Origin of the sequence: Pseudomonas sp. TH41 (assembly GCF_016650695.1) — a bacterium.
In the GTDB taxonomy this organism is placed as follows: domain Bacteria; phylum Pseudomonadota; class Gammaproteobacteria; order Pseudomonadales; family Pseudomonadaceae; genus Aquipseudomonas.
Map to the genome: position 1 here is coordinate 2,450,508 of NZ_JAEKFH010000003.1, position 55,653 is coordinate 2,506,160.

General features: G+C 60.3%; 56 protein-coding genes (2 of these 56 running past the window's edge). 30 read left to right on the forward strand and 26 right to left on the reverse strand.

Annotation, left to right across the window (positions count from 1 at the left end; all coding sequences use genetic code 11):
* Window positions 1-600: the end of a threonine ammonia-lyase, biosynthetic gene (gene ilvA / locus JFU37_RS13830; RefSeq protein ID WP_201115803.1), read on the forward strand. The gene continues 915 nt to the left of window position 1, outside the view; the window shows 600 of its 1,515 coding nt (coding positions 916-1,515); its start codon lies beyond the left edge, outside the window; the stop codon is at window positions 598-600.
* A gap of 39 nt (window positions 601-639) precedes the next feature.
* Window positions 640-1,068 carry a DUF2269 domain-containing protein gene (locus tag JFU37_RS13835; RefSeq protein WP_201115804.1) on the forward strand — a complete coding sequence of 143 codons (429 nt, stop codon included), beginning with the start codon at window positions 640-642 and terminating at the stop codon, window positions 1,066-1,068.
* A 119-nt stretch (window positions 1,069-1,187) separates the two neighbouring features.
* Here JFU37_RS13835 and JFU37_RS13840 read toward each other — a convergent pair whose 3' ends face one another.
* Window positions 1,188-1,844, reverse strand: coding sequence for a histidinol-phosphatase (locus tag JFU37_RS13840; RefSeq protein WP_201115805.1), 657 nt, complete (start codon window positions 1,842-1,844; stop codon window positions 1,188-1,190).
* A 143-nt stretch (window positions 1,845-1,987) separates the two neighbouring features.
* On the opposite strand from JFU37_RS13840, the gene JFU37_RS13845 reads away from it, so the two are divergent.
* Complete coding sequence (locus JFU37_RS13845; RefSeq protein WP_007945562.1) at window positions 1,988-2,467, forward strand: RNA pyrophosphohydrolase; 480 nt, start codon at window positions 1,988-1,990, stop codon at window positions 2,465-2,467.
* Window positions 2,468-2,489: 22 nt separating this feature from the next.
* Complete coding sequence (gene ptsP, locus JFU37_RS13850) at window positions 2,490-4,769, forward strand: phosphoenolpyruvate--protein phosphotransferase (RefSeq protein ID WP_201115806.1); 2,280 nt, start codon at window positions 2,490-2,492, stop codon at window positions 4,767-4,769.
* Between the two features lie 121 nt (window positions 4,770-4,890).
* Here the strand turns inward: ptsP and JFU37_RS13855 are convergent, their stop codons facing one another.
* Window positions 4,891-5,637 (reverse strand): NRDE family protein, encoded by a 747-nt coding sequence (locus JFU37_RS13855; RefSeq protein WP_201115807.1) that lies wholly within the window; start codon window positions 5,635-5,637, stop codon window positions 4,891-4,893.
* Between the two features lie 121 nt (window positions 5,638-5,758).
* Here JFU37_RS13855 and JFU37_RS13860 point away from each other — a divergent pair, with 121 nt between their 5' ends.
* From JFU37_RS13860 to JFU37_RS13870, 3 genes are all read left to right on the forward strand, one after another.
* Window positions 5,759-6,541 carry a sulfite exporter TauE/SafE family protein gene (locus JFU37_RS13860; protein ID WP_201115808.1) on the forward strand — a complete coding sequence of 261 codons (783 nt, stop codon included), beginning with the start codon at window positions 5,759-5,761 and terminating at the stop codon, window positions 6,539-6,541.
* Window positions 6,542-6,623: 82 nt separating this feature from the next.
* Window positions 6,624-7,436: a prolipoprotein diacylglyceryl transferase gene (gene lgt / locus JFU37_RS13865; protein ID WP_201115809.1), complete on the forward strand. Its 813-nt coding sequence runs from the start codon at window positions 6,624-6,626 to the stop codon at window positions 7,434-7,436.
* Window positions 7,437-7,486: 50 nt separating this feature from the next.
* Window positions 7,487-8,458: a thymidylate synthase gene (locus tag JFU37_RS13870; protein ID WP_201115810.1), complete on the forward strand. Its 972-nt coding sequence runs from the start codon at window positions 7,487-7,489 to the stop codon at window positions 8,456-8,458.
* Between the two features lie 132 nt (window positions 8,459-8,590).
* On the opposite strand, the gene cadR is transcribed toward JFU37_RS13870, so the two are convergent.
* A complete protein-coding gene (gene cadR / locus JFU37_RS13875) occupies window positions 8,591-9,040 on the reverse strand; it encodes a Cd(II)/Pb(II)-responsive transcriptional regulator (RefSeq protein ID WP_201115811.1) in 450 nt (149 codons plus the stop codon).
* A gap of 85 nt (window positions 9,041-9,125) precedes the next feature.
* Here cadR and JFU37_RS13880 point away from each other — a divergent pair, with 85 nt between their 5' ends.
* The 7 genes from JFU37_RS13880 (at window position 9,126) to JFU37_RS13910 (ending at window position 18,240) form a co-directional block, all read left to right on the forward strand.
* A complete protein-coding gene (locus JFU37_RS13880) occupies window positions 9,126-11,393 on the forward strand; it encodes a heavy metal translocating P-type ATPase (RefSeq protein WP_201115812.1) in 2,268 nt (755 codons plus the stop codon).
* A 16-nt stretch (window positions 11,394-11,409) separates the two neighbouring features.
* Window positions 11,410-12,273, forward strand: coding sequence for a LysR substrate-binding domain-containing protein (locus JFU37_RS13885; RefSeq protein WP_201115813.1), 864 nt, complete (start codon window positions 11,410-11,412; stop codon window positions 12,271-12,273).
* 235 nt (window positions 12,274-12,508) lie between these two features.
* Window positions 12,509-13,585, forward strand: a complete 1,077-nt coding sequence (locus tag JFU37_RS13890; RefSeq protein ID WP_201115814.1) for a putative 2-aminoethylphosphonate ABC transporter ATP-binding protein — start codon at window positions 12,509-12,511, stop codon at window positions 13,583-13,585.
* The gene (locus tag JFU37_RS13895; RefSeq protein ID WP_201115815.1) at window positions 13,585-15,309 is read left to right on the forward strand and encodes a putative 2-aminoethylphosphonate ABC transporter permease subunit; all 1,725 of its coding nucleotides are present in this window, start codon (window positions 13,585-13,587) and stop codon (window positions 15,307-15,309) included. Before JFU37_RS13890 ends, JFU37_RS13895 begins: the two co-directional genes overlap by 1 nt.
* Window positions 15,310-15,358: 49 nt before the next feature.
* Window positions 15,359-16,384, forward strand: coding sequence for a putative 2-aminoethylphosphonate ABC transporter substrate-binding protein (locus JFU37_RS13900; RefSeq protein WP_201115816.1), 1,026 nt, complete (start codon window positions 15,359-15,361; stop codon window positions 16,382-16,384).
* 165 nt (window positions 16,385-16,549) lie between these two features.
* On the forward strand, window positions 16,550-17,683 hold the full coding sequence (locus JFU37_RS13905; protein ID WP_201115817.1) for a TIGR03364 family FAD-dependent oxidoreductase: 1,134 nt from the start codon (window positions 16,550-16,552) through the stop codon (window positions 17,681-17,683).
* On the forward strand, window positions 17,683-18,240 hold the full coding sequence (locus JFU37_RS13910) for a phosphonate degradation HD-domain oxygenase (RefSeq protein ID WP_201115818.1): 558 nt from the start codon (window positions 17,683-17,685) through the stop codon (window positions 18,238-18,240). Before JFU37_RS13905 ends, JFU37_RS13910 begins: the two co-directional genes overlap by 1 nt.
* 130 nt (window positions 18,241-18,370) lie before the next feature.
* Here the strand turns inward: JFU37_RS13910 and JFU37_RS13915 are convergent, their stop codons facing one another.
* Complete coding sequence (locus JFU37_RS13915; protein WP_201115819.1) at window positions 18,371-19,747, reverse strand: GTPase/DUF3482 domain-containing protein; 1,377 nt, start codon at window positions 19,745-19,747, stop codon at window positions 18,371-18,373.
* Window positions 19,740-21,110 (reverse strand): DUF2868 domain-containing protein, encoded by a 1,371-nt coding sequence (locus tag JFU37_RS13920; RefSeq protein WP_201115820.1) that lies wholly within the window; start codon window positions 21,108-21,110, stop codon window positions 19,740-19,742. The genes JFU37_RS13915 and JFU37_RS13920 overlap by 8 nt, the downstream gene beginning before the upstream one ends.
* Window positions 21,111-21,195: 85 nt before the next feature.
* Between JFU37_RS13920 and JFU37_RS13925 the strand changes: the two genes are divergently transcribed.
* Complete coding sequence (locus tag JFU37_RS13925; RefSeq protein WP_201115821.1) at window positions 21,196-21,708, forward strand: dihydrofolate reductase; 513 nt, start codon at window positions 21,196-21,198, stop codon at window positions 21,706-21,708.
* Between the two features lie 104 nt (window positions 21,709-21,812).
* Here the strand turns inward: JFU37_RS13925 and JFU37_RS13930 are convergent, their stop codons facing one another.
* A complete protein-coding gene (locus JFU37_RS13930; RefSeq protein WP_201115822.1) occupies window positions 21,813-23,204 on the reverse strand; it encodes an L-cystine transporter in 1,392 nt (463 codons plus the stop codon).
* A gap of 240 nt (window positions 23,205-23,444) precedes the next feature.
* On the opposite strand from JFU37_RS13930, the gene JFU37_RS13935 reads away from it, so the two are divergent.
* The gene (locus JFU37_RS13935; RefSeq protein WP_201115823.1) at window positions 23,445-24,500 is read left to right on the forward strand and encodes a haloacid dehalogenase-like hydrolase; all 1,056 of its coding nucleotides are present in this window, start codon (window positions 23,445-23,447) and stop codon (window positions 24,498-24,500) included.
* A gap of 543 nt (window positions 24,501-25,043) precedes the next feature.
* Window positions 25,044-25,331, forward strand: coding sequence for a DUF6124 family protein (locus JFU37_RS13940; protein ID WP_201115824.1), 288 nt, complete (start codon window positions 25,044-25,046; stop codon window positions 25,329-25,331).
* Window positions 25,332-25,510: 179 nt separating this feature from the next.
* On the opposite strand, the gene ilvD is transcribed toward JFU37_RS13940, so the two are convergent.
* From ilvD to JFU37_RS13955, 3 genes are all read right to left on the reverse strand, one after another.
* Window positions 25,511-27,352: a dihydroxy-acid dehydratase gene (gene ilvD / locus JFU37_RS13945; protein WP_201115825.1), complete on the reverse strand. Its 1,842-nt coding sequence runs from the start codon at window positions 27,350-27,352 to the stop codon at window positions 25,511-25,513.
* A gap of 369 nt (window positions 27,353-27,721) precedes the next feature.
* A complete protein-coding gene (locus tag JFU37_RS13950; protein ID WP_201115826.1) occupies window positions 27,722-28,180 on the reverse strand; it encodes an REP-associated tyrosine transposase in 459 nt (152 codons plus the stop codon).
* 205 nt (window positions 28,181-28,385) lie between these two features.
* Entirely contained in the window at window positions 28,386-29,582 is a 1,197-nt protein-coding gene (locus JFU37_RS13955) for a class I SAM-dependent rRNA methyltransferase (protein ID WP_201115827.1), read from the reverse strand.
* Window positions 29,583-29,922: 340 nt separating this feature from the next.
* Between JFU37_RS13955 and JFU37_RS13960 the strand changes: the two genes are divergently transcribed.
* The 3 genes from JFU37_RS13960 to JFU37_RS13970 are packed head-to-tail and all read left to right on the forward strand — an operon-like array spanning window position 29,923 to window position 31,956.
* Window positions 29,923-30,738, forward strand: a complete 816-nt coding sequence (locus JFU37_RS13960) for an HDOD domain-containing protein (RefSeq protein WP_201116494.1) — start codon at window positions 29,923-29,925, stop codon at window positions 30,736-30,738.
* A 28-nt stretch (window positions 30,739-30,766) separates the two neighbouring features.
* On the forward strand, window positions 30,767-31,579 hold the full coding sequence (gene mutM, locus JFU37_RS13965) for a bifunctional DNA-formamidopyrimidine glycosylase/DNA-(apurinic or apyrimidinic site) lyase (RefSeq protein WP_201115828.1): 813 nt from the start codon (window positions 30,767-30,769) through the stop codon (window positions 31,577-31,579).
* A 53-nt stretch (window positions 31,580-31,632) separates the two neighbouring features.
* Window positions 31,633-31,956 (forward strand): multidrug transporter, encoded by a 324-nt coding sequence (locus tag JFU37_RS13970; RefSeq protein WP_201115829.1) that lies wholly within the window; start codon window positions 31,633-31,635, stop codon window positions 31,954-31,956.
* Between the two features lie 92 nt (window positions 31,957-32,048).
* Here JFU37_RS13970 and JFU37_RS13975 read toward each other — a convergent pair whose 3' ends face one another.
* The 5 genes from JFU37_RS13975 to JFU37_RS13995 all read right to left on the reverse strand — a co-directional run bounded on the left by JFU37_RS13975 (window position 32,049) and on the right by JFU37_RS13995 (window position 36,844).
* Entirely contained in the window at window positions 32,049-32,300 is a 252-nt protein-coding gene (locus JFU37_RS13975) for a YfhL family 4Fe-4S dicluster ferredoxin (protein WP_201115830.1), read from the reverse strand.
* A gap of 178 nt (window positions 32,301-32,478) precedes the next feature.
* Window positions 32,479-32,958, reverse strand: coding sequence for a pantetheine-phosphate adenylyltransferase (gene coaD, locus JFU37_RS13980; RefSeq protein WP_201115831.1), 480 nt, complete (start codon window positions 32,956-32,958; stop codon window positions 32,479-32,481).
* A gap of 115 nt (window positions 32,959-33,073) precedes the next feature.
* On the reverse strand, window positions 33,074-34,669 hold the full coding sequence (locus JFU37_RS13985) for a GMC family oxidoreductase (RefSeq protein WP_201115832.1): 1,596 nt from the start codon (window positions 34,667-34,669) through the stop codon (window positions 33,074-33,076).
* Between the two features lie 153 nt (window positions 34,670-34,822).
* Window positions 34,823-35,368, reverse strand: a complete 546-nt coding sequence (locus tag JFU37_RS13990; RefSeq protein ID WP_201115833.1) for a twin-arginine translocation pathway signal protein — start codon at window positions 35,366-35,368, stop codon at window positions 34,823-34,825.
* Between the two features lie 27 nt (window positions 35,369-35,395).
* Entirely contained in the window at window positions 35,396-36,844 is a 1,449-nt protein-coding gene (locus tag JFU37_RS13995) for a coniferyl aldehyde dehydrogenase (protein WP_342214946.1), read from the reverse strand.
* Between the two features lie 128 nt (window positions 36,845-36,972).
* On the opposite strand from JFU37_RS13995, the gene JFU37_RS14000 reads away from it, so the two are divergent.
* Both JFU37_RS14000 and JFU37_RS14005 read left to right on the forward strand, forming a co-directional pair.
* Entirely contained in the window at window positions 36,973-37,662 is a 690-nt protein-coding gene (locus JFU37_RS14000; RefSeq protein WP_201115835.1) for a TetR/AcrR family transcriptional regulator, read from the forward strand.
* 15 nt (window positions 37,663-37,677) lie between these two features.
* The gene (locus JFU37_RS14005; protein WP_201115836.1) at window positions 37,678-38,532 is read left to right on the forward strand and encodes a sulfurtransferase; all 855 of its coding nucleotides are present in this window, start codon (window positions 37,678-37,680) and stop codon (window positions 38,530-38,532) included.
* A 101-nt stretch (window positions 38,533-38,633) separates the two neighbouring features.
* On the opposite strand, the gene JFU37_RS14010 is transcribed toward JFU37_RS14005, so the two are convergent.
* Genes JFU37_RS14010 through JFU37_RS14030 form a run of 5 tightly spaced genes read right to left on the reverse strand, consistent with a single transcriptional unit; the run spans window position 38,634 to window position 43,980 of the window.
* Window positions 38,634-39,473: an AraC family transcriptional regulator gene (locus JFU37_RS14010; protein ID WP_201115837.1), complete on the reverse strand. Its 840-nt coding sequence runs from the start codon at window positions 39,471-39,473 to the stop codon at window positions 38,634-38,636.
* Between the two features lie 3 nt (window positions 39,474-39,476).
* Window positions 39,477-40,475, reverse strand: coding sequence for a hydrolase (locus JFU37_RS14015; RefSeq protein WP_201115838.1), 999 nt, complete (start codon window positions 40,473-40,475; stop codon window positions 39,477-39,479).
* 55 nt (window positions 40,476-40,530) lie between these two features.
* Window positions 40,531-41,142, reverse strand: a complete 612-nt coding sequence (rsmD, locus tag JFU37_RS14020) for a 16S rRNA (guanine(966)-N(2))-methyltransferase RsmD (protein WP_201115839.1) — start codon at window positions 41,140-41,142, stop codon at window positions 40,531-40,533.
* Entirely contained in the window at window positions 41,142-42,632 is a 1,491-nt protein-coding gene (locus JFU37_RS14025; RefSeq protein WP_201115840.1) for a M16 family metallopeptidase, read from the reverse strand. Before JFU37_RS14025 ends, rsmD begins: the two co-directional genes overlap by 1 nt.
* Window positions 42,625-43,980 (reverse strand): M16 family metallopeptidase, encoded by a 1,356-nt coding sequence (locus JFU37_RS14030; RefSeq protein WP_201115841.1) that lies wholly within the window; start codon window positions 43,978-43,980, stop codon window positions 42,625-42,627. The genes JFU37_RS14025 and JFU37_RS14030 overlap by 8 nt, the downstream gene beginning before the upstream one ends.
* Window positions 43,981-44,324: 344 nt before the next feature.
* On the opposite strand from JFU37_RS14030, the gene ftsY reads away from it, so the two are divergent.
* The 4 genes from ftsY to rpoH all read left to right on the forward strand — a co-directional run bounded on the left by ftsY (window position 44,325) and on the right by rpoH (window position 48,536).
* Entirely contained in the window at window positions 44,325-45,881 is a 1,557-nt protein-coding gene (gene ftsY / locus JFU37_RS14035; RefSeq protein WP_201115842.1) for a signal recognition particle-docking protein FtsY, read from the forward strand.
* A complete protein-coding gene (gene ftsE / locus JFU37_RS14040; protein ID WP_008026149.1) occupies window positions 45,878-46,549 on the forward strand; it encodes a cell division ATP-binding protein FtsE in 672 nt (223 codons plus the stop codon). Before ftsY ends, ftsE begins: the two co-directional genes overlap by 4 nt.
* On the forward strand, window positions 46,546-47,568 hold the full coding sequence (gene ftsX, locus JFU37_RS14045) for a permease-like cell division protein FtsX (protein ID WP_201115843.1): 1,023 nt from the start codon (window positions 46,546-46,548) through the stop codon (window positions 47,566-47,568). The genes ftsE and ftsX overlap by 4 nt, the downstream gene beginning before the upstream one ends.
* A 113-nt stretch (window positions 47,569-47,681) precedes the next feature.
* Window positions 47,682-48,536, forward strand: a complete 855-nt coding sequence (rpoH, locus tag JFU37_RS14050; RefSeq protein ID WP_007897890.1) for an RNA polymerase sigma factor RpoH — start codon at window positions 47,682-47,684, stop codon at window positions 48,534-48,536.
* A 149-nt stretch (window positions 48,537-48,685) separates the two neighbouring features.
* On the opposite strand, the gene mtgA is transcribed toward rpoH, so the two are convergent.
* On the reverse strand, window positions 48,686-49,408 hold the full coding sequence (mtgA, locus tag JFU37_RS14055; protein WP_201115844.1) for a monofunctional biosynthetic peptidoglycan transglycosylase: 723 nt from the start codon (window positions 49,406-49,408) through the stop codon (window positions 48,686-48,688).
* Between the two features lie 74 nt (window positions 49,409-49,482).
* Between mtgA and JFU37_RS14060 the strand changes: the two genes are divergently transcribed.
* The 4 genes from JFU37_RS14060 to trmB all read left to right on the forward strand — a co-directional run bounded on the left by JFU37_RS14060 (window position 49,483) and on the right by trmB (window position 51,840).
* The gene (locus JFU37_RS14060; protein WP_201115845.1) at window positions 49,483-49,854 is read left to right on the forward strand and encodes a DUF423 domain-containing protein; all 372 of its coding nucleotides are present in this window, start codon (window positions 49,483-49,485) and stop codon (window positions 49,852-49,854) included.
* Window positions 49,855-50,046: 192 nt separating this feature from the next.
* On the forward strand, window positions 50,047-50,247 hold the full coding sequence (gene thiS / locus JFU37_RS14065) for a sulfur carrier protein ThiS (protein WP_162491065.1): 201 nt from the start codon (window positions 50,047-50,049) through the stop codon (window positions 50,245-50,247).
* A gap of 63 nt (window positions 50,248-50,310) precedes the next feature.
* Window positions 50,311-51,105: a thiazole synthase gene (locus JFU37_RS14070; RefSeq protein WP_008068101.1), complete on the forward strand. Its 795-nt coding sequence runs from the start codon at window positions 50,311-50,313 to the stop codon at window positions 51,103-51,105.
* A gap of 9 nt (window positions 51,106-51,114) precedes the next feature.
* Complete coding sequence (gene trmB / locus JFU37_RS14075; protein WP_201115846.1) at window positions 51,115-51,840, forward strand: tRNA (guanosine(46)-N7)-methyltransferase TrmB; 726 nt, start codon at window positions 51,115-51,117, stop codon at window positions 51,838-51,840.
* A gap of 118 nt (window positions 51,841-51,958) precedes the next feature.
* On the opposite strand, the gene JFU37_RS14080 is transcribed toward trmB, so the two are convergent.
* The 6 genes in view from JFU37_RS14080 to metX are tightly spaced (at most 26 nt apart) and all read right to left on the reverse strand, a layout consistent with a single transcriptional unit that may run on beyond the window.
* The gene (locus JFU37_RS14080) at window positions 51,959-52,282 is read right to left on the reverse strand and encodes a DUF3392 domain-containing protein (protein ID WP_010466821.1); all 324 of its coding nucleotides are present in this window, start codon (window positions 52,280-52,282) and stop codon (window positions 51,959-51,961) included.
* Window positions 52,283-52,304: 22 nt separating this feature from the next.
* A complete protein-coding gene (gene hemW, locus JFU37_RS14085) occupies window positions 52,305-53,510 on the reverse strand; it encodes a radical SAM family heme chaperone HemW (RefSeq protein WP_242485726.1) in 1,206 nt (401 codons plus the stop codon).
* Window positions 53,507-54,103, reverse strand: a complete 597-nt coding sequence (rdgB, locus tag JFU37_RS14090) for an RdgB/HAM1 family non-canonical purine NTP pyrophosphatase (RefSeq protein ID WP_201115847.1) — start codon at window positions 54,101-54,103, stop codon at window positions 53,507-53,509. Before rdgB ends, hemW begins: the two co-directional genes overlap by 4 nt.
* Complete coding sequence (locus tag JFU37_RS14095) at window positions 54,100-54,534, reverse strand: DUF4426 domain-containing protein (RefSeq protein ID WP_201115848.1); 435 nt, start codon at window positions 54,532-54,534, stop codon at window positions 54,100-54,102. Before JFU37_RS14095 ends, rdgB begins: the two co-directional genes overlap by 4 nt.
* 26 nt (window positions 54,535-54,560) lie before the next feature.
* Window positions 54,561-55,181: a methionine biosynthesis protein MetW gene (gene metW, locus JFU37_RS14100; RefSeq protein ID WP_201115849.1), complete on the reverse strand. Its 621-nt coding sequence runs from the start codon at window positions 55,179-55,181 to the stop codon at window positions 54,561-54,563.
* A gap of 7 nt (window positions 55,182-55,188) precedes the next feature.
* Window positions 55,189-55,653 carry the final stretch of a homoserine O-succinyltransferase MetX gene (gene metX, locus JFU37_RS14105; protein WP_201115850.1) on the reverse strand. It continues 675 nt past the right edge of the window, so only the last 465 of its 1,140 coding nucleotides appear in the window; the start codon falls outside the window, past its right edge; it ends in the stop codon at window positions 55,189-55,191.

Here is a 55,653-nt window from a genome sequence, read left to right on the forward strand (position 1 = left end):
GGCGCCAACGTCAATTTCGACCGTCTACGCCACGTTGCCGAGCGCGCCGAACTGGGCGAGGGTCGCGAAGCCATCATCGCCGTGACCATCCCCGAGAAGCCGGGCAGCTTCAAGGCGTTCTGCGAAGCCATCGGCAAGCGCCAGATCACCGAATTCAACTACCGCTACAACACGGGCAGTGAAGCGCACATCTTCGTGGGCGTGCAGACGCATCCGGAAAACGACCCGCGCAGTGCGTTGATCGCCAGCCTCAGCGAACAGGGTTTCCCGGTGCTGGACCTGACCGATAATGAACTGGCCAAGTTGCATATCCGCCACATGGTCGGCGGTCGTGCGGCTCATGTCGTCGATGAAGTGATTCTGCGCTTTGAATTCCCGGAGCGGCCGGGCGCGCTGTTCAACTTCCTCAACAAGCTCGGTGGGCGCTGGAACATCTCGATGTTCCACTACCGCAACCACGGCGCAGCGGATGGCCGCGTGGTCGCGGGCCTGCAAGTGCCTCACGAAGAACGTCATCTGGTTCCCGCTGCGCTTGAGGAAATCGGCTACCCGTACTGGGACGAAAGCGACAATCCGGCCTATCAGCTGTTTCTTGGCTGAGGGGCTACGCTGATGGGCAGGTCATAAGGAAATCGAACAATGGAAACGTTAACCGCCCTGAAAATGGCTCATATGGTGGCGACGGTATTGCTGTTGGTCAGCGCGCTGGGGCTGGCCATCTGGGTCTGGCGCACACGGCGTAATGGCGATCCGACGGCGCATGCGCGCACCTTGCAACGGCCACGCGTGTTCATCTGGCTGCTGATGGGGCTGGCGCTGCTGAGCATGCCATTTACCGGCTGGTGGATGGTGAACCTGGTGGGCTGGCCATTGGGGCAGACCTGGTTGCTGGCTTCCAGTGTGCTTTACACCGTGGCGGCGTTGGGCTGGTTCTGGTTGCTGGTGCGCTTGAATAAGTTGCGCAAGGTGCCGGCGGCAGGGAACGGGAAATTTACGTTTGTCTTGGCGTTGTTCAGTTTTGTCTGTTTTATCGCCATTGCCGGACTAATGGGCGCCAAACCTGTGTAGGAGCAGCCGGTCGACGCTCGATTGCTCGCGAAAAAACGTGAGGGCACCGCGTTCATCCTGGCCGCCCTCGTCATCGTTAACGACCATCGCGAGCAAGCTCGCTCCTACAAGTGCGGTGGTCACTCGCGCAGAGTAATCACCGGCCAGCCACGCTTCTCGGCCTCAGCGCGCAAATTCGGATCCGGATCAACCGCCACCGGATTCGTCACCTGCTCCAGCAACGGCAAGTCATTCATCGAGTCGCTGTAGAAATAGCTGTCTTGCAGCGAATGCCCGGTTTCTTCCAACCAACGATTCAGCCTAGTCACCTTGCCTTCCCGGAAGCACGGAACGTCAGTGCTGCGCCCGGTATAACGGCCATCGACCATTTCGCATTCAGTGGCAATCAGGGTTTCAACACCCAATCGCTGTGCAATCGGCCCGGTCACAAAACGGTTGGTGGCGGTGATGATCACCAACTTGTCGCCGGCCTCGCGGTGCTTGGCCAGCAACTCGATACCCTTGGGCAGCACGATAGGTTCGATGCAATCGCGCATGTAATCGCCGTGCCATTGAGCCAGCGTGGACATTTCAGTGCGGCCGAGGACCTCCAGGCAGAAGTTCAGGTAGGCGTCGTTGTCCAGCTTGCCGGCCAGATAATCCTGATAGAACTCATCGTTGCGCGCCTTGTAGGCGACGGCATCAAGGAAGCCGCGCTCGCACAGGTAATCGCCCCAGGCGTGGTCACTGTCGCCGCCCAGAAGTGTGTTGTCCAAGTCGAATAAAGCCAGCCGCATTGCAGTTACTCGCTGAAAAGTCTGTAGAAAGGCGCCCAGAATACGGACTTTTCACAAGAGTGCACATAAGGTTGGCCGGCTCGTTGCTGCCTTCACAACCTTTGTGGAACAATGCGGCGACATGCGTTTGCGAGGTTGTTGCCGTGATCGACCCCGATGGTTTCCGCCCCAATGTCGGGATCATTCTCACGAATGATGCCGGACAGGTGCTATGGGCTCGCCGTATCAATCAAGATGCCTGGCAGTTTCCACAGGGTGGAATCAATCCCCAGGAGACGCCGGAAGACGCCTTGTACCGCGAGTTGAACGAAGAAGTGGGTCTTGAGCGCGAAGATGTTGAAATTCTCGCCTGCACCCGGGGCTGGTTGCGCTATCGTTTGCCGCAACGTCTGGTCAGGACGCACAGCCAACCGCTGTGCATCGGCCAGAAACAGAAATGGTTTCTCCTGCGCCTGATCTCCAACGAGCAGCGGGTGCGGATGGATTTGACCGGTAAACCGGAATTCGATGGCTGGCGCTGGGTCAGTTATTGGTATCCGTTGGGCCAGGTGGTGACATTCAAGCGCGAGGTGTATCGACGCGCTCTCAAAGAGCTTGCCCCGCGCCTTTTAACGCGCGACTGACGACGGAGTTCGACCCCGAGCCATGCTCAATACGCTGCGCAAGATCGTCCAGGAAGTTAACTCCGCCAAGGATCTCAAGACGGCGTTGGGGATTATTGTGTTGCGCGTCAAAGAGGCCATGGGCAGCCAGGTCTGCTCGGTCTACCTGCTTGACCCTGAAACCAACCGCTTCGTGTTGATGGCCACCGAGGGCTTGAACAAGCGCTCGATCGGCAAAGTCAGCATGGCGCCCAACGAAGGTCTGGTTGGCCTGGTCGGCACGCGTGAAGAACCCCTGAACCTCGAAAACGCCGCAGATCACCCACGCTACCGTTACTTCGCCGAGACCGGTGAAGAACGCTACGCCTCATTCCTCGGGGCACCGATCATTCACCACCGCCGCGTTGTCGGCGTGTTGGTCATTCAGCAAAAAGAACGCCGCCAGTTCGACGAAGGTGAAGAAGCCTTCCTCGTGACCATGAGCGCGCAGCTCGCCGGCGTTATCGCCCACGCCGAAGCCACCGGTTCGATCCGGGGCCTGGGCCGTCAAGGTAAAGGCATTCAGGAAGCCAAGTTCATCGGTGTACCGGGTTCGCCGGGTGCGGCGGTCGGTACCGCGGTGGTCATGCTGCCGCCGGCCGATCTGGATGTGGTGCCCGACAAGACCATCACCGACATCGCCGCCGAGCTGGGTCTGTTCAAGACCGCCATCGAAGGCGTGCGCGCCGACATGCGCGCGTTGTCGGCCAAGCTGGCGACTCAGCTGCGTCCCGAAGAGCGTGCGCTGTTCGACGTCTATTTGATGATGCTCGACGATGCTTCGCTGGGCAGCGAAATCACCACCGTGATCAAGACCGGCCAGTGGGCCCAGGGTGCGTTGCGTCAGGTGGTCACCGAACACGTTAACCGTTTCGAATTGATGGACGACGCCTACCTGCGCGAGCGCGCCTCGGACGTCAAAGACCTCGGTCGGCGCTTGCTGGCTTACTTGCAGGAAGAGCGTCAGCAGACCCTGGTTTATCCCGACAATACCATCCTGATCAGCGAAGAACTGACGCCGGCGATGCTCGGCGAAGTGCCGGAAGGCAAGTTGGTCGGCCTGGTCTCGGTACTCGGTTCCGGCAACTCCCACGTCGCGATCCTGGCACGTGCCATGGGTATTCCGACGGTGATGGGCCTGGTCGATCTGCCGTATTCCAAGGTCGACGGCATCCAGATGATCGTCGACGGCTACCACGGCGAGGTCTACACCAACCCGAGTGACGTGCTGCGCAAGCAGTTCGCCGAAGTGGTCGAGGAAGAGAAACAACTGGCCCTCGGGCTGGATGCACTGCGGGACTTGCCGTGCGTGACCCTTGACGGCCACCGCATGCCGCTGTGGGTCAACACCGGCCTGCTGGCTGATGTGGCGCGGGCGCAGAAGCGCGGCGCCGAGGGCGTGGGTCTGTACCGCACCGAAGTGCCGTTCATGATCAACCAGCGCTTCCCGAGTGAAAAAGAGCAGCTGGCGATCTATCGCGAGCAACTCGCCGCGTTCCATCCGCAACCGGTGACCATGCGCAGCCTGGACATCGGCGGCGACAAGTCACTGTCGTACTTCCCGATCAAGGAAGACAACCCGTTCCTCGGCTGGCGCGGTATTCGCGTCACGCTCGACCACCCGGAAATCTTCCTGGTGCAGACCCGCGCCATGCTCAAGGCCAGCGAAGGCTTGAACAACCTGCGGATTCTGCTGCCGATGATCTCCGGCACTCACGAACTGGAGGAAGCCCTGCACCTGATTCACCGGGCCTGGGGCGAAGTCCGCGACGAAGGTTGCGACGTGCCTATGCCGCCTGTCGGCGTGATGATCGAAATTCCGGCGGCGGTTTATCAGACCAAGGAACTGGCACGGCAAGTGGACTTCCTGTCGGTCGGCTCCAATGACCTGACTCAGTACCTGCTGGCCGTGGACCGTAACAACCCGCGGGTGGCCGACCTTTACGACTACCTGCACCCGGCGGTGCTGCAAGCCTTGCAGAACGTGGTGCGTGACGCCCATGCCGAAGGCAAGCCCGTGAGTATCTGCGGCGAGATGGCCGGTGATCCGGCGGCGGCGGTGCTGTTGATGGCGATGGGTTTCGACAGCTTGTCGATGAACGCCACCAACTTGCCGAAAGTGAAGTGGATGCTGCGTCAGATCAACCTGAGCATGGCCAAGGAATTGCTCGCTGAGTTGATGACCATCGACAACCCGCAAGTGATCCACAGCTCGCTGCAACTGGCATTGAAGAACCTTGGGTTGGCGCGGATGATCAATCCGGCTTCGGTCAAAACCCTCTAAAACGCTGATGGCCTCATCGCGAGCAAGCCCGCTCCCACATTTAACCGAGTTCTCCCAGAAGAATGCGGTCGAATGTGGGAGCGGGCTTGCTCGCGAAGGCGTCTGATCAGACAACAACGATCTAAACCTTGACCTCCACTTCCCCCAAATGCCCGCCATACGGCCCGAAACTCCGTTCGACCATCACCCGTGTCCCATCCGCCTGCACAATCAACGCCGTACTCGCCCGCGTCCCATAACTCTGGCTGGCAATGAACACACTCGACAGCAGTGTTTCGGTTGCCAACCCCACACCAGTGTCCGGCAGCTCGGCAAACGGTGCGGTCTGAGGATCGCCCAGCAACGCCAGTAACGCTTGCGGCTGCGGATCTTCCAGCACCTCCTCCAGTGCCGTCCGTGCCTTGAGCACCTTTGGCCACGGCGTATCCAGACCAGCGTTCGACAACCCATAAACCCCCGGCGGCAACATCACAGCCTCAGACTCCCGCGCATTGAAATGCCATAGCTCATTGGCATTGCCGACCAATAGGTTAAAGCCGGCATATTCCATCGAGCGGCTGACAACGTCGTCTAAATAGTCATCAATCGACCTGTCGCCGCTAAGGAATCGCGCCACCAGCTCACCTCGCGACGTGCGGGCGGGTGGTTGATGCGGGTCTCGAATATTGGTCAGTGCGGCGAAGCGACCATTGGCGCCGATACCCAGCCAGGTGCCACCGGCCTCCAGGTCCCGGCCGGCATAGACGTGCGGCGATTCGGGCCATTGCGCCAGGGGCAGGCTGGGCCGGGCGTAGAATTCATCGCGGTTGGCCGCGACGATCAGCGGTTGGGCATGGCCCGGTCGCCAGGCGAAAACAATCAGGCACATAAGGTGGTCCTTGTGTGTTTTTTGCCCACTCTACGCAGACATTGCGCGGGTATCCATCGCCATCCAGTGGAGCCGAAGGCCATGCATCCGTTACCATGCCGCTCTTATTTGGGGATCCTCCATGGAATTTCTGCTCTATCTGGCGTTGGGCGCCTGCGCAGGCGTACTCGCCGGGCTGTTCGGGGTCGGTGGCGGGATCATCATCGTCCCGGTGTTGGTGTTCAGTTTCACCTTGCAGGGCTTCGACGCTTCGATCCTGACCCATCTGGCGGTGGGTACTTCCCTGGCGACGATCATCTTTACCTCGGTCAATGCCGTGCGCGAGCATCACCGTCGCGGCGCCGTGCGCTGGCCGATTTTCGTCTGGATGACCGTCGGCATTCTGATCGGTGCCGGTTTCGGCGCGCTGACGGCCGAAGCGATCTCCGGACCGAACCTGCAGAAAATCATCGGCGTGTTTGCGTTGGTCATTGCCGCCCAACTGATGCTGGATGTCAAACCCAAGGCCAGCCGAACGGTGCCCGGCAAACTGGGTCTGACGGTGGCCGGCAGTGTGATTGGCTGGGCCTCGGCGATTTTTGGGATAGGCGGCGGCTCATTGACCGTGCCGTTCCTGACCTGGCGCAGTGTGCCGATGCAACAAGCGGTGGCCACTTCGTCCGCCTGCGGGTTGCCGATCGCGTTGGCAAGTGCATTAAGTTTCATGATTCTGGGCTGGCACGATCCATTGCTGCCGGCCCATAGTCTCGGTTTTATTTATTTGCCGGCGCTGCTGGGGATCGCCCTGACCAGTATGTTTTTCGCCCGTATCGGTGCGCGACTGGCCCACAGGCTGTCGCCGAAGTTGCTGAAAAGGCTGTTTGCCGCTTTGCTGTTCTGCGTTGGCCTGAGTTTTCTACTCTGACACGCGCCGCAATCCTGGCTTAATCCTGAGGTGGCAGCGTCGCCCGGGAATTTTGAAGTTTCAACTCTAACGAGGAGTCGCAATGCTGCCTTACCCGCAGATCGATCCGGTGGCCTTGGCCATCGGTCCGCTGAAAATCCACTGGTACGGTTTGATGTACCTGATCGGCATTGGCGGCGCCTGGCTGCTGGCGTCCCGTCGGTTGAACCGTTTCGATCCGACCTGGAGCAAAGAGAAGCTCTCCGACATGGTGTTCTGGATGTCGATGGGTGTGATCGTCGGTGGACGCTTGGGCTATGTGCTGTTTTACGATCTGAGTGCTTACCTGGCCAACCCGACGCTGATTTTTGAAGTGTGGAAGGGCGGCATGTCGTTCCACGGCGGGTTCATCGGCGTGATGCTGGCGGCGTTGTGGTTCGGTAAAAAGAACAACAAATCGTTTTTCCAGCTGATGGATTTCGTCGCGCCCATGGTGCCGATTGGCCTGGGGGCCGGACGTATCGGCAACTTCATCAACGCTGAGTTGTGGGGCAAACCGACCGACGTGCCGTGGGCGATGATCTTCCCGCCTTTCAGCGATCCGTCGCAGTTGCCGCGTCACCCGTCGCAGCTGTACCAGTTCGCGCTGGAAGGCGTCGCGCTGTTCCTGATCTTGTGGTTGTTCTCGCGCAAGCCGCGGCCGACCATGGCCGTGTCGGGGATGTTCGCGCTGTTCTATGGCATTTTCCGTTTCATCGTCGAGTTCGTCCGCGTACCGGACGCACAGCTGGGCTATCTGGCCTGGAACTGGCTGACCATGGGCCAGGTACTTTGCGTACCGATGATCGTTGGCGGTCTGTTCCTGATCTGGCTGGCGTATCACCGCGCCCCGGCGACCCCAGCGGCGGCCGTATAAATTCGAACCCCGGGGGCGACGGCCTCCGGGTTCAAGGACACAGGTAACTCATGAAGCAATATCTCGAACTGGTCGCCCACGTCATCAAGAACGGCACCAAACAGGCCAACCGCACCGGCGTGAATACCATCAGCTTCCCGGGCGCGATGCTGCGTTATGACCTGAAAGAAGGTTTTCCAGCGATCACCACCCGCAAGATGGCCTTCAAATCGGCCATCGGCGAGATGTGTGGGTTTCTGCGTGGGGTGAACAACGCCGCCGAATTCCGCGCGCTGGGCTGCAAGGTCTGGGACCAGAACGCCAACGAAAATGCGCAGTGGCTGGCCAACCCGTTCCGTCAGGGTGAAGACGACCTCGGTGAGATTTACGGCGTGCAATGGCGCAAATGGCCGGCGTACAAGCAGATTCCGCTCAGCAACAAAGCCGCCATCGAGCAGACCCTGGGCCAGGGTTACCGTCAGATCGCTGAAGGCGAAGAAGACGGTCAGGCTTACGTGGTGCTGTACAAGGCGATCGACCAGATCCGTCAGTGCGTCGACACCATCATCAAGGACCCGGGCAGCCGCCGCATCCTGTTCCACGGCTGGAACGTCGCTCAGCTCGATGAAATGGCCCTGCCGCCGTGCCACCTGCTGTATCAGTTCCACCCGAATGTCGAGACCAGGGAAATCTCCCTGACGCTCTACATCCGTTCCAACGACCTGGGCCTGGGCACGCCGTTCAACCTCACCGAAGGCGCCGCGTTGCTGAGCCTGATTGGTCGCCTGACCGGTTACACGCCACGCTGGTTCACCTATTTCATCGGTGACGCCCACGTCTACGAAAACCACCTGGACATGCTCAACGAACAGCTCACGCGCGAGCCGTTCCCGATGCCGAAACTGGTCATCAGCGACCGTGTGCCGGAGTTTGCCAAGACCGGTGTTTATCAGCCGGAGTGGCTAGAGCTGATCGAGCCGAGTGATTTCTCGCTGGAAGGCTACCAACACCACGCCCCAATGACCGCGCCGATGGCGGTCTAGAGCCTCAACGCATCCCCCTGTAGGAGCTGCCGAAGGCTGCGATCTTTTGATCTTTTGCGATGTTGGAATTGCCGAAAATCAAGATCAAAAGATCGCAGCCTTCGGCAGCTCCTACAGGTTTTTGTGGTGTTTTTAGTGGCCGTGACTACGGCCAACATGGGAATGCTCAACTTCCGTCGCCACCACCCCGCCGCTCACTTCCAACCGCTGCAAAATCCCGCACTGATCAATATCCGGCCCCTCGCTACAGCGTTGGCGCAGGTCGAGCAGTTGCGTCTGTAACGCCAGCAATCCATCGATCCGCGCCTTGACGTGATGAATGTGCTCATCGATCAGCGCATTCACGCTTTGGCACTGATCCTGCGGACTGTCGCGCAGGGCCAGCAGGCTGCGGATTTCTTCGAGGGTCATGTCGAGGGTGCGGCAGTTGCGGATGAAGGTCAGGCGTTCGGCGTGGGCCTGGGTGTAGACGCGGTAGTTGCCGTCGCTGCGGGCTGGTTCCGGCAGCAGGTTTTCGCGCTCGTAATAGCGGATGGTTTCCACGGCGCAGTCGGTGAGTCTGGCCAGTTCTCCGATCTTCATGACGGCAATCTCCAAATGGGTGCTTGACCCTATAGTGGCTACAGGGTCTTTACTTGGCAACAGGCACCTTTATGGACGCGACCCAATGAGCGATTCCCGGCACACCCATTCACCTGAGGCTGAGCGCGAGCACGAGCACAGCCACAAGCTGCAGCCAGTAAAGAAGCATGACCATGGCGGCCACGGGGATTCCTGCTGTTCCGCCAACGTGGCGGCACCGTCGCTGATCAAATTGAGCGCAACGCCCACCGCCAGCGCGCGGCTAAGCAGTTTCCGCATCGACGCGATGGACTGCCCCACCGAGCAGACGCTGATCGAGAACAAACTCGGCAAGCTCGCGGGTGTGCAACAGCTGGAATTCAACCTGATCAACCGCGTGTTGGGCGTCACCCACGACCTGCCGAACACCGCCCCCATCATCGACGCGATCAAATCCCTCGGCATGCAGGCCGAGCCGCTGGAGCAGGGCGTCGAAGCGCCAGCCCCGGCGCCAGAGAAAAAGCCCTGGTGGCCGTTGGCGCTGTCCGGTGTGGGGGCGCTGGCCGCTGAAGTTATCCACTTCACCAACGCTGCGCCCAATTGGGTGGTGGCGGTCATTGCACTGGTCTCGATTCTCAGCGGTGGTCTCGGCACTTATAAGAAGGGCTGGATCGCGCTTAAGAATTTCAACCTGAACATCAACGCGCTGATGAGCATCGCGGTGACCGGCGCAATCCTGATCGGTCAGTGGCCAGAAGCGGCAATGGTGATGTTCCTGTTCACCGTGGCCGAGTTGATCGAAGCCAAATCCCTGGACCGTGCGCGCAACGCGATTGGCGGCTTGATGCAGATGGCACCGGAACAGGCCACGGTGCGGCAGGCGGATGGCAGCTGGGTCGAGCAGGACGTGAAAACCATTGAGCTGGGCGCGCGAGTGCGAGTGCGGCCCGGTGAGCGAATTGGTCTGGACGGTGAAGTGGTGTCGGGCAGTTCAACCATCGATCAGGCGCCGATCACTGGCGAAAGCCTGCCGGTGGAAAAGACCATTGGCGACAAGGTGTTCGCCGGCACCATCAATCAGGCGGGTTCCCTGGAGTATTCCGTCACCGCGGCGGCCAACCATTCGACGCTGGCGCGGATCATCCATGCCGTCGAACAGGCTCAGGGCGCGCGGGCGCCGACTCAGCGTTTCGTCGACAGCTTCTCGAAAATCTACACGCCAGTGGTGTTCATCCTGGCCCTCGCCGTCGCGGTGATTGCGCCGCTGTTCATGGGCGCGCTCTGGTTTGACTGGATCTACCGGGCGCTGGTGTTGCTGGTGGTCGCTTGCCCCTGTGCGTTGGTGATTTCGACGCCAGTGACCATTGTCAGCGGTCTCGCGGCGGCGGCGCGCAAAGGGATTCTGGTCAAGGGCGGCGTCTACCTGGAGGGCGGTTACAAGCTCGATTACCTGGCGCTGGATAAAACCGGCACGATCACGCACGGCAAACCGGTGCAGACCGATTACCTGTCGCTTGATCCGACGGCGGACGAATCCGCACCGGCGATTGCGGCGGCGCTGGCCGGTCGCTCGGACCACCCGGTGTCGTTGGCCATCGCCCATGCGGCTGCGGATAAACCATTCGCGCCGCAGGTTGTGGATAACTTCCAAGCCCTGGCCGGTCGTGGCGTGCGCGGTGAAATCAACGGTCAGGTCTACCACCTGGGCAACCACCGTTTGGTGGAAGAACTGAACCTGTGCTCGCCTGCGCTGGAAGAAAAGCTGTTCGCGCTGGAAAAGCAGGGTAAATCAGTGGTGTTGCTGCTCGATCAATCCGGCCCACTGGCGCTGTTCGCCGTGGCCGACACTGTGAAGGCTTCCAGCCGCGAGGCGATCCAGCAATTGCACGACCTGGGCATCAAAACCCTGATGCTGACCGGCGACAACGTCCACACCGCGCAGGCAATTGCCGCGCAAGTCGGCATCGACGAGGCGCAGGGCGACCTGCTGCCGACCGACAAGCTGCAAGCCATCGAAGCATTGTATGCACGGGGCCATAACGTCGGCATGGTCGGCGACGGTATCAACGACGCCCCGGCGCTGGCACGCGCCGAGATAGGTTTCGCCATGGCCGCCGCCGGCACCGATACCGCCATCGAGACCGCCGATGTCGCCTTGATGGACGACGATCTGCGCAAGATCCCCGCGTTCATTCGGTTGTCGCGGCAGACATCGAGCATCCTCAAACAGAACATTGCGCTGGCATTGGTCATCAAAGCGATCTTTCTTGGGGTAACCTTCGCCGGGATCGCCACCATGTGGATGGCGGTGTTCGCCGACATGGGCGTAAGCCTGTTGGTGGTATTCAACGGTTTGCGCCTGTTGCGCAAATAAGAGATGAGGGGCGGGTGTGCTGAGTGCCGAGCTGAAGGCGTTTTATATGGTTGCCCGCCTGGGCAGCATCACCCTGGCGGCGAAAAAGCTCGGCTTGAGCCAACCCACGGTGACGACCCAGATCAAGCACCTGGAAAGTCAGTACTCGGTTGAACTGTTCTACCGGGGCGGCCGCCGACTCAGCGTCAGCGATGAAGGCGCGCGGCTGTTGCCGATGGTCAAGGCGCTGTTGCAGCAGGAAGCCGACATCGAGTTTTTCCTGCGCAACAGTGGCCAGGTCCAGGGCACCTTGCGCATTGCCGCCACCGCGCCGTATTACATTCTCGATCTGGTGAAGACCTTTCGCGAGCGCTTGCCGCAGGTGGAGGTGTCGGTGGAAATCGGCAACTCGCAGCAGGTGCTGGAGGCGCTGGAGGATTACCGGGTCGATGTCGCCGCTTCCTCGCAATTGCTCGACGATGCGCGGCTGATTCGCCGGGTGCTCGGCAGCGATCCGCTGGTGCTGGCGGTGCATCGCAATCATCCGCTGGCGGTGCATGATCATGTGCCGCTCAGTGCATTGGCCGGGCACACCTTGTTGATGCGGGAGTCGGGCTCGACGACTCGGCGATTGACCGAAGAATTGCTGGCCAGCGCAGGGGTGACTTTCGGGCCGTTGCTGGAAATTGGCAGCCGCGAATCGATTCGTGAGGCGGTGTTGCGCAACATCGGCATCAGCATCATTGCCCGACAGGAAGTGCCGCACGATCCGCAACTGCGGGTGCTGACCATCGAGAATGCCCCGCAGATCCCGGAGTATTTGTACTGCCTCAAGGAGCGCAAAGGCGCGCGGCTGCCGGCGGCGTTTCTGGGGTTGGCGCAGGAAATGGCACCGGCCTGAGAATTGTGGTGATTGGTCTGGCCCCTTCGCGAGCAAGCCCGCTCCCACAGGGGGAATGCGTTCAACTGTGGGAGCGGGCTTGCTCGCGAAGGCATCAGGCCAGTCAACCAACAACTCAAGCCAATCACCCAACCCAAATCCCCGAATACCACTATCAGCCGTTTTTGCCTCACTGCCACATGACGGACGCATTACATCCCTAGGATGGCCTTCATCTGCTTGATGAGGCCTGTCCATGAACCACTCGATCGCAACTGCCCTGACCAACCCCGGCGCCCCGATGAAAGTGCGCGGCGTGCAGAAACGTTTTGGCGCCTTCACCGCGCTGGATAACGTTTCCCTCGATGTGGCGGCCGGTGAGCTGGTGTGCCTGCTGGGCCCGTCGGGCTGTGGCAAAACCACCTTGCTGCGCTGCATCGCCGGTCTGGAGAAGCAGGACAGCGGCGAGTTGTACCTCGGTGATCGCGACGTTTCCCACCTGGCACCTCAGGCGCGTGACTACGGCATCCTGTTCCAGTCCTACGCGTTGTTCCCCAATCTCACCGTCGAAGCGAACATTGCCTACGGCCTCGCCGGCAGCGGTCGCGATGAAGTGCGCAAGCGTGTCGGTCAGATGCTGGAACTGGTCGGCCTGATCGGCAGCGAGAAAAAGTACCCCGGCCAATTGTCCGGCGGCCAGCAACAGCGGGTCGCACTGGCGCGGGCCTTGGCGCCGGCGCCTTCGTTGTTGCTGCTCGACGAACCGATGTCCGCCCTCGACGCACGGGTTCGCGAGCATCTGTGCACCGAACTGCGTCAGTTGCAGCGCAACCTTGGCATCACCACGCTGATGGTCACGCACAACCAGGACGAGGCCATGCTGATGGCCGACCGCATTGCCGTGATGAACAACGGCAAGGTCGAGCAGTACGCCACGCCGCAGGAAATTTACGACCGCCCGGCGACACCGTTTGTGGCGGAGTTCGTCGGTCAGGGCAACTGGCTGCCATTCCGCCGTAGCAGTGACAGCCACGCGCAAGTCGGCGGCCTGAACATGCGTCTGGCCGACGGCAGTGCGAAAACCGCCTCCGGCCGGTTGTTCTGCCGCCCCGAGGCGATCAACGTCAACCCGCTGGTACACGAAGAAAACCTGTTCCCGGCCAAGGTTCGCGAAATCACCTTCCTCGGCAACCGCTGCCGCATGAGCTTCGAACTCGATCAACTGCCGGGCCACGCGTTGCTGGCGGAACTGGCGCCGGAAGCCATGCCGCGCCTCGGGGCACAGCAGATCATGGTCGCCTTGCCTCCGCGCAGCTTGCAGGTGTTTGCCTGATGAGCGCGAACATCGCGCTGCCGATACCGCACAAGCAGGTTCGGCAGACCTCCCGTGCCGAGATCGGCGACCGGGTGTTCGTCGTTGGCGGCAAAGTCCTGTTACTGGTGTTGCTCGGCGTCGCCGTGTTGATGCCGTTGTTGGCAATTTTCTGGCGCGGCTTCAGCTCGGAAGCCGGGCAGGGCGGTGGTCTGGTCGCTGCCCGCGAACTAGTGACCAGTGCAAACTTCCACTGGCTGCTGGGCAATAGTTTGAAAGTGTCCCTGAGCGTGGCGGCGATTGTCGTACCGCTGGCCTACCTGTTTGCCTACGCGCTGCAACGCACGTTGATTCCGGGCAAAGGATTTTGGCGTGGGCTGTCGCTGTTGCCGCTGATGGCGCCGTCCATGCTGCCGGGGATTGCATTGGTTTATCTGTTCGGCAATCAGGGCCTGTTGCGTGGTTTGCTTTCGGACAATATCTACGGCTTCTGGGGCATTGTGCTGGGTGAGGTCATCTACACCTTCCCACACGCCTTGATGATTCTGCTGTCGGCGCTGTCCCTGGCCGATGCGCGACTGTTCGATGCCGCTTCCAGCATGGGCGCCAGTCCGGCCAAAGCCTTCCGCAGCATCACCTGGCCGGCGACGCGTCAGGCAGTGTTCGCCGCGTTCTGCCTGGTGTTCACTCTGACCATCACCGATTTCGGTGTGCCCGTAGTGGTCGGTGGCGACTATCAAGTGTTGGCGCTGGAAGCCTACAAAGCCGTGGTCGGTCAGCAACAATTCGGTCGCGGAGCCTTGATCGGCATGGTCCTGCTGCTGCCAGCGCTGTTCAGCTTCGGTGTCGATGCGTGGTTGCGTCGGCGGCACGGCGACTCCATGAGTGGTCGGGCGCAAGTCTTCAAGCCAACACCGTCGAAACGACGGGACCGTTGCTACCTGGCGATTGTGCTGCTGATCTGCGCCGCGCTGCTGTTGGTATTCGGCATGGCGGTGTTCTCGTCGCTGGTGAAATTCTGGCCGTACAACCTGTCGCTGTCCCTCAACCATTACCAGTTCAACGACACGGCGGGTGGCGGCTGGCTGGCCTACGGCAATAGCGTGAAAATGGCGTTGTGCACGGCGCTGATCGGCAGCGTGCTGATCTTCACCGGCGCCTACCTGATGGAAAAAACCAAGGGCCAGCGCGGACTGAATCTGACGCTGCGCATGCTCAGTTTCGTACCGATGGCGGTGCCGGGTCTAGTGCTGGGGTTGGGTTATGTCTTCTTCTTCAACCTCAACGGCAACCCGCTGCATGTGCTCTACGGGACTATGACCCTGCTGGTGGTCTGCACCATTGCGCACTATTTGACCACCGCACAAATGACCGCCACCACCGCGCTGCGCCAGCTCGACGCCGAATTCGAAGCCGCCGCGTTGTCGCTCAAGGCGCCGCTGTATCGCCACTACTTGCGCGTCACCGTGCCGATTTGCCTGCCGGCGCTGCTGGACATCGTGCGCTACCTGTTCGTCTCGGCCATGACCACGGTCTCGGCAGCCATCTTCCTCTACAGCCCCGACACCATCCTCGCGGCCGTGGCGGTGCTGAACATGGACGACGCCGGCAACGTCGGCGGCGCGGCGGCGATGTCGACCCTGATTCTATTCACCTCGGCGGGCGTGTCCCTGCTGCTGGCCTGGGCTTCGCGCGGTTTGCTGCGCCGCTCCCAGGCCTGGCGGCAGACCGCGCCCGGTCATTGATTCGCTGCTCCTCAACCCCCAAAGCCCTCAACTCAAACAGGAAAAGATCATGTTCAAGCCCCTGGCCCTCGCCGCTGCTGTCCTCACCGCTTTCAGCCTGAACGCCTTCGCGGCGAAAACCGAGTTGACGGTGTACACCGCCCTCGAAGCCGAACAACTGACTGCCTATAAGGCCGCCTTCGAAAAGGCCAACCCGGACGTCGAGATCAAATGGGTACGTGACTCCACCGGCATCATCACCGCCAAACTGCTGGCCGAAAAAGCCCGCCCGCAGGCTGACGCAGTCTGGGGCCTAGCCGCTTCGAGCCTGGCGATCCTCGACCAGCAAGGCATGCTGCAAAGCTATGCGCCACAAGACCTGGGCAAGATCGGCGGCAACTACCGCGACGCCGCCAACCCACCTGCCTGGGTCGGCATGGACGTCTGGGCCGCGACCATTTGCTTCAACACCGTCGAAGCCGAAAAGCAGGGTTTGAGCAAACCCGTGAGCTGGCAAGACCTGACCAAGCCTGAGTACAAAGGCAAGATCGTCATGCCCAACCCTGCCTCGTCCGGCACCGGTTTTCTCGACGTCAGCGCCTGGCTGCAAACCTTCGGCGAGAAGCAAGGCTGGCAGTACATGGACGACCTGCACCAGAACATCGGCCAATACGTTCACTCCGGTTCCAAGCCTTGCAAATTGGCCGCAGCGGGCGAATTCCCGATCGGTATTTCCTTTGAGTACCCGGCTGTTCAGCTGAAGCGTCAGGGTGCGCCGCTGGACATCATCCTGCCGAAAGAAGGCCTGGGTTGGGAAATCGAAGCGACGGCTGTGATCAAGGGCACACCGCATGAAGACGCGGCGAAGAAACTGGCAGACTTCTCGGCCAGTCCGGCGGCGATGGAGTTGTACAAAGAGAACTTCGCCGTCCTTGCTCAGCCAGGTATCGCCAAGCCACAGACTGAATTGCCAGCCGATTATGAGCAGCGTTTGATCAAGAACGACTTTGCCTGGGCGTCGAAGAATCGCGATGAAATCCTGACTGAATGGCGCAAGCGCTATGACGGCAAGTCCGAGAAAGTGGTTGCCAAGTAAACAATGCACAACCTGTGGCGAGGGGATTTATCTCCGTTGGGCTGCGAAGCGGCCCCAAAATCTGCAACCGAGGTGTACCAGGTACACCGAAGGCAACGGTTTTACGACTGCTTCGCAGCCGAACGGGGATAAATCCCCTCGCCACGGAACTCAGGACATCACTTAATGACACACCCCAACGACATGCTGATCGTAGGCGCCGGCATCCTCGGCCTGTCCCACGCCTACGCCGCCGCCAGACGCGGCCTCAAAGTCACCGTTTTCGAACGCAGCGAAACCCCCTTGGGTGCCTCGGTGCGCAACTTCGGCCAAGCCCTCGTCACCGGCCAGCCACCGGGGCCGATGCTCGAACTGGCCAAGGCCTCCCGCGACATCTGGGGGCAATGGGCACAACTGGCCGGCTTGAAAATCAAGCGCAACGGCTCGTACCTGTTCGCCCGCACCGAAGCCGAAGAACACCTGCTGGAAGCGTTCTGCGCCGGCCGCGCCGTGGAGTACGGTTATCGCGTCGACCTGCTGCGCGGTGCTGCCTTGCGCGATCTTTACGGTGGCCAGTTCAGCCATCACCGCGCCGCGTTGCACGGCATGGACGATCAGCAACTGTATTCGCGCGAAGCGATTCCGGCATTGATCGATTACCTGCGCCGCGAACTGAACGTGGCGTTTCACTTCTCCACCCTGGTGCGGGACATCGAACCGGGCCGCTTGCACAGCACGGCCGGAACCTTCAGCGCCGAGCAGATCATTGTCTGCTCCGGTCACGACTATCAGACCTTGCTGGCCGAGCCGATCGCCGAGCTCGAGCCACAAATCTGCCGCCTGCAAATGCTCCGCGCCCGACCGCAGATCAACCTCAACCTGCAACACGCGTTGCTCACCGGTTTGAGTTGCGTGCACTACGGCGCGTTTGCCGATCTGCCGGAAGCGGCGGCGGTACAGGCGCACATCCTGAGAGAGCAGCCGCATCTGCATGAAAACGGCATTCACCTGCTGATCAGCCCGACGCCTTACGGCGAGTTGATCATCGGCGATTCCCACCATTACGGCAGTGATCCGTCGCCGTTCAATGCCGAGCAGGTAGACGACTGGATGCTTGAGTTGGCCGAGCAAACCTTGGGTTGCAAGGTGCAAGTGGTCGAACGCTGGCAGGGCGTCTATGGTTCACGGGGCCCGGGGCCATTCTCGTTTTTACGCCCGATGCCGGGTGTGAGCGTGGCGTTGATGCACACCGGCGTCGGCATGAGCGTCGGGCCGGCGATGGCCGAACGCAACGTTGCGACTGTATTGGGAGCGCTGTGATGGACCGCCATACGCAAGTGATCGCCGAGGTGTTCGGTTTGTACGAACGCTTTGGCGACAGCGATTACATCGGTGAACCGGTGTCGCAGATCGAGCACATGTCCCAGGCCGCGCAACTGGCGATGGCCGAAGGCTTCGATGACGAAGCGATACTGGCCGCGTTCTTCCACGACATCGGGCACATCTGCGTCGAAAGCGCCGAGAACATGGGCGGCTTCGGTGTGGTCAGCCATGAACGACTGGGTGCGGATTACTTGCGTCGTGCAGGTTTCAGCGAGCGCATGGCGCGGTTGGTGGAATACCACGTTCAGGCCAAGCGTTATCTGACGTTAAAAGAGCCTGGGTACTACGAGCGCCTAAGCGAAGCCAGCCGTCGCACGCTGGAATATCAGGGTGGCGTGATGACCGCTGAAGAGGCAAACGTGTTTGAGCAGGACCCGTTGTGTGCGGTCAGTTTGCGGATGCGGCAGTGGGATGAGTTGGCCAAGGAGATGGGGGTGCCGGTGATTGATCTGGCGGTGTTGAAGGAAAAGGCATTGCGCCTGCTGGTGGCTTAGGACAGTAAGACTGAGGTGTGGCCTTCGCGAGCAAGCCCGCTCCCACATTGGACTTATGATCAATGCAAATCCCCTGTGGGAGCGGGCTTGCTCGCGAAGAGGCCCGCCTGAACAACACATCACTCAATGCTTACAACTGCTGCGCCAACACCTCAACCTGCTCCTGCCGCTCCGCCTGATTCAACTTCGATCGCGGATTCAGCGACGACCACTGCGGATAAGCCCGAGCCTTGTTCAGGGCCTCGGGAAGTTTGCCTTCGCGCCAGCTCTTGTCCTGAGGCGTGGCCACTTGAACGCTCTCCATCGCCGCATGCCCGCGAGCATTCAGCGCCTGCACCAGCTGCCGCTGACGCAACGCCAACAACCTCAACACGCTGTCATCAACCGTCAGTTCCCGTTGCCCTTTGATCTTGCCCATCAATCGGCTGCCATAACTGCGCACGGTTTGCAGGGCGCCGCCGGCAATTGCACCGGCCAGTGCGGCGGCGCCGAGGGTCAGGCCGCCCACCAGCAAATCAACCCCGGCCCCGGCTGCCGCGCCGGCCGCAATGCCGCCGCCGACCCGCACGCCGAGTTGTTTGAGGGTTTGCGGGTTGAACAGGTCATCGCCCCAGCGGCCATCGAGCAACGGCAGATCACTGGCCGCCGCATCTTGCGGGCGGAAGGCGTAGAGCTTGAGTAACGCTTCGACGCACCGTTGTTCACGTTGTCGAACCGCTTTGCGCAGTTCGCTGATGGCTTGCTGCTCTTCCTCGGCGTTGCTGGCCACGCTACGCCGACACGCCGCGCAATCGATCAACAACTCGGCAATCAGCCGGGATGCACTCTGCTGACGAGCGAGGCGTTGAGCCTGCTGATCGGCGATCAAACGCTCAAGCGGTTCTCTGGCGTTTTCCAGCAACAGCGCGAGGCTCTCATAGAGTCGACGTTCGCCATCCTCCGGCGGCGCGACGCTGTCGAAACGCACCAGGGCATGCAAGCCAAGGCGCGCCAGCGCTTCACGCCATTGCGGTTCACGATGGTTCGCGCTGCTGACAAAATTCAGCACCGGCAACAGCGGTTTGCCACAGCTGGCCAGCACTTCCAGTTCGTCACGGTACTTGGCCAGCACCGGCTCGCGAGCGTCGATCACGTAGAGGCCGGCGTCCGAGTTCAACAGTTGGCGCAGCACCTTGGCTTCCTGTTCGAAACGTTGCCGCGCTTCGCTGCCCTCAAGGAAACGCGCCAGCCGCGCAGGGCCGTCGAGACGTTCGCCTGGGCGCTCCAGGCGTTCGAGGTAGTCGAGCAGGGCGATGGCGTCTTCCAGACCCGGGGTGTCGAACAGGTCGAGCAACGGCTCACCGTCCACCGACAACCGCGCGCCTTCGACGTGGCGGGTAGTGCTCGGTCGATGGGAGACTTCACCGAAACCGACGTCACGGGTCAAGGTACGCAGCAACGACGTTTTACCGACGTTGGTGTGGCCGACCACGGCGAGCTTCAACGGTGGTTTGCGCGGATTAGTCATGCCCGGTCTCCAGCCAGTTCATCGGCGCGCAATCGGCAAAGGGCAGTTCAAGCTGTTGCAGTGCGACGTGCCAATCGCCCAAACGCTCCGCGTCCAGCGCTTCACCTGGCGGTGCTTGCAGCAACCAGATGCGGGTGGCGCTGGCGTTGCGAGCCAGTTCGGCAATCAGCGCCAGACTGCCGCGATCCGGCGAACGACGTGGATCGCACGCGATGGCTAACCGGGCCGGAGGGAAACGACTGAGTTGCTCAAGGAGCTTGTGCCGGGATTCGCGACTGTCGAGGATGCCGGCGTTGTTCACGTTTTGCGGCAGGGCTGGTGGCCACGGGCGTTGCTCGTCCAGCTCGATGGCGACCACCAATGCGCCATTGCTTTGCAACTCGCTGACGCCGCTTTCGACGGTATGAAGCTGCTCTGGCGCCGCATCGCTGATGCCCAGGCGTTCGCTGGTGGGCATTAACCGTTCGCGCAGTTGCGCATAACCGGGCAGGTTCAGGTCCAGGCGCAAAGCCGCTTGACCGGAGCTCCAGCGCCAGCGGCAGAACAGGGCCAGCAGCAGGCGCGGCAAAACGCCGTAAACCACCAACACACCGACCAGCCATGTGGCCCAGGCCTGGCGTGCGCTTTCGATATTCAGCGCGGCGTCGCCACTGGCGCGGATCATCTCGACCGTCGGAACGTTGAAGCCCAGCAAGGCGGGCAGAGCGCCGAGGGCTTGGGTCATGGTCACAAAGGTGTCAGCGCTGAGGAGGGTGGTTTCCCAGACGAAACCGTAACGCCGGGTCGCCATCAACGTCAGCAGAATCACCAGGGCGCTGAGCATTGCCAGCAACCACAGACTGTTGACCAGCACGCCGATCGCCCAGCGATTGAGTTTCTGTCGTTGCAATAACAGCAGCAGGGCCGGCGCCAGTTGCGCAGCTTTGGCATCGCGGGCGAATTTTTCGCTGAGCCACAGCCACAGGCGACCCAGCGTTGCACCATGGTCGCCGGCCAACACCAGGCCCAGCGCCCAGCTGAGCAACAGCATCAGGTTCAACCCCAGCAGACTGCCCAAGGCCCAGAACACATTGACTGGCGTTTGTCCGTCGCTCAACGCGGCGAACGCCAGGCCTGCGCCACTGACCAGGGCCAGCACTGCCAACACCAGCAGCGCCAGTCGCGCACCTTGCAGCCAGTGGGTGAGGGCGGAGGTCAGCCCATCGCGTTCGGCCAGCCATAGGGCGCGGCGTTGAATCCGTGTCGGCAAGTCGCCGCCCGCACTGCGAGCCAGTCGGTTGGCTTCAAGATCATCCAGCGGGCCGGCGTGTTCTTCGCGCAGGCGAATGGTTTCCGTCAGCCAGAGGTTATTCAGTTCAGTCACGCGGCATCCCGTCGCTTAATTGAACGGTGAGCATAACCGCTGTGGCGCTTATCGGGGTACGGATGGCTCTGGTATCCTCGCCGGCATGACTAAATCACTCCCCCTCAGCCTGATCGCAGCCCTCGGTGAAAACCGCGTGATCGGCGTCGACAACAGCATGCCCTGGCACTTGCCGGGGGACTTCAAATACTTCAAGGCCACCACCCTCGGCAAGCCCATCATCATGGGTCGCAAGACCTGGGATTCCCTCGGTCGTCCACTGCCGGGCCGGTTGAACATCGTGGTCAGCCGTCAGACGGACCTGGTGCTGGAAGGCGCGGAGGTTTATCCGTCGCTGGAAGCCGCGGTGATTCGGGCACAGGAATGGGCGCTGGAGCAGGGCGTCAATGAGGTGATGCTGATTGGTGGCGCGCAACTGTATGCACAGGGAATGGCGCAGGCGGATCGGTTGTATTTGACGCGCGTGGCGTTGAGCCCGGAAGGGGATGCGTGGTTTCCGGCGTTTGATGTGAACCAGTGGAAATTAGTGTCGAATGTGCCGAATCCGGCAGAAGGCGACAAGCCGGCGTACAACTTTGAGGTTTGGGAAAAAGCTTAAAAGCTTCGCGAGCAAGCCCGCTCCCACATTTGATTTGTGAACGACACCGATCAAGTGTGGGAGCGGGCTTGCTCGCGAAGAGTCCCGCTCAGTCGCTGAAAGCGTTAAGCGTGAGCCAACTCCGCATGCTCATCCGCATCCAGCAGTTCTTTATCCGTCTGCTGCATCATCTGGCTGGTAATCGCCCCGGCCGTGATCGAACCACTCACGTTCAACGCCGTACGGCCCATATCGATCAGCGGCTCAACCGAAATCAGCAACGCCACCAGTGACACCGGCAACCCCATCGCCGGCAGTACGATCAGCGCCGCAAATGTCGCGCCACCCCCCACGCCCGCCACACCGGCCGAACTCAAGGTCACAATCGCCACCAGCGTCGCGATCCACAACGGGTCCAGCGGGTTGATCCCCACGGTCGGCGCTACCATCACCGCCAACATCGCCGGGTACAGACCGGCACAGCCGTTCTGGCCAATGGTTGCGCCGAACGACGCGGCAAAACTGGCAATGGACTGCGGAATGCCTAAACGGCTGGTCTGCGCTTCAATGCTCAGCGGAATCGTCGCCGCGCTGGAGCGGCTGGTGAAGGCAAACGTCAGCACCGGCCAGATCTTGCGGAAAAAACGCAGCGGGTTGATCCCGGCCGCCGACACCAGCAGGCCATGCACCCCAAAGATCAGGCCCAGGCCGATGTACGAAACCACCACGAAACTGCCGAGCTTGATGATGTCTTGCAGGTTGGAACCGGCAACCACTTTGGTCATTAGTGCCAATACGCCGTAGGGGGTCAGCTTCATCACCAGACGCACCAGGCGCATCACCCAGGCTTGCAGGGTGTCGATGGCATTGATCACTTTCTGACCTTTCTCGGCGTCATCCTTGAGCAGTTGCAGCGCGGCGACCCCCAGGAATGCAGCGAAAATCACCACGCTGATGATCGACGTCGGCTTGGCCCGAGCGAGGTCGGCGAACGGGTTTTGCGGGATGAACGACAGCAGCAATTGCGGCACATTCAGGTCCGCGACCTTACCGGCGTAGTCGGTCTGAATCGTTTGCAGACGGGCCATTTCCTGCGTGCCGGCCACCAGGCCTTCAGCGGTCAGGCCGAAGAGGTTGGTCAAACCGATACCGATCAACGCCGCGATGGCCGTGGTGAACAGCAGCGTGCCGATGGTCAGGAAGCTGATCTTGCCCAGCGACGAAGCGTTGTGCAGACGGGCCACGGCGCTGAGGATCGAGGCGAACACCAGCGGGATCACGATCATTTGCAGCAACTGCACGTAACCGTTGCCCACCAGATCGAACCAGCCTATCGAGGTTTTGAGTACCGGGTTGCCGGCGCCATAAACGGTGTGCAAGGCAACGCCGAATACCACGCCCAGCACCAGTGCGAGCAGGACTTTTTTGGCTAAGCTCCACGTGGTGTGGCGGGTTTGCGCCAGGCCAAAGAGCAGGGCGAGAAACACCAGCAGGTTGAGAATCAGCGGCAGATTCATTGGAACTCCCATTAGACATGTGCCAACTGCCTTCCGGGGCAGCTGCGAGCCGGCAAGCCTAACAGCTTGATATTTAATGAATTAATATCAAAAAAGTCTGATAACTGTCGTTTTTGGAATAAGAGAGTGTCGTTGTCGGGGATGCAGCTGACGCGAAAGGGACGTGAGCGGTCGCAGGCAGACGAGGACTGTCACACTAATTTGTTAGCGTCGATGTCTTTAATTCAGGGAGAAACGCCGATGAAGTTCGCACCGAAATTTTTGGCTGCAGCACTTTGCCTGGGCCTCGCCGGTCAGGTACTCGCAACGGATTTGAAGCACTGGCCAGCCGATCAGGCCAAGGCGCTGGACGCAATGATTGCGGCTAACGCCAACAAAGGTAACTTCGCGGTGTTCGACATGGACAACACCAGTTACCGCTACGACCTCGAAGAGTCGTTGCTGCCGTTCATGGAAAACAAGGGCCTGATCACCCGCGAGAAACTCGACCCTTCCCTGAAGCTGATCCCGTTCAAGGACACCGCTGACCATAAGGAAAGCCTGTTCAGCTACTACTATCGCCTCTGCGAAATCGACGACATGGTCTGCTATCCATGGGTCGCCCAGGTCTTTTCCGGCTTCACGCTCACAGAGCTCAAGGGCTATGTCGACGAGTTGATGGCGTCCGGCAAACCGGTGCCCACCACGTATTATGACGGCGACGTGGTCAAGACCCTCGACGTCAACCCACCGAAAGTCTTCACCGGCCAGGCCGAGCTGTACAACAAACTGATGGAGAACGGCATCGAGGTCTACGTGATGACCGCCGCCTCAGAAGAACTGGTGCGTATGGTCGCTGCCGATCCGAAATACGGCTACAACGTCAAACCGCAAAACGTGATCGGCGTGACCACCATGCTCAAAGACCGCCAGACCGGTGAACTGACCACGGCGCGCAAGCAGATCACGGCCGGCAAGTATGACGAGAAGGCCAACCTCGGCCTCGAACTGACCCCTTACCTGTGGACACCAGCGACCTGGATGGCCGGCAAGCAAGCGGCAATCCTGACGTACATCGATGAGTGGAAAAAACCGGTCCTGGTTGGTGGCGATACCCCGAGCAGCGACGGTTACATGCTGTTCCACAGCGTCGACGTGGCCAAGGGCGGCATCCATTTGTGGGTCAACCGCAAAGACAAATACATGACTCAGCTTAACGGCATGATGGCCAAACACGCCGCGGCGCAAGCCAAAGAAGGGTTGGCGGTGACGGCGGACAAGAACTGGGTGATCGTAAAGCCTGAAGAAATTCAGTAAGGCTTTAGATTCATTGTAGGAGCGAGCTTGCTCGCAATGGTCGTTAACGATGATGCGTTTTTTCTGATTCAACGCGGCGTCCTTTCGATCATCGCGAGCAAGCTCGCTCCTACAGAGGATTTGTTTCGTTCACAAATTCTGTGATCACAACAGCTCACCTGTAGGAGCGAGCTTGCTCGCGAAGAAGTCAGAGGGCACAACGAAACCCTCTGTTTAATAAACATCTCCAGACACTCTCTCAGACTACACATTCTTGCGTAGCGCCCTACGCGTGCTTCAGAATCCGCCGACTTGTGCGCCTGGGCGCCTGGGTTCTATCGTTTCCGCGTCGCTGAACCTCAGTGATCGGGTTTGGTAGCCCGGTTTTTCCAGGCGTATGACTCAACCTTTTGCAGCGTTTTCGGCTCTGCTTTTATGGTGGTCATGCGTAGGGTGCTTTCGGGCGCGCCGGGTTCCTGGACCGGTCTACCAACCTGCGTATGGCCGCCACCCATCGTTTGGTAGCGAGGGTGATGGCTCCTTGTTTCTCCAGGAGATTCATCAATGCTAAAAGTCACCCCCGATCCCCCAGAGTCCGACGACCTGGCTGCCCGCATCAACACCACCCCTCGCAAACCCAGTAGAACATTCATGATCGCGCCCGGCCTCGACACCGAAAGCCTGTTGGCCCACGCCTGTGAATCACTCGCTTCGGCAAATGTCATGGCCAGCGATTTCGCCGGACTGCTGGAAGGCACGCAGCGCAGCACGATGCTGGGGATTGCGCAGGTCATCATGTTGGGTGAACTGGCGGTAAATCAGGCGCTGGATAACCTCGATCCGCAGGATTAACGCCGATCCTCCTTTGTAGGAGCGAGCTTGCTCGCGAAAAACTATCTGACGCATCGGTCTTGCGGGAAAGAACGCGTCATCGTTTGCGATTTTCGCGAGCAAGCTCGCTCCTACAGAATATCTGCGTAAACAAAAATGCCCCGCACTTGGCGGGGCATTGTTATTTCTGTGACTGACGCTTACAGCCCGTCGAGCATCGCCTTGTTACGCACAGCACCCTTGTCGGCACTGGTCGCCAGCAGGGCGTAGGCCTTCAACGCGGTGGTCACTTTACGTGGACGTTTTTCCACCGGCTTCCAGCCTTTCTGATCCTGCTCGGCACGACGCCCGGCCATTTCTTCGTCGCTGATCAACAGGTTGATCGAGCGGTTTGGAATGTCGATCAGCACTTTGTCGCCGTCCTGCACCAGGCCAATCGCACCGCCCGCGGCCGCTTCCGGCGAAGCGTGGCCAATGGACAGGCCCGACGTACCGCCGGAGAAACGACCGTCGGTGAGCAGGGCGCAGGCTTTGCCCAGTCCTTTGGATTTCAGGTACGACGTCGGGTACAGCATTTCCTGCATGCCCGGGCCGCCTTTCGGGCCTTCGTAACGAATGATCACGATGTCGCCGGCCTTCACTTCGTCCGCGAGGATGCCGCGTACGGCGCTGTCCTGGCTTTCGAAGATCTTCGCGTTGCCTTCGAACACGTGGATCGACTCGTCGACGCCAGCGGTTTTAACCACGCAGCCGTCCAGCGCGATGTTGCCGTAGAGAACGGCCAGGCCGCCTTCTTTCGAGTAGGCGTGTTCGACACTGCGGATGCAGCCGTTTTCACGGTCGTCGTCCAGGGTTTCCCAGCGGGTCGACTGGCTGAACGCGGTTTGCGTCGGGATGCCCGCAGGACCGGCCTTGAAGAAGTGATGCACGGCTTCGTCGGTGGTCTGGGTGATGTCCCACTTGGCGATGCCTTCGGCCAGGGTCTTGCTGTGCACGGTCGGCAGGTCGGTGTGCAGCAGGCCTCCACGGGCCAGCGAGCCGAGGATGCTGAAGATCCCGCCGGCACGGTGCACGTCTTCCATGTGGTACTTCTGGATGTTCGGCGCGACTTTGCACAGTTGCGGCACGTGACGGGAGAGACGGTCGATGTCGCGCAGGTCGAAATCGATCTCGGCTTCCTGGGCCGCGGCCAGCAAGTGCAGGATAGTGTTTGTGGAACCGCCCATGGCGATGTCCAGCGTCATGGCGTTTTCGAACGCCTTGAAGTTGGCGATATTGCGCGGCAACACCGACTCGTCGTTCTCGCCGTAGTAACGCTTGCACAGCTCGACGATGGTGCGGCCGGCTTGCAGGAACAGCTGTTCGCGGTCGCTGTGCGTGGCCAGGGTCGAACCGTTGCCCGGCAATGCCAGGCCCAAGGCTTCAACCAGGCAGTTCATCGAGTTGGCGGTGAACATGCCGGAGCACGAACCGCACGTCGGGCAGGCGCTGCGCTCGTACTCAGCGACTTTCTCGTCAGAAGCGCTGGAGTCGGCGGCGATCACCATGGCGTCGACCAGGTCGAGACCGTGGCTGGCCAGTTTGGTCTTGCCGGCTTCCATCGGGCCGCCGGACACGAAGATCACCGGGATGTTCAGGCGCAGGGAGGCCATCAGCATGCCAGGGGTGATCTTGTCGCAGTTGGAAATGCAGACGATCGCATCGGCGCAGTGGGCGTTGACCATGTACTCGACGGAGTCGGCGATGATCTCGCGGCTCGGCAGCGAATACAGCATGCCGTCGTGACCCATGGCGATGCCGTCATCCACGGCAATGGTGTTGAATTCTTTCGCGACGCCGCCAGCGCGTTCGATTTCGCGGGCGACCAGTTGGCCCAGATCTTTCAGGTGCACGTGGCCCGGTACGAACTGGGTGAAGGAGTTGGCAATGGCGATGATCGGCTTTTTGAAGTCGTCATCTTTCATCCCCGTGGCGCGCCACAGTGCGCGGGCGCCGGCCATGTTGCGGCCGTGGGTGGATGTTTTCGAGCGGTAATCAGGCATGAAGCACTCCGGGCGGCTAATCAGGTATCAAAAGGGAAGTGAGCGTCTATTGACGTCTGGAACACTCAGAAATGGCCGTGTGTCCGGAAGTTGCCGATAACTTTGCGGGATCGCCGCGCGCTTCAGCTTGAGCTCATAAACCCGCCGGGGGATGACTGGCGATGAATGTCGCGATTCTACACGGCTGGCGGCTGGAGGGAATGCCCACAAACGTTGGGCTAACGCTTACGTGACATACGGATGCGCAAACTGGAAACGTGTAGGAGCGAGCTTGCTCGCGAAAAACGAACATACAACGCGGTCTACCAGACATGCTGCGTCGTCTTGGCGTTCTTCGCGAGCAAGCTCGCTCCTACAATGAGTTGCGTTTTAGAGCCACATTGCATCCCACAGCGGATAGTCACCGATACGTGCGACTAACCCTGCTCTCAACGGATTGGCGATGATGTACCGAGCTGCTGCTTTTAGATCTTCATCGCGACGCAGGGCCCGGTCGAAGTAGCCCTTTTGCCATACGGGAGCTGAAAAGCCTCGCGCCTGATTGATGAGTCGAGCACAGCGGGATTTAGTGACTTGCATCAGTTTCGGTAAATCGCCGTTATGCAGCTCAACCAGCCAGTGAATGTGATCGGGCATGACCACCCACGCAATTGAGGTGGCATTGGCGGCTTCCTCGGCTCTTCTGAACTCGTGCACCACCAGACGGCCAGTGCGCCAATCCTTGAAGATCGATTGCCGCTCATGGGTGACAGCGGTCAGCAGATAGATACGACCGGCTTCCGAGTGGCGGCCTGTACGTAAGCGGTAGGCTTGCGGGGTGTTGGACATTCCGTTGTCCTCTTCTGAAATGTGAAGAGAAACGGTAGGTGCGGGACGGGCGGTTGTCGCTGCGACAGTGGGTCAGAATGTGTCTTGCATCTGTAGGAGCGAGCTTGCTCGCGAAAAACGTCAACGATTACGCGGTGTGTCTGGTTTTGCGCAGTGGCTGTTCGTTCTTCGCGAGCAAGCTCGCTCCTACAGGAGGTGCGTGCAGTTAGCTGTTAGGCAACAACCGGCACGTAATGCTCTTGATATAGCGAGTCTCGGCAATCGCCGGATGCACCGGGTGATCCGGCCCCTGGCCGCCGCGTTCCAGCATCTGGATGTTGCGGTCCAGGTGACGGGCGCTGGTGAGCAGGATGTTCTGCAGATCGTCTTCCGGCAGGTGCATCGAGCACGAGGCGCTGACCAGGATGCCGTCCTTGCTGAGCAGGCGCATGGCTTGCTCGTTCAGGCGACGGTAGGCGCCTTCACCGTTTTTCATGTCTTTCTTGCGTTTGATGAACGCCGGCGGGTCGGCCACGATGACGTCGAAACGTTCTTCGCTGGCTTTGAGCTCTTTCAGGGCTTCGAAGACGTCGCCTTCGATGCAGGTCATTTTGTCGGCGAAACCGTTCAGCGCGGCGTTGCGCTCGACGCCGTCGAGGGCGAAGGCCGATGCGTCGACGCAGAACACTTCACTGGCGCCAAACGCAGCGGCTTGCACGCCCCAGCCGCCGATGTAGCTGTACAGGTCCAGTACGCGTTTGCCTTTGGCGTAAGGGGCCAGGCGCGCGCGGTTCATGCGGTGGTCGTAGAACCAGCCGGTTTTCTGACCCTGGATGACCGGTGCTTCGAATTTCACGCCGTTCTCTTCCAGCGCCACCCACTCCGGCACCAGGCCGAACACGGTTTCGACGTAGCGGTTGAGGCCTTCGGCGTCACGGGCAGCGGAGTCGTTCTTGAACAGAATGCCGCTTGGCTTGAGCACTTGGGTCAGCGCTGCGATGACGTCTTCTTTATGCGCTTCCATGGTCGCCGAGGCGATCTGTACCACCAGAATGTCGCCGAAACGGTCGACCACCAGGCCTGGCAACAGGTCGGAGTCGCCGTAGACCAGGCGATAGAACGGTTTGTCGAACAGGCGGTCACGCAAGGACAGGGCGACGTTCAGGCGATGAACCAGCAACGACTTGTCCAGCGGCAACTTGATGTCGCGCGACAGCAGGCGGGCGCAGATCAGGTTGTTCGGGCTCATGGCAACGATGCCCAGCGGCTTGCCGCCGGCAGCTTCGAGGATCGCCTGATCGCCGGCCTTGAAGCCGTGCAACGGGGTGGCGGCCACATCGATTTCGTTGCTGTAGACCCACAAGTGGCCGTTTCGCAGGCGACGGTCGGCGTTGGCTTTAAGGCGCAGGCTAGGCAGGGACATGACGTCGCTCCGGAAAAAAGAGCGGGAGTATAGCGTGTTGAGGGTTGCGGCGGGCCGGGTGGGCGATGAAACGCTGATGGCGCCTTCGCGAGCAAGCTCGCTCCCACAGTGGATCTTTAGTGAACACATAGTTTGTGTACGGCGCAAATCAAGTGTGGGAGCGAGCCTGCTCGCGAAGCGATTTCGAATGCTACGCCGACATGAAACTTTCGCCGATGTGCCGGCCACGCTGTCGGATCCAACTTTATAAAGGTTAGAATCGCCGCCTGACCCAGAGTGTGTATTTATGTCCCAAGAGCTGACTCCCGAACAGATCCAACAGTCCCTGCAAGGCATCAGCGTGCCGGCCCAGCCGCAGATCATGGTGGATTTGCAGATGGAGCAGTACATGCCGGACCCTGATCTGGAAGTGATCGCCAAGCTGATCGCCCAGGACCCGGGCCTCTCTGGCTCGTTGTTGAAAATCGTCAACTCACCGTATTACGGCTTGAGCAACAAGATCGCCTCGATCCAGCGCGCGGTGAATCTATTGGGCAGCCGTTCGATCATCAACCTGATCAACGCGCAGTCGATCAAGGGCGAGATGAATGACGACACAATCGTCACCTTGAACCGTTTCTGGGACACCGCTCAAGACGTAGCGATGACGTGCCTGACCCTGGCCAAGCGCATCGGCGCCCAGGCTGGCGACGAAGCCTACGCTCTGGGCCTGTTCCATGACTGCGGCGTGCCGCTGATGCTTCAGCGTTTCCCCAACTACATGACCGTTCTGGAAGAGGCCTACGCCAACGCCAGTGCCGAATGCCGGGTGGTCGATACGGAGAATCGGGTGTTCAATACCAACCACGCCGTGGTCGGTTACTACACGGCCAAATCCTGGCGCCTGCCCGAGCACGTGAGCACCGCGATCGCCAATCACCACAATGCGCTGGCGATCTTCAGTGATGAGTCGTCGAGCAACAGCCAGCTGAAAAACCTGCTGGCAATCTTGAAAATGGCCGAGCACATTTGCGCGTCCTACCGGGTGCTGGGCAACCAGAACGAAGACCATGAGTGGAACAGCATCGGGCATTTGGTGCTCGATTACGTCGGTCTCTCGGAGTACGACTTCGAAACCCTCAAACAAACGATTCGCGACCTCGGCACTCACCGCTAAGCGTCGAATAGCCTGATTCGAGATCCCCATGCCTGAACTGCCAGAAGTCGAAACCACCCGCCGTGGAATTGCGCCGCACCTGGAAGGCCAGCGCGTCAGCCGGGTGATCGTGCGTGAGCGCCGTTTGCGTTGGCCGATTCCTGAAGACCTGGATGTGCGGCTGTCCGGCCAGCGCATCGTGCTGGTAGAGCGGCGCGCGAAGTACCTGTTGATCAACGCCGAAGTCGGCACGTTGATCAGCCATTTGGGCATGTCGGGGAATTTGCGTCTGGTGGAAATAGGCACGCCGGTAGCCAAGCATGAGCACGTGGACATCGAGCTGGAATCCGGCCTGGCCCTGCGCTACACCGACCCGCGACGGTTTGGTGCGATGCTCTGGAGCCTTGATCCGCTCAATCACGAATTGCTGATTCGGCTGGGGCCAGAGCCGTTGACCGACCTGTTCGACGGCGAGCGTTTGTTCCAACAGTCCCGTGCACGCTCCATGGCGGTCAAGCCGTTCATCATGGACAACGCGGTAGTGGTTGGCGTCGGCAATATCTACGCGACTGAAGCCCTGTTTGCTGCCGGAATCGACCCGCGCCGTGAAGCCAAGAGCATTTCCCGGGCGCGTTATCTGAAGCTGGCGATCGAGATCAAACGCATCCTGGCTGCCGCCATTGAACGAGGCGGCACCACGTTGCGGGACTTTATCGGTGGCGACGGTCAGCCGGGGTACTTCCAGCAGGAACTGTTCGTGTACGGCCGTGGCGGTGAACCCTGCAAGGTCTGCGGCACCGAGTTGCGGGAAGTGAAACTGGGGCAGCGCGCCAGCGTCTTTTGCCCACGCTGTCAGAGCTGAAACGCCTACGGTCTATAGTCAGTGTTCTCACTGCCTAGCCAACGGACCGTGCCATGAACCTGTTTCGAACCTTTATCGTTGCGCTGCTCCTGAGCGTTGGCCTGCCTGTGCTGGCGGCCAACAGCGGCAGCGGCGATCCGCTTTACACCATCCAGAACCCACCCGCTTACGCCATGATGGGCGACTTGCTGATTGCCCGACCGTTGCTGGTCGTGGCTACGGTGATCGGTGCGGGGGTGTTTGTGGTGTCGTTGCCGTTCACCGCGCTGGGGGGTGGCGTGGGCGATGCGGGGCAGGCGTTGGTGGTGGACCCGGCGAAAGCGGCGTTTGTGAGGTGTTTGGGGTGTATCGGGGAGGGGTTTGAGCAGCGGGAGTGAGTCAAAATCAAAAGATCGCAGCCTTCGGCAGCTCCTACAGGTGTACGCAAACCTGTGTAGGAGCTGCCGAAGGCTGCGATCTTTTGAGGCCCTCAAGCCTTACCGGTAATAACCAGATACTTCGCCATCAACTCTTCTTGCGTCTCCGGATGCGCTTCATCCAGTGGAATGCAATCCACCGGGCACACCTGCTGGCACTGAGGCTCGTCGTAGTGGCCGACGCACTGTGTGCACAGGTTCGGGTCGATCACGTAGATCTCTTCGCCTTGGGAAATGGCGGCGTTCGGGCACTCGGGTTCGCAGACATCGCAATTGATGCAATCGTCGGTGATGATCAGGGACATGCTAACTCCAGCCGGGGCGCGAGGCCCTGGCGCAATAAACCAATGCGAGCAATTGTGCCGCATTGGCGCTGTAGGAGCCAGCTTGCTGGCGATGAACGTTAACGGTGACGAGGGGTTGTCTGAATGAACACGGCGCTCTCTCGTCCTTCGCGAGCAAGCTCGCTCCTACAGTTCAGATTTATTTCTTGAAGCGTTCGGTGAGGGCGTCCGCCACCACAGGGTGGACGAACTTGGTGATATCGCCGCCCAAAGCTGCGATTTCACGGACCAGCGTCGAGGAAATGTACGAATAACGCTCGGACGGTGTAAGAAACAGACTTTCCACATCCGGCGCCAGCTGGCGGTTCATGTTGGCGAGCTGGAATTCGTATTCGAAGTCCGACACCGCGCGCAATCCACGCAAGAACACGTTGGCATTCTTCTCTTTGGCGAAGTGCGCCAACAGCGACGAGAAGCCGACGACTTCAACGTTCGGCAGATGTTTAGTGACCTCGCGGGCCAGCTCCACACGCTGTTCCAGGGGAAACAACGGGTTTTTCTTCGGGCTGGCAGCGACGGCGATAATCACATGATCGAACAGGCGCGAGGCGCGTTCGACCAGATCGCCATGGCCCTTGGTAATAGGGTCGAAGGTACCTGGGTACAACACTCGGTTCATCGCGTCGTCCTGGCGGGAGTCCGTTGGGGAGTCGGATGGTATCGCAGCCTTCCCGGTCGGCCAAGTCGCCTTTTGGGTAAGAAAGCACTATAGACGATACGAATATTCTCCCTTTTCATGAGTTTTTCAAACGTTCATACAGTGCGGTCGCCAGTTGCGCGGTCAGCCCGTAGACCGACAATTGAGGGTTTGCGCCAATGCTGGTGGGGAACAGCGAGCCGTCGTGGATCGACAGATTGCTGAGTTGGTGATGGCGGCCAAGGCTATCGGTCACGGCGTTTTTCGGGTCTTCGCCCATCGCACAACCGCCCATCACATGGGCACTGCCCAGGCGTGTGCGATATAGCTCAAGGCTCAAGCCGTCGATCTGCGAGCGCGCTTCGGCGAGGGTTTTCACATAACGAGCGTCGGCGTGCATCGGCATCACCGAATGGGCGCCGCCAGCGAACTGGATCTCGGCCATGCTGTGAAACGCCCGGCGTAAACCCTCCCAGGCATAGGCTGAAACCTGGTAATCGAGCACCGGCGTGCCATCACCGCGCAACTCGACGCTGCCGCCGGGGCTGTCCGGGTGAAAACCGTCGCGTAGCAATGCGAGCATGGCATGGGTGTGCGGCAGGTTTTCCATGTGCCGGGCGTTTTCCTGGCCGAAACCGCCGAGCAGGGTGGTGGCCAGCGCCGGGTGCAGCGGCGGCACTTCCAGTTTGTAGGACATCTTGCCGGTGGTGCCGTCCTGCCATTGGAAATGGTCGGAATAGATCGACTGCGGTGCCCCGTAGAACGGGTTGATCACCTCGTCGAACAGCCCGGCGGACATGTTGACCAGGTGCAGGAACGTGCGTGTGCCCAGCCGTTTGTGCGGATCCGGCGCCTCGGAACGCAACAGCAGCGCCGGGCTGTTGATCCCGCCGCCGGCCAGCACGTAATGCCGCGCCTTGACCGTGATGGTCTTGCCTGTGGGCGCGACACAGCGGTCGTCCATCGCGACACAGTGCAGGCCCGCGACCTTGCCGTCCTTGATCGCGAGTTTTTCGGCGCGGGCCAGGTAAAGCAGTTCGCCGCCTTTTTCCAGCGTCGCCGGAATCGTCGTGACCATCATCGATTGCTTGGCGTTGGTCGGACAGCCCATGCCGCAGTAGCCCAGGTTCCAGCAGCCGCGCACGTTGCGCGGGATCACATGCCAGCTATAGCCGAGTTTCTCGCAGCCTTTGCGGATCACATCGTTGTTGGCATTGGGCGGGATCATCCAAGGCGCGACGCCCAGGCGTTGTTCCATTTTCTCGAACCATGGCGCCATCTCGGCCGGGCTGTGCCCTTTGACGTTGTGCTCCTTGGCCCAGTGTTCCAGGGTCGGTTCCGGGGTGCGGAAGCTCGACGTCCAGTTGATCAGCGTGGTGCCGCCCACTGCCCGGCCCTGAAGAATGGTGATTGCGCCGTCCTTGCTCATGCGGCCGATGCCTTCCTGATAGAGGCTGGTGTAGGCCTGGTCTTCGAGCATCTTGAAGTCGCTGCTGGTTTTGAGTGGGCCTTCTTCGATCAGCAATACCTTGTAGCCTGCGGCGCTGAGGATTTCGGCGGTGGTCCCGCCGCCGGCGCCGCTGCCGATGATTGCCACGTCCGCCTCGAGGGTCAGGTCCTGGGTCAACTGCGCGCCGTTGTAGGTTTTCCAGCCACGGGCCATGCCTTCGCGAAACGGATCGGGTACGGGCATTTTCGGGTTCTCTTGTTATTTTAGATGTGGAGGTGGTGCGGCTGCTGTTTCTGTAGGAGCGAGCTTGCTCGCGAAGAACCTGAGGGCGGCGCGTTCATCCAGGAAGCACGCGTCATCGTTAACGTCCATCGCGAGCAAGCTCGCTCCTACATTTCAAACCGTAGGCGGCCCGGGATACCCGCAATGTGCCCACGATTCGGAGCGGCTGTACCACGCCATCATCACCAGTTGCTGCAACGAGCTATGCCCCATGCGCAGCAGGCTCAACGAACTGTTTTCCCAGCGATCGAGAAAGTGCCGAATCTCATCACCACTGGCGTTTTCCCAACTGCCCCAGATCCCCGTCAGGGGGCCGCGGGTCACGGCCATTCCCAGCACGTCGAACAATTGTTGGGTCAGCTTGAGCATTTCCGGCGACAGGTGATTCAGGCCGTTATCCAGGCAGTGCAAGGTCTGGTCGACCGACGCCGACATTTTTTCCACGGCCACAGCGCCGTCGAGCATCACCGGGATCAGCGCCCGCAAAAACAGCAGATCGCCGCTGCGCAGAATCGCAAAACCGTTGGCCGGGATGCTCGAGGAGCAACCGCTGAGGCTCGCACCCAATCCGGCCGTGACCAGAAAAGCACTCGCGCCGAGGCTGAATTTAAGCAGGCCGCGCCGTGACAGCGCGGGTGTATCGGACAGGCTTGGGCTCATTATTGTTATTACCCGAAGGGGGGATCGTTAGCGGATAAACAGCTTCTGGATCAGTTTCTGAATGGATTTTCCGTACGGCGGGTAGATCAGTTTCGCCGCGTTGAAACGTTGCTTGATCAGCACACCCTTGGCCTTGCTGAAGGTCAGGAAGCCTTCGTGGCCGTGGTAATGGCCCATGCCCGAGGCCCCAATGCCGCCGAACGGCATGTCGTCCTGGGCGACGTGCAGCAAGGTGTCGTTCAGGCACACGCCACCGGAATGGGTTTCGTGGAGGACACGGTTTTGTTCGCGCTTGTCGTAGCCGAAGTAGTACAGCGCCAGCGGCCGAGGTCGTTGGTTGATGTAGGCAAATGCTTCATCGAGCCCCGTGTACGGAACAATCGGCAGCAGCGGGCCGAAGATTTCGTCCTGCATCACCGTCATGTCGTCGCTGACGTTGAGCAGCAGGCTGTGGCCCATGCGTCGGCCCTGGCCTTGCTCGAACAGTGGAATCAGCAGCGCGCCCTTGCTGGTGGCGTCGCTGATGTAGCCATTTAACCGCGCCAGTTGTCGGTCATTGATGATCGCGGTGTAGTCCGGGTTATCAGCCAGCGTCGGATAAAACCCGCGAACCGCCTGACGATAGGCCTCGACGAAAGCACCGACGCGGTCTTCCGGCACCAGCACGTAGTCTGGGGCGACGCAGGTTTGCCCGGCATTGAGCGTTTTGCCGAAGGCGATGCGTTCGGCGGCGTCTTTGAGCGGCACATCGCGAGAGACAATGGCCGGAGACTTGCCGCCCAGTTCGAGGGTCACCGGCGTCAGGTTCTCGGCCGCCGCGCGCATCACATGTTTGCCAATGCTGGTGGCGCCGGTGAACAGCAGGTGATCAAAACGCAGTCTGGAGAAGGCGACACCGATATCGGCTTCGCCCAGCACCACACAGACAAGGTCTTCGGGGAAGATCCGGCCCAGCAACTCCTTAAGCAGTAATCCGGTGGCGGGCGTCGACTCGCTGAGTTTCAGCATCACCCGATTGCCCGCCGACAAGGCGCCCACCAACGGCCCGATGGCCAGGTACAGCGGGTAATTCCACGGGACGATGACGCCGACCACGCCCAGCGGTTGGTAGACCACTTTGGCCGAAGCCGGCTGGAAGGCGACGCCCACCTTGCGCCGCGAAGCCTTCATCCAGCCATTGAGGTGCTGGCTGGCGTAATGAATACCGTGCAGGCTCGGCATGAGTTCGGCGAGCAGGGTTTCATCGGCGCTGCGATGGCTGAAGTCCTGGCTAATCGCGTCGATCAGGGCCTGGCGTTCGTTGTTCAGCAGAACCCGCAACGCCTTGAGCCATTGCTGGCGCTGGGCCGCTGGCGGCATCGGGTTGGCGGCATACGCTGCGCGCTGGGCATCGAACAGTTTTTGGAGCTCTTCCAATGGCTGCTGGAGAGTCTGCAGGTAGGCAATTTCAGCGGTCATGGTCAGCTCCGGATTTATTGTACTGAGGGACTTTTTAGAGTCTATGCTCTAGAAAGTCAAATACCACTTTGGCATCGCTTTGTTTTATCCACTCGCGGATAGGTCGTAAGATGCCCGTCAACGCACTCTGAATTAAAGCCCAAGCCATGGCCCCTCGGATCAAAACCAGCGAGCGCATCGTGCAGAACAGCCTGGAGCTGTTCAATCAGCAGGGTGAGCGCAGCATCAGCACCAACCACATTGCTGCCCATATGGAAATTTCACCGGGCAACTTGTACTACCACTTCCCCAACAAGCAGGCGATTATCGCCGTGCTGTTCAGTGAGTACGAAAGCCTGGTGGACAGCTTTCTGCGCCCACCGCAGGGCCGGGCAGCCACGGTGGAAGACAAGCGCTTCTACCTCCAGGAATTGCTGGCGGCGATGTGGCGCTACCGGTTTTTGCATCGCGATCTTGAGCACTTGCTCGACAGTGATCCGGACCTGGCAGCCCGTTATCGGCGCTTTTCCCAGCGTTGCCTGATCTATGGCACGCACATCTACGCGGGCTTCGTCGAAGCCGGCATCCTGTGCATGGACAAGGTGCAAATCGAATCCCTGACCCTCAATGCCTGGATCATCCTGACCTCCTGGGTGCGTTTTCTGTGCACCACGCGGGAAAACTCCAATCACCTGAGCGAACAGGCGATTAAACGTGGGGTGTATCAGGTGTTGGTGCTTGAGGCCGGGTTCGTCACCGATCAGGCGCGTGATGCGGTGAATGCGCTATACGAGGAGTTTTACGTGCCGCTGGCCCAGGCGCTGGAAGACGTACAGCACGACTCAAGACTGTCTTAATCACAGGAGCCCGTTATGCCCATTGCGCAATTGATCAGCCCGTCAGCGTTGGACCTGAAAAAGGAGCAGCCGGGGCTGGTGATTCTAGATTGTCGGTTTGCCCTTGAAGACCCGGATTACGGTCAGCGCAGCTATGCCGAAGGGCATATTGCCGGGTCGAGCTTTGCCGATCTTGAACGTGATTTAAGCGGGGCAGTGGTCAAGGGGGTGACCGGGCGTCATCCGTTACCTAAGGCACAAGATTTGATCGAGCGCCTGCAAGCCTGGGGCATCAACGCCGACAGCGAAGTCGTTTTGTACGACGACGGTCCAGGTGCCTATGCGGCGCGGGCCTGGTGGTTGCTGGCCTGGCTGGGCAAGCGAGAGGGTGTGTTCATCCTCGACGGTGGGCTCAAGGCCTGGCACGCAGCCGGTTTGCCACTGAGTCTTGATGCGCCGCACATCGAGCGCGGCACGTTCACCGGAGCGCCGGATAACGCGCTGCTGTTGAGCGCCGAACAACTTCAGCAACGCCTCGGCCAGCCATCGCTGACTTTGCTCGATGCCCGTGCCTTGCCGCGTTTCAAGGGCGAAGTAGAACCGATCGACCCGATCGCCGGACACATTCCCGGTGCGCAATGTGCGGCGTTCAACGAGAACCTGGGCGGCGATGGGCGTTTCCTGCCGGCCGATCAGCTCAAGCAGCGGTTTGCTGCGAAGTTGGGTAATCGTTCGCCCGATGATCTGGTGGCGTACTGCGGCTCAGGCGTAACGGCTTGCCACAACCTGTTCGCGTTGTGCCTGGCGGGTTATCCATTGGGTTCGTTGTATGCCGGATCGTGGAGCGAGTGGATCAACGATCCCGCGCGGGGCGTCGCTATCGGCGAGTAAACCCAAATCTCCTGTGGGAGCGAGCTTGCTCGCGATGGTGTGTCAGTCGAATCAACTTTGCCTGACACTCCATCGCGAGCAAGCTCGCTCCTACAGGGGTATCAGAGGGCTTTTGAGATTCGGGCGCTGCGATACGCCCCTGGTCCCACCCCGTAAACCTGCTTGAACTGCCGATTCAGATGACTCTGGTCGGCAAATCCCAATTGCGTGGCCACTTCCAAAGGCAGGCAACCACCTTGTAATAAGGCCCGTGCCCGAGCGATGCGCTGCTGCATCAGCCAGGTGTGGGGTGGCATGCCGGTGGCGCGACGGAACACCCGGGCGAAGTGGAAGGGCGACAGGTTCACCGCCGTCGCCAGTTCTTCCAGAGAGGGTGGCGAAGCCAGTTGCGTTTGCAGCAATTCCTTGGCCAGGGTCACCGCGCGGTGTTCCTTGCCGGGTTTGCCGGCGTCCGGAACCGCCGCGTGACGCTGCAACAACGACAGCATCATTTCCCGCCAGGCCGTCTGCTGTTGCAGGGCCGTGGACGGGCTTTCCAGCAATCGATGCAATTGGCAGAAACCCGCCACCAGGTCGGGGTCGCGATACAGCGTCGCGCCAAACGCCGGCAAGTGGTGGGTCGGCAGTTCCAACTCGTCCAGCAACGACAGAATCTGCCCGCTGTCGGGGTAAAACGCCCGGTACAGCCAGCCGTCTTCCGTGCCTTTATGTCCGGTGTGCAGTTCGTCCGGGTTGATCAACACCAGTGTGCCGCTGCCCGCCAGGTGTTCGGCACCGCGATATCGATAACGTTGGGCGCCGGCCATGATCATGCCGATCACATAGCCGTCGTGCACATGGGGTGCGAAGCGGTGTTCGATGTAGCGTGCGGATAACAACTCGACCCCGGTCAATGGCGCGGTTTGCCAGAAACGGATCGACTCGCCCTGAGCGTGTTCCATGGGTTACACGCGCCCTGCGGCGGCCAGCCATTGCGGGATCCGCCGTTCGAGGTAGTAACCCGGTTGCCGGACCGAGCCATCGACAAAACCGACATGCCCGCCCTTCGCTTGCAATTCGAACTGAGTGCAAGACGACAATTCTTCCGGCAGTGGCAGGCTATGAGGAAACACAAAGGGATCGTCGGCCGCCTGAATGATCAGGGTCGGCGTGCGAATTTCGCCCAGAAAATAGCGACTCGATGCGCGGCGATAGTAGTCCTCTGCATCGACGAACCCATTCAGCGGTGCCGTGACCCGGCCGTCGAATTCCCAAAATGTACGCATGTTCTCCAGCGAGCCGAGTGCAGCCAAGGCCGCCAGACCCTCCTCGCGCCCGTCATGCTGAAACTGCCGCTGCTTGTTCTTGATGTAGGCCACCATCTCGCGCATGAAGTGCGCCTGATAGACCTTAGAGAACCCCTGGCCAATACGGTCGGCACACTGGTCCAGACGAAACGGCACCGACACCGCCACCGCGCCGAGCACGCCGCTCTCACTGCCAGACTCACCCAGGTGTTTGAGCAAGACATTGCCACCTAGGGAATACCCGACCGCGTACAACGGCGCCAAAGGGCGTTTGGCCCGCAGGTGTTTGATGGTTTCGGCCAGGTCTTCGCTGGCACCCGAGTGGTAGCTGCGCGGCAGCAGATTGGGTTCGCCCGAGCAGCCGCGCCAGTTCAGCGCAACGCTGGCCCAGCCTTGGATGCCCAGTGATTTCTGAATCCCGGCCACATAAGGCGAATTCGACGAGCCGGTCAGGCCGTGCAACACCAGCACCAACGGCGCGTCGGCGCTGTGAGGGCCGTGCCAGTCCAGATCGAGAAAGTCGCCATCTTCGAGCCACAAGCGTTCACGCTCACGCTCGATGTGCGTGGTTTTGCGCCACAGCGGTCCCCACAAGGTCTGTAGGTGCGGGTTGCCCAGGCCGAAGGCAGGGGTGAAACGTTCTGACGGAAAGGGCACGATTGTTCTCGATGCAGCGGTGCGCAACCTCTGCGCACCTTTTCAGGCCGGTCGACTAACCGGCTATCTCTGCCATACGTTGCCACAACGCGTAATACACCCGCCCGGATTTCTGCTCCCGGTGCAGGCGCCAGTTGCCTGGCAATCCAAGGCTCGACGGTGCGTTTTCGCTTTCAGTGTAGATCCAGGCCTCGTTGGCCAGCCATTGACGCTCTTCAAGCAGCGTGCAAACGGTGGGCAACAGGTTCTGATTGAACGGCGGGTCGAGGAATACCAGGTCGTATTCGGTGGCGGTCTGGGTTTCCAGATAGCGCAGGGCATCGGCTGTCTGGATCTGGCCGGTTGTGCAGCGCAGGGTACCCAAATGCTCCTTGATGCTCGCGACCGCGATGTTACTGGCATCCAGCGCCTGTCCCATCGCCGCGCCACGGGACAGCGCCTCGAGAAACAATGCGCCGCTGCCGGCGAATGGATCAAACACCTTGGCGCCGGCGACATAAGGCGCGAGCCAGTTGAACAAGGTTTCACGCACCCGGTCCGGCGTCGGGCGCAGGCCCGGCGCATCAGGGAAGCTCAGCTTTCGGCTGCCCCATTCACCGCCGATGATGCGCAGCTGGTTTACGCCGTTATGGACGTTGTGTACGGGTTTTTTAGGACGAGTGGCCATTAATGCTCCGGAACCCCGAGCGGCTGCTCGGCAGGTTTATCAGATGGGGCCGGTAACGGCTTTTGTGGCACGGTCGGGCCAGCGCTGACGATGACCATTTTGTCCGTGCTCAAGTGTTTGTTCAGTACGGTCTTGACCTGCTCGACGGTCAGGCTCTGGGACTCACGCATAAAGTCATCCAGGTAGCTCAGCGGCAGGTTGTAGAACCCCATCGCGCCGAGCTGGCCAACGATGTCGGCATTGCTGGCGGTGGACAGCGGGAAGCTGCCGGCCAGTTCACGCTTGGCGTCATCGAGTTCTTTTTCGGTCGGGCCGGTTTTAAGGTAGTCGGCGAGAACATCCTGCACCAGCTTCAAGGTGCCTTCGCTCATCTCTGCGCGGGTTTGCAAGTTAATCATGAACGGGCCACGCGCCTGCATCGGGGTGAACCCCGAATACACGCCGTAAGCCAGGCCGCGCTTCTCGCGCACTTCGCTCATCAATCGGGTGCCGAAACCACCGCCACCCAGGATCTGGTTGCCCATGGACAAGGCCGCGTAGTCCGGATCGTCACGGTCGATGCCCAGTTGCGCGAGCATCAGGTTGGTCTGCTTGGACGGGAACTCGATGTGGCCAATGCTGGCCTTGGGCTCTTGCGGCTGCGGGATTTTCGCCAGCGCCGGGCCTTTTGGCAGTGCGCTGGAGACTTGAGCGGCAATGGCTTCAGCCTCGGTGCGAGACAGATCGCCCACCAGTGCAATCACCACGTTGCCGGCGGCGTAGGCTTTCTCATGGAACGCTTTCAGTTGAGCCAGTGTGATGGCTGGAACGGTTGTCGCTGTGCCGTCGCTGGAATGCGCATAGGGGTGATCGCCGTACAAACGGTTCATCAGCTCCTGACTCGCCAGTTTGCCGGGGTTTTGCTTCTGGTACTCGAAGCCGGCGAGCATCTGGTTCTTGATCCTGGCAAAGGAATCATTCGGGAAGGTCGGTTTGCCGACAACTTCAGAAAACAGCTTCAACGCGGGCTCGCGCTTGTCGGCGGCACTGAGGCTGCGCAAGGACGCCAGCGCCATGTCTTTAAACGCACCATTGCCAAAGTCTGCGCCCAGGCTTTCGAAGCCTTGGGCTATAGCGCCGACGTCTTTGCCGGCGACACCTTCGTTGAGCATGGCATTGGTCAGCAGCGCCAGCCCCGGTACATCGCCGTCCTGGCTGCTACCGGCAGCGAAGATCAGGCGCATGTCGAACATCGGCAGCTCCCGGGCTTCGACGAACAGCACCTTGGCGCCTTCAGCGGTGTTCCAGGTCTGGACGTCGAGTTTGCGATGGCTCGGCGCTTTTCCGTCGAGCTCTGTCAGCGATTGCAGCTTCTGGCTGGACTTGGCTTTGTCGAGGGCTTCGCTGGCTGTCGAGTCATCGGGTCGCAACAGATAGAAGCCAGCGGCCCCGATCAGGGCGGCAGCGACCAGGCCGATCAGGGCCAGGCGCGGTTTATTACGCTCACTCATGAGTCGTCTCCTCTGGCAGTACATGGGCGACGCTGAGACGTTCGCGGGTGAAATACAGCTTGGCGGCGTTCTGGATGTCTTGTGGGGTCACGCTTTCGAGGTCGGCAAGTTCAGTGTCCATCAGCTTCCAGGAGAGGCCGACGGTTTCCATTTGGCCGATGGCGGTGGCCTGGCTGGTGATCGAGTCACGTTCGTAGACCAGGCCGGCGATGACCTGCGCGCGCACGCGTTCCAGTTCTTCGGCGGACGGCGCGGTGGTTTTCAGCTGTTCGAGCAGCTGCCACAAGCCGGCCTCCGCCTGGTCGATGGTTTTGTTTTTCTGCGAGTTGGGTGTTGCCGACAACGTGAACAGGCTGTCACCGCGAGTGTAGGCGTCGTAGCTCGACGAACCGCCGGAGACCAGTTCTTCACCGCGTTCCAGTTGTGTCGGGATGCGGGCGCTGTAGCCGCCGTCGAGCAGGGCCGAAATCAAGCGCAAGGCGTTCACCGACCGCTTGTCTTCGGCGGTGGCGACGCTGGGCACGTTGAAGGCCAGCATCAGGCTCGGCAATTGGGTTTTAACATGCAGGGTGATCTGCCGTTCGCCGGGCTCGGCCAGTTCCAGAGGGATTTTCGCGGGTGGCACGTCGCGCTTGGCGATCGGACCAAAATAGCGCTGGGCCAGGGTTTTGACTTCGTCCGGCGTCACGTCGCCGACCACCACCAAGGTGGCGTTGTTCGGCACGTACCAGGATTGATACCAGTGACGCAGCTCTTCGATTTTCATGCGATCCAGGTCAGCCATCCAGCCGATGGTTGGCGTGTGGTAGCCGCTGGCCGGGTAAGCCATGGCCTTGAACCGCTCATATGCCTTGGACATCGGCTTGTCGTCAGTGCGCAGGCGACGTTCTTCTTTAATGACTTCGATCTCGCGGGCGAACTCGTCGGCCGGCAGGCGCAGGTTGGCCATGCGGTCGGCTTCCAGCTCGAAGGCCACGCCCAGACGGTCACGGGCCAGCACCTGGTAATACGCGGTGAAGTCGTCGCTGGTGAACGCGTTCTCTTCAGCACCGAGGTCGCGCAGGATCAGCGAAGCTTCACCGGGGCCGACTTTCTCGCTGCCCTTGAACATCATGTGTTCCAGTGCATGGGACAAACCAGTCTGACCCGGGGTCTCGTAGCTGGAGCCGACCTTGTACCAGATCTGGGAAACCACCACCGGCGCACGATGGTCTTCGCGCACGACAACCTTCAGGCCGTTGTCTAGCATGAATTCGTGGGTGGGTTGCGGGTCGGCAGCGAAGGCTGAAAGTGGCAGACAAACTGTGCTGAGCAGCAGGCCTGCAGCGCGGCGGGCTAGAGCATTCATTCGTTTTTAAACCTGTTGGGTTGCCCGCTTGTTCTTAGCGTCAGCGGGCGAGAGGGTGCTAGGATACTGATCCGTTTTACTGGCGGCCACGCCTATCAGGCCTTTGATCGGCCGGAAGGTTGTATGGGTTACCGGCAGAAGCTTTGAGTTTGTCCGCTAAACTCTGCGTTTTCGCCGACGATGCCGTTCCAGTCCTTCGTGTTAGTCGACCTTTGAGGTGCTGATTTCACCTCGACAAAATGTTGCGCATGAACAAGCAGCGTCAATCGCAGTCTGTTCTGCATCGAATATTTATTTGCCGGGGCGCCCTTTGGCGCGTCGCTACCGTGAGATAGCCGTCCTCCATGTTTGGTTCCAACGACGACAAGAAGACCCCAGCTGCGGCTGGTGAGAAGAAAAGCCTGTTCGGATGGCTGCGCAAAAAGCCGCAGGACCCCGTCGTCGAACAGCCACAGCCACAGCCACTGCCTGAGCCAGTACCTGCGCCGGTTATAGAAGTAGAGCCTGCGCCGAGTGTCTTGCCGATCGTCGAGCCGGTGCTTCAGCCGATGGCCGAGGCAGCGCCTGATCGTGTCGCCGAAGTCGTGGCCCAAGCGCCGCTGACACCCATTGCCGCGCCATGGCTGACGTTGCCGGTGGCGGAAGAGGCGGTGGCTTTGGTCGAAGATGAGCTGGCGCCGCACATAACGCCTGCGATTCCAGTGCAGACTGCGTTTGCGCCTGAGCCTGTTCAGGTTCCGGTGGTTGAGCCGGTTGTAGCGCCAGTCGTGGTGGCTGCACCTGCGCTGGTCGCTCCAGAACCGGTTGCTTCCGTATTCGTTGCCCCGGCGGCTCCGGTTATTCAAACGCCTGCACCTGCACCGGTCGCTCCGGCATTCGTTGCCCCCGCGGCTCCGGTTACTCAAGCACCAACACCGGTTATTGCCCCCGTCGAACCCCCGGCCGAGCCTGTGCGCACCGAAGAAACCAAAGCCGGTTTCTTCGCCCGCCTCAAGCAAGGCCTGTCCAAGACCAGCGCCAGCATCGGCGAAGGTATGGCCAGCCTGTTCCTGGGCAAGAAAATCATCGATGACGAGCTGCTCGAAGACATCGAAACCCGGCTGTTGACCGCCGACGTTGGCGTTGAAGCGACTTCCGTGATCATTCAGCGCCTGACCCAGAAAGTCGCCCGCAAAGAGCTGGCCGATGCCGATGCGTTGTACAAATCCCTTCAGGCCGAGCTCGCGGCGATGCTCAAGCCCGTCGAGCAACCGCTGAAAATCACCTCGCAGAACAAGCCGTTCGTGATTCTGGTCGTCGGCGTCAACGGTGCCGGCAAGACCACGACCATCGGCAAACTCGCGAAGAAGCTGCAACTTGAAGGCAAAAAAGTCATGCTCGCTGCCGGTGACACCTTCCGTGCCGCCGCCGTCGAGCAATTGCAGGTCTGGGGTGAGCGCAACAAGATCCCGGTGATCGCTCAGCACACCGGCGCCGACTCGGCGTCGGTTATCTTCGATGCCGTGCAGGCCGCCAAGGCGCGTGGCATTGATGTCCTGATTGCGGACACGGCTGGCCGTCTGCACACCAAAGACAATTTGATGGAAGAGTTGAAGAAGGTTCGCCGGGTTATCGGCAAGCTCGACGCCGACGCGCCGCATGAAGTGTTGCTGGTGCTCGATGCCGGCACGGGCCAGAACGCCATCAATCAGGCCAAACAATTCAACCAGACCGTCGCACTGACCGGCCTGGCGCTGACCAAGCTCGACGGCACCGCCAAAGGCGGGGTGATTTTCGCCCTGGCCAAGCAGTTTGGCCTGCCGATTCGCTACATCGGCGTCGGCGAAGGCATCGATGATTTGCGTACTTTTGAAGCAGAACCCTTTGTCCAGGCACTGTTTGCCGAGCGGGAGCGTTCATGATTCGTTTCGAACAGGTCGGTAAACGCTATCCGAACGGTCACGTCGGCTTGCATGAGCTGAGCTTTCGAGTCCGTCGGGGCGAATTCTTGTTTGTCACCGGCCACTCCGGTGCCGGTAAAAGCACCTTGTTGCGCCTGCTGCTGGCGATGGAGCGCCCGACCACCGGCAAATTGCTGCTGGCCGGCCAAGACCTCGGCACTATCAGCAACGCGCAGATCCCTTACCTGCGCCGCCAGATCGGCGTGGTGTTCCAGAATCACCAGCTGCTGTTCGATCGCACGGTGTTCAACAATGTCGCATTGCCTTTGCAGATCCTCGGCCTGTCCAAAGCCGAGATCGCCAAGCGTGTGGATTCGGCCCTGGAGCGCGTGGCGCTCTCGGACAAGACCGATCTGTACCCTGGCGACCTGTCCACTGGCCAGCAACAGCGCGTCGGCATTGCCCGCGCCATCGTTCACCGTCCGGCCTTGCTGCTGGCGGACGAACCCACCGGTAACCTCGATCCGCGCCTGGCCGCCGAGATCATGGGGGTGTTCGAAGACATCAACCGTCTGGGCACCAGCGTGCTGATCGCCAGTCACGACCTGGCACTGATCGCCCGCATGCGTCATCGCATGCTGACCCTGCAACGCGGCCGATTGATCGGCGACGGGGAGGCTGGCGAATGAGTGCGACACGTAGCCCCAAGGTTTCCGAGCGCGTGGCCCCCAAGGCTGCCGATCCGCAACAACCGAAGAAAAAGCGCGACGATGACGACGGCCCGGACTTTGCCACACTGTTCCGTGCCTGGATCGAAAGCCATCGCGCCAGCCTGGTGGACAGCTTGCGCCGCTTGGGTAAGCAGCCCATCGGTAGCTTTTTCACCTGCATGGTGATGGCCGTTGCCCTGAGTCTGCCCATGGGCCTGTCACTTTTGCTAAGTAACGTCGAGCGTCTTGGCGGTTCCTGGCAGCGTGCGGCGCAGATTTCCCTGTACCTGCAAATCGAGGCCAGCCCTGCTGAAGGCGAGTCGTTGCGTGAGCAGATCAAGGGCATGCCCGGCGTCTCGGACGCGGAATATGTCGGTCGCGATCAGGCGCTGGAAGAGTTCCAGCAGCAGTCCGGCCTGGGTGAGGCGCTGAAAGAATTGCCGGAAAACCCGCTGCCGGGCGTGGTTCTGGTCACCCCGAAAGAAGTCGACAAGCCCGCGCTTGAAGCATTACGACAAAAACTTTCCGAGTTGCCGAAGGTACAGCAGGCGCAACTTGATCTAGTCTGGGTCGAGCGTCTGGCAGCCATCCTCAAGCTGGGTGACCGTTTTGTCTTCGGTCTGACCGTGCTTTTGGTTTCTGCATTACTTTTGGTGATAGGCAATACCATTCGTCTTCATATTGAAAACCGCCGCACAGAGATAGAAGTGATTAAACTCGTGGGCGGCACTGACAGCTATGTGCGCAGGCCTTTTCTGTATATGGGCGCGCTTTATGGCTTTGGTGCGGGGATTCTTTCCTGGGGTGTATTGGCGTTTGGCCTGAATTGGCTGAACGAGGCGGTGGTGGGACTGGCCGGTTTGTACGGCAGTAATTTTGCGCTGGCCGGCGTGCCAGTTGCCGACGGTCTGTCTCTCTTGCTTGGCGCGGTGCTGTTAGGGTATATCGGTGCATGGATTGCAGTCGCACGCCACCTGAGGGAGCTTGCGCCTAAGTAGTATCATTTTGCTCGTATTGACCTTTCAGCGTTTATGGGAACTTGTCTTTCGGTTTCCGGTCAATTTTCGCAGTGCAGAACTGCACGAGTTATGTAAGTCGGAGGTTTTTTCGTATGACCAATTCTTTGCAACCTGCATATGCTCTGGTCCCGGGTGCGAACCTGGAGGCCTATGTGCACACCGTGAACAGCATTCCATTGCTGACGCCGGAGCAGGAGCGTGAACTGGCCGAGAGTCTCTATTATGAGCAGGATTTGGGGGCGGCTCGGCAGATGGTGCTCGCCCACCTGCGTTTTGTTGTACATATCGCCCGTAGCTATTCCGGCTACGGTCTGGCTCAGGCTGACCTGATCCAGGAAGGTAACGTCGGCCTGATGAAAGCCGTGAAGCGCTTCAACCCGGAAATGGGTGTGCGTCTGGTTTCGTTCGCCGTGCACTGGATCAAGGCAGAAATTCACGAGTTCATCCTGCGCAACTGGCGCATTGTGAAAGTCGCGACCACCAAGGCCCAGCGCAAACTGTTCTTCAATCTGCGCAGCCAGAAGAAGCGTCTGGCGTGGCTGAACAACGAGGAAGTCCACCGTGTGGCGGAAAGCCTAGGTGTAGAGCCGCGGGAAGTGCGCGAGATGGAAAGTCGCCTGACCGGCCATGACATGGCCTTCGACCCGGCCGCAGAAGCGGACGACGACAGCGCATTCCAGTCGCCGGCCAACTATCTGGAAGACCACCGGTACGACCCGGCCCGTCAACTGGAAGATGCCGACTGGAGTGACAACTCCAACCACAACCTGCACGAAGCGCTGGAAGTGCTGGACGACCGCAGCCGTGACATCCTCTACCAGCGCTGGTTGGCGGAAGAGAAAGCCACGCTGCACGACCTGGCGCAGAAGTACAACGTGTCGGCCGAGCGTATTCGTCAGCTCGAGAAGAGCGCGATGAACAAGCTCAAGTTGTCGATCGCCGCTTAACCGGCGCGCAGGCAATAAAAAACGCCCCGATCATTGATCGGGGCGTTTTTGTTTTTAAGATCAAAAGATCGCAGCCTTCGGCAGCTCCTACATGGGAACGCGTACACCTGTAGGAGCTGCCGAAGGCTGCGATCTTTTGATCTTCGGGATCATTGAGCCCAAGGCGCCCGGCGCGAATCGTTGAGTCCGACCAGATAGCTGTCACCACCCAACTGGCTCATCTGCTGCCGAATCCAGCCGGCACGTCGCGAAACATAAGACGTCGGATGGCCCGCACTCCACACCCGTGGATTAGGCAATACAGCGGCCAGATAACTGGCCTGCTGTCGGGACAGCGACTTGGCACTGACACCAAAGTGATGCCGAGCCGCCGCTTCCGCGCCAAACACCCCGTCATCCCACTCGACGCTGTTCAAATACACTTCAAGAATCCGCTGCTTAGGCCAGAGCACTTCGATCAGCCCGGTGAACCAGGCTTCCAGTCCTTTGCGCAGCCAGCTGCGGCCGGACCACAGAAAGAGGTTTTTCGAGACTTGCTGGCTCAACGTGCTGGCTCCGCGAATCGATCCGCCCAGCTCGTTGTGAGCCAATGCGGCCTGAATCGCGCCGAAGTCAAAACCCCAATGCTCCGGGAATTTCTGATCCTCACCCGCAATCACTGCGACTTTCAAATCGTCGGAGATTTCATCCCAGGGTTTCCAGGTGCGTTGCAGGTCAATCGGCTCGCCGTCGAACCAGGATTCGACCTTGCGCTCGACCATCAGCGCCGTCCCCGGAGGTGGAACCACGCGGAAAATCAGAACCAGCAATACGCTGCCGCCCGCGAACCAGAGCAGGGCTTTCGTGAAACGACGGAAAATTAAACGCAGCATAGAGATGGCTTGGCCGAACCCGTTGAGCGGGCCATTATACAGACCCTGTTGATCGAGTCTGACTGGAGTTCTTCATGCTGCGTGGCTTTCTGATGCTGGCCGCTTTTTTCGGCTTCACTGGCGTTGCCCTTGGCGCGTTCGCCGCTCACGGCTTGAAAGCCCGTCTGACACCTGAGTACCTGGCGATTTTCCACACCGGCGTTACCTACCAACTGGTACACACCCTGGCATTGTTCGGCGTAGCGCTGCTGGCCACGCAGATTCCCGGTCGTTTGATCACCTGGGCTGGCGCCTCCTTTGCCATCGGCATTCTGCTGTTTTCCGGCAGCCTGTATGTGTTGACCATGACCGGCATCAGCAAGCTCGGGATCATCACGCCCTTTGGCGGCCTGGCATTCTTGATCGGCTGGTTCTGCCTGGGCCTTGCCGCCTGGCGACTGACGTGACCCTGTAGCAGCGAGCTTGCTCGCGAAAAACGTCAGGGCACCGCGTTCAAGCGGCAAGTACGCGTTATCGTTGACGTCCATCGCGAGCAAGCTCGCTCCTACAAGGTTCTTGATCGACATGACGAATGGCTTGGGTCGCCAAGACTGATCGGGCTAGAATGCCAGCCCCTAAAAATGATGGCGGCATTCGGTATGCGCATTCAGTTGAACGGCGAATCCCTTGAACTGCCCGACGGTGAAACCGTTGCGGCCCTGCTGACCCGTCTGGACCTGACCGGACGCCGTGTGGCGGTCGAACTCAATCTGGATATCGTCCCGCGCAGCCAGCACGCTGAAACCACGCTGAACGACGGTGATTCGGTCGAAGTGGTGCACGCCATCGGCGGCGGCTAGCCGCGCGTGCCGAGTGGGCACAGAATTATTCTGCAAGAACCTCACCCCTACAGAGGATTTCCCATGAGCATCGTTCGTAGCGACAAGCCCTTCGTTCTGGCCGGTCGTACCTACCAGTCGCGTTTGCTGGTAGGCACTGGCAAGTACCGCGACATGGAAGAAACCCGCCTGGCCATCGAAGCCTCGGGTGCCGAGATCGTCACATTCGCCGTGCGCCGCACCAACCTCGGCCAGAACCCGGGCGAACCGAACCTGCTCGAAGTCCTGTCGCCGGATCGCTACACCTTCCTGCCTAACACCGCCGGTTGCTTCGACGCTACCGAGGCTGTGCGCACCTGCCGTCTGGCCCGTGAGCTGCTCGGCGGCCACAACCTGGTGAAGCTGGAAGTGCTGGCGGATCAGAAAACCCTGTTCCCCAACGTGATCGAAACCCTCAAGGCCGCCGAAGTGCTGGTCAAGGAAGGCTTCGACGTAATGGTCTACACCAGCGACGACCCGATCATCGCCCGTCAACTGGCGGAAATCGGCGTTATCGCGGTGATGCCGCTGGCCGGTCTGATCGGCACGGGCCTGGGGATCTGCAACCCGTACAACCTGCAGATCATCCTCGAAGAAGCGAAAATCCCTGTGCTGGTGGACGCCGGTGTCGGTACCGCTTCCGACGCCACCATCGCCATGGAGCTGGGTTGCGAAGCGGTGCTGATGAACTCGGCCATCGCCCATGCCCAGCAGCCGATCATGATGGCTGAAGCCATGAAACACGCCATCGTTGCAGGTCGCTTGGCCTACCTCGCCGGCCGCATGCCGAAAAAACTCTATGCCAGCGCCTCCTCGCCGCTGGATGGTCTGATCAAGTAAGAGCCATTGATGACTGAATCAAACGACACGCCTATGACGCCTGCAGAAGGCGACGAGCGCCAACACCGCCGCATCAAGAGTTTCGTGATGCGCGCCGGGCGCATGACCGAAGGCCAGCAAAAAGGTCTGGAGCAGGGCTCGCCGCTGTTCGTGCTGCCATTGGCCGATGCGCCGGTGGACTTCGACCAGGTGTTCGGTCGCTCTGCACCGCGCTCGCTGGAGATCGGCTTCGGCATGGGCCATTCGCTGCTGGAAATGGCTGCGGCCTCGCCGGAACAGGATTTCATTGGTGTTGAGGTTCACCGTCCGGGTGTCGGCGCGCTGCTCAATGGCGTGCTGACTCAGGGCCTGACCAACCTGCGTGTCTACGATTGCGACGCTATCGAGGTGCTCAACCGCTGTGTGGCCGATAACAGCCTCGATCGTCTGATGCTGTTTTTCCCGGACCCATGGCACAAGAGCCGTCACCACAAGCGTCGTATCGTTCAGGCGTCGTTCGCTGAGCTGGTGCGCAGCAAGTTGAAGGTCGGCGGTGTGCTGCACATGGCCACCGACTGGGAACCCTACGCCGAGTACATGCTGGAAGTGATGAACGTCGCCCCGGGTTATCGCAACCTGGCCGAAGACGGCAAATGCGTGCCGCGCCCGACCGAGCGCCCGATCACCAAGTTCGAACGCCGCGGCGAACGTCTTGGGCATGGCGTGTGGGACTTGAAGTTCGAAAAACAGTCCTGAACCCTGTGGGAGCGAGCTTGCTCGCGAAGGCGGCGTATCAGTCGACATTAATACCGACTGATACGCCGCCTTCGCGAGCAAGCCCGCTCCCACATTTGATTTGTGGTGGCTTCGAAATTCAGCGGCGGTCGGCTACTACGCCGATAAGCACCAGCACCACCAACAACACTGGCGCCAGGCTGTAGTTGTTGAACTGGCTCAGGCCTTTGATGATCCACGGCGTGGCGTAAATCAGCGCCACGCCGCTGCCGACCATGCACACCAGGGCCATCAGCGGGACGCGTAAGGCGCCGGCGATGCTGCCCAGGCGTTGGTCGACCCAGCCTTTGATGTCCGCGCCGAACAGCACCAGCAGGCAGCCTACCAGCGCCAGAGAGATTTCCGACAGGTTGCTGCGGCTCCAGCGGGACACGGTGGCGAGCAGGTCGAGTATCAAATCCATTCGTTTTCCCTTAAGGCTGAAATCAGCTCAGAAATTTTTGCAGCAAATCATTGAGAAACAGTTGTCCGCGCTCGGTGGCCGCCAGACGTGACGGTTCGACCTGCAACAAGCCACTTTGTTCGGCGTCGAGGCGGCCTTCGGCCAGGCTTTCCAGGGGCAGCCCGGTGCGCTCCGGATACAGTCGCGATTCGACGCCTTCGGTCAGGCGCAACGCATTCATCAGGAATTCGAACGGCAGTTCTTCATTGGTCAGCGCTTTCTCGCCAGCCTTGAAGCTTTTGGCCGGGTTCAGATAGTCCTTCGGCAAGCGCGTCTTCCAGGTGCGCACGATTCGCCCGTCTGGATGACTGAGCTTGCCGTGGGCACCGGCGCCGATGCCGATGAAGTCGCCGAAGCTCCAGTAATTGAGGTTATGCCGCGCCGGACGACCGGGCTGGGCATAGGCCGAGACTTCATATTGCGCGTAACCGTGCTCGGCGAGCAGCGCCTGGCCGGCTTCCTGAATGTCCCATAGCGTGTCGTCTTCCGGCAGCGTTGGCGGCTGGTTCCAGAACACCGTATTGGGCTCAAGCGTCAGTTGGTACCAGGACAAATGCGTTGGCTTCAGGGCGATGGCCTGGCGCAGGTCGCTCAGCGCATCGTCGAGCGACTGATCGGGCAAACCGTGCATCAAGTCCAGGTTGAAGTTATCAAACCCGGCCTGACGCGCCATGCCGGCGGCACACACCGCTTCATCACCATTGTGAATGCGCCCCAACGCCTTGAGTTTCTCTTCCTGAAAACTCTGGATGCCAATCGACAGGCGATTGATGCCCAGTGCGCGATAGGCGAGGAATTTCTCCTGCTCGAAGGTTCCGGGATTGGCTTCCAGGGTGATTTCGATGTCGCTGGCAAATGGAATGCGTTGCTCGACGCCCTTGAGCAAGCGGCCCAATGCCTCGGCGCTGAACAGACTGGGCGTGCCACCGCCAAAGAAAATCGAGCTCAGCTCACGGCCATAGACGGCGTGCAGGTCTTGATCGAGATCGGCCAGCAGCGCGTCCACATACTCTTCTTCCGGCAGCACCGGGCTGGCGGTGTGGGAGTTGAAGTCGCAATAAGGGCATTTGCGCACGCACCACGGGATGTGGATGTACAACGCCAGGGGCGGCAGCACGGGGAGCGCGGCCCGAGGCGATTGTGCGGCACCGCCGAAGATCAGCGGTGACGCGGACGATTCACGGGTCATTTCAAGCCCAGACGCTGGCGCAGCAGATCCATTGCACGGGCGCGGTGACTGATGAGGTTCTTGTCGCTCGGGCTCAGCTCGGCGCTGGAGCAATCGCGCTCCGGCACCCAGAACAGGGGATCGTAGCCGAAACCATGCTCACCGCTGGCCGCTGGCAAGATACGCCCGTGCCACAAGCCTTCACACAGGAACGGCAGCGGATCGTCGGCATGCCGCACCAGCGCCAGCACACAGACGAACTGCGCGCCGCGCTCGGCTTCAGGTACATCCTTCAAGGCCTCGAGCAGTTTGGCGTTGTTGGCCGCATCGCCTTTGCCATCCGCGTAACGAGCCGAGTAGATCCCTGGCGCACCGCCCAGGAAGTCCACGGCCAGCCCGGAATCGTCGGCCAATGCCGGCAGGCCGGAAATGCGCGCGGCATTTCGGGCCTTGAGGATGGCGTTCTCGACGAATGACAGGCCGGTTTCTTCAGGCTCGACACTGCTGAACTCGCCGATCGAGCGCAGTTGCACCGATTCGCCGAGCATGGCCTGGAGTTCCTTGAGTTTGCCGGCGTTGTGGCTGGCCAGTACGAGTTGCGTGAAATTGATCATTCGCCGGGGAAGAGCTCTTGGTTGAAATTGATGGTGTTGATTTTGTCGCCATTCTGCACCTTGATCTCAAAGGTGCGGATTTCCTGCTGGTCCACCGGGTATTGCGCGATGTAGTAGATCGCGCCTTGTTCGGTAATTTGCTTGAATTTCAGTGGCACGGTCTGGCTGGTCAGGTCTTTGACCGAGCCGCTCACTTGCGCCATCAGCGGCTTGCCTTCCTGGATCACCGAGACGTTGATCACGCCCTGATTCTTGCTGCGAACCAGCTCCGCCGCTTTGGCGATGTCCGGTGTCAGGAAGGTGGAGTTGAAGGTGTTGTAGTGCACCGTCACATCGCCAAAGGTCTCCTGGCGCTCGCCCTTGATGGCGTCAGCGGCCATGGCGGTGACGCTCAGGCAGGCAGTAAGTAAAAACAGCGCTAGACGACCCATGATCGTTCTCCTCGAAGTGTCGTGGTTCAGACCGCGACCTTGTGGTCTTGCAGCCCCGGGCTGCTGACGCGGTAAATACCGATTTCACCTAATAGATTAGGCCATAGCTTACTGGCCCACCCGTGGCGGTGCTGTTGATCCACGGCAAGCCGATCAATGACCTTGGCTTCACGTTCGCGGCACAGTTCTTCAAAGTCGCCGAAGGTGCAGAAGTGGATGTTCGGCGTGTTGTACCAGGTGTACGGCAGAAAATCGGACACCGGCATCCGGCCCTTGCTCGCCAGGTACCAGCGGCAGCGCCAATGACCGAAGTTGGGGAAGGTGATGATGCACTGGCGACCTACGCGCAGCATTTCGTCGAGGATCTTGTCCGGGTAGTGCACCGCTTGCAGCGCCTGGGTCATGACCACGATGTCGAAACTGTTGCTGGCAAAGTTGCCCAGGCCCTTGTCCAGGTCCTGCTCAATGACGTTGACGCCCTTGGCCACGCACTCGGCAATGTTGTCCGGGTCGTTTTCCAGGCCATAGCCCGTGACTTGCTTGTTGTCGCGCAGCCAGGTCAGCAACTCGCCATCACCGCAACCGAGGTCGAGCACGCGGCTGCCGGCGGGGATCCATTCCTGGATGATTTCCAGATCAGCTCTCATGGCTTTCTCACAACGTAATACGGTTCATGTAGTGACTGAACGCCTGCAAGTAGCGCGGGATCGGAATCAGGAAGGCGTCGTGGCCTTGCGGAGCATCGATCTCGAGGTAGCAAACGTCTTTCTTGGCCGCCATCAGCGCGTCCACCAGTTCCCGCGAGCGGGCAGGGGAGAAGCGCCAGTCGGTGGTGAAGGACATCACGCAGAACTTGGCCTGGACATTGGCGAAGGTTTTTGCCAGGTCGTCGTCGAAGTTCGCCGCCGGGTCGAAGTAGTCCAGCGCCTTGGTCATCAGCAGGTACGTGTTGGCATCGAAACGTCCGGAGAACTCTTCGCCCTGATAACGCAGGTAGCTTTCGACCTGGAACTCGACGCTGTGGAAGTCGTAGTTGAGCTTTTCGCTTTTGAGTCCGCGGCCGAATTTTTCGCCCATCGAGTCATCGGACAGGTAGGTGATGTGCCCGACCATCCGCGC

Excerpts from the sequence above, each read along its gene's own strand:
- JFU37_RS13970 (WP_201115829.1), top strand. The coding sequence starts at position 31,633 with ATGAACCTGTTTCGAACCTTTATCGTTGCGCTGCTCCTGAGCGTTGGC.
- metW (WP_201115849.1), bottom strand. The coding sequence starts at position 55,181 with ATGAGAGCTGATCTGGAAATCATCCAGGAATGGATCCCCGCCGGCAGC.
- JFU37_RS13860 (WP_201115808.1), top strand. The coding sequence starts at position 5,759 with ATGGAATTTCTGCTCTATCTGGCGTTGGGCGCCTGCGCAGGCGTACTC.
- JFU37_RS13955 (WP_201115827.1), bottom strand. The coding sequence starts at position 29,582 with ATGTCCCTGCCTAGCCTGCGCCTTAAAGCCAACGCCGACCGTCGCCTG.
- rsmD (WP_201115839.1), bottom strand. The coding sequence starts at position 41,142 with ATGGCCACTCGTCCTAAAAAACCCGTACACAACGTCCATAACGGCGTA.
- JFU37_RS13915 (WP_201115819.1), bottom strand. The coding sequence starts at position 19,747 with ATGACTAATCCGCGCAAACCACCGTTGAAGCTCGCCGTGGTCGGCCAC.
- hemW (WP_242485726.1), bottom strand. The coding sequence starts at position 53,510 with ATGACCCGTGAATCGTCCGCGTCACCGCTGATCTTCGGCGGTGCCGCA.
- ptsP (WP_201115806.1), top strand. The coding sequence starts at position 2,490 with ATGCTCAATACGCTGCGCAAGATCGTCCAGGAAGTTAACTCCGCCAAG.
- JFU37_RS14025 (WP_201115840.1), bottom strand. The coding sequence starts at position 42,632 with ATGAGTGAGCGTAATAAACCGCGCCTGGCCCTGATCGGCCTGGTCGCT.
- JFU37_RS13930 (WP_201115822.1), bottom strand. The coding sequence starts at position 23,204 with ATGAATCTGCCGCTGATTCTCAACCTGCTGGTGTTTCTCGCCCTGCTC.
- JFU37_RS14060 (WP_201115845.1), top strand. The coding sequence starts at position 49,483 with ATGCTGCGTGGCTTTCTGATGCTGGCCGCTTTTTTCGGCTTCACTGGC.
- rdgB (WP_201115847.1), bottom strand. The coding sequence starts at position 54,103 with ATGATCAATTTCACGCAACTCGTACTGGCCAGCCACAACGCCGGCAAA.
- JFU37_RS14010 (WP_201115837.1), bottom strand. The coding sequence starts at position 39,473 with ATGGAACACGCTCAGGGCGAGTCGATCCGTTTCTGGCAAACCGCGCCA.
- JFU37_RS14080 (WP_010466821.1), bottom strand. The coding sequence starts at position 52,282 with ATGGATTTGATACTCGACCTGCTCGCCACCGTGTCCCGCTGGAGCCGC.
- JFU37_RS13905 (WP_201115817.1), top strand. The coding sequence starts at position 16,550 with ATGACACACCCCAACGACATGCTGATCGTAGGCGCCGGCATCCTCGGC.
- trmB (WP_201115846.1), top strand. The coding sequence starts at position 51,115 with ATGACTGAATCAAACGACACGCCTATGACGCCTGCAGAAGGCGACGAG.
- rpoH (WP_007897890.1), top strand. The coding sequence starts at position 47,682 with ATGACCAATTCTTTGCAACCTGCATATGCTCTGGTCCCGGGTGCGAAC.
- mutM (WP_201115828.1), top strand. The coding sequence starts at position 30,767 with ATGCCTGAACTGCCAGAAGTCGAAACCACCCGCCGTGGAATTGCGCCG.
- JFU37_RS13990 (WP_201115833.1), bottom strand. The coding sequence starts at position 35,368 with ATGAGCCCAAGCCTGTCCGATACACCCGCGCTGTCACGGCGCGGCCTG.
- JFU37_RS13835 (WP_201115804.1), top strand. The coding sequence starts at position 640 with ATGGAAACGTTAACCGCCCTGAAAATGGCTCATATGGTGGCGACGGTA.
- JFU37_RS13925 (WP_201115821.1), top strand. The coding sequence starts at position 21,196 with ATGACTAAATCACTCCCCCTCAGCCTGATCGCAGCCCTCGGTGAAAAC.
- JFU37_RS13840 (WP_201115805.1), bottom strand. The coding sequence starts at position 1,844 with ATGCGGCTGGCTTTATTCGACTTGGACAACACACTTCTGGGCGGCGAC.
- JFU37_RS13900 (WP_201115816.1), top strand. The coding sequence starts at position 15,359 with ATGTTCAAGCCCCTGGCCCTCGCCGCTGCTGTCCTCACCGCTTTCAGC.
- cadR (WP_201115811.1), bottom strand. The coding sequence starts at position 9,040 with ATGAAGATCGGAGAACTGGCCAGACTCACCGACTGCGCCGTGGAAACC.
- JFU37_RS13940 (WP_201115824.1), top strand. The coding sequence starts at position 25,044 with ATGCTAAAAGTCACCCCCGATCCCCCAGAGTCCGACGACCTGGCTGCC.
- ftsE (WP_008026149.1), top strand. The coding sequence starts at position 45,878 with ATGATTCGTTTCGAACAGGTCGGTAAACGCTATCCGAACGGTCACGTC.
- thiS (WP_162491065.1), top strand. The coding sequence starts at position 50,047 with ATGCGCATTCAGTTGAACGGCGAATCCCTTGAACTGCCCGACGGTGAA.
- JFU37_RS14000 (WP_201115835.1), top strand. The coding sequence starts at position 36,973 with ATGGCCCCTCGGATCAAAACCAGCGAGCGCATCGTGCAGAACAGCCTG.
- JFU37_RS13870 (WP_201115810.1), top strand. The coding sequence starts at position 7,487 with ATGAAGCAATATCTCGAACTGGTCGCCCACGTCATCAAGAACGGCACC.
- mtgA (WP_201115844.1), bottom strand. The coding sequence starts at position 49,408 with ATGCTGCGTTTAATTTTCCGTCGTTTCACGAAAGCCCTGCTCTGGTTC.
- JFU37_RS13975 (WP_201115830.1), bottom strand. The coding sequence starts at position 32,300 with ATGTCCCTGATCATCACCGACGATTGCATCAATTGCGATGTCTGCGAA.
- coaD (WP_201115831.1), bottom strand. The coding sequence starts at position 32,958 with ATGAACCGAGTGTTGTACCCAGGTACCTTCGACCCTATTACCAAGGGC.
- JFU37_RS14005 (WP_201115836.1), top strand. The coding sequence starts at position 37,678 with ATGCCCATTGCGCAATTGATCAGCCCGTCAGCGTTGGACCTGAAAAAG.
- ftsX (WP_201115843.1), top strand. The coding sequence starts at position 46,546 with ATGAGTGCGACACGTAGCCCCAAGGTTTCCGAGCGCGTGGCCCCCAAG.
- JFU37_RS13910 (WP_201115818.1), top strand. The coding sequence starts at position 17,683 with ATGGACCGCCATACGCAAGTGATCGCCGAGGTGTTCGGTTTGTACGAA.
- JFU37_RS13985 (WP_201115832.1), bottom strand. The coding sequence starts at position 34,669 with ATGCCCGTACCCGATCCGTTTCGCGAAGGCATGGCCCGTGGCTGGAAA.
- ftsY (WP_201115842.1), top strand. The coding sequence starts at position 44,325 with ATGTTTGGTTCCAACGACGACAAGAAGACCCCAGCTGCGGCTGGTGAG.
- JFU37_RS13950 (WP_201115826.1), bottom strand. The coding sequence starts at position 28,180 with ATGTCCAACACCCCGCAAGCCTACCGCTTACGTACAGGCCGCCACTCG.
- JFU37_RS14070 (WP_008068101.1), top strand. The coding sequence starts at position 50,311 with ATGAGCATCGTTCGTAGCGACAAGCCCTTCGTTCTGGCCGGTCGTACC.
- JFU37_RS13880 (WP_201115812.1), top strand. The coding sequence starts at position 9,126 with ATGAGCGATTCCCGGCACACCCATTCACCTGAGGCTGAGCGCGAGCAC.
- lgt (WP_201115809.1), top strand. The coding sequence starts at position 6,624 with ATGCTGCCTTACCCGCAGATCGATCCGGTGGCCTTGGCCATCGGTCCG.
- JFU37_RS13890 (WP_201115814.1), top strand. The coding sequence starts at position 12,509 with ATGAACCACTCGATCGCAACTGCCCTGACCAACCCCGGCGCCCCGATG.
- JFU37_RS13855 (WP_201115807.1), bottom strand. The coding sequence starts at position 5,637 with ATGTGCCTGATTGTTTTCGCCTGGCGACCGGGCCATGCCCAACCGCTG.
- JFU37_RS14095 (WP_201115848.1), bottom strand. The coding sequence starts at position 54,534 with ATGGGTCGTCTAGCGCTGTTTTTACTTACTGCCTGCCTGAGCGTCACC.
- JFU37_RS14030 (WP_201115841.1), bottom strand. The coding sequence starts at position 43,980 with ATGAATGCTCTAGCCCGCCGCGCTGCAGGCCTGCTGCTCAGCACAGTT.
- ilvD (WP_201115825.1), bottom strand. The coding sequence starts at position 27,352 with ATGCCTGATTACCGCTCGAAAACATCCACCCACGGCCGCAACATGGCC.
- JFU37_RS13935 (WP_201115823.1), top strand. The coding sequence starts at position 23,445 with ATGAAGTTCGCACCGAAATTTTTGGCTGCAGCACTTTGCCTGGGCCTC.
- JFU37_RS13895 (WP_201115815.1), top strand. The coding sequence starts at position 13,585 with ATGAGCGCGAACATCGCGCTGCCGATACCGCACAAGCAGGTTCGGCAG.